This window comes from Bacillus sp. ms-22 (genome assembly GCF_009759805.1).
Lineage (GTDB): Bacteria > Bacillota > Bacilli > Bacillales > Bacillaceae > Bacillus > Bacillus xiamenensis.
The window spans coordinates 1,324,633-1,382,303 of sequence record NZ_CP046653.1; the positions used below are offsets into that span (position 1 = coordinate 1,324,633).

At 41.7% G+C, this 57,671-nt stretch carries 54 protein-coding genes, 1 tRNA gene, 1 riboswitch and 1 other annotated feature (2 of these 57 only partly in view); of the genes, 49 read left to right on the top strand and 6 right to left on the bottom strand.

Annotated features, from left to right (window positions below; translation table 11 throughout):
• Window positions 1-709: the 3' portion of a carbon starvation protein CstA gene (cstA, locus tag GPA07_RS06920; RefSeq protein WP_157292251.1), read on the top strand. It extends 1,088 nt beyond the left edge of the window; 709 of the gene's 1,797 nt are visible here — the last part of the coding sequence; the start codon falls outside the window, past its left edge; its stop codon occupies window positions 707-709.
• Between the two features lie 45 nt (window positions 710-754).
• Here cstA and sspI read toward each other — a convergent pair whose 3' ends face one another.
• Window positions 755-976 carry a small acid-soluble spore protein SspI gene (gene sspI / locus GPA07_RS06925; protein WP_071168808.1) on the bottom strand — a complete coding sequence of 74 codons (222 nt, stop codon included), beginning with the start codon at window positions 974-976 and terminating at the stop codon, window positions 755-757.
• Between the two features lie 113 nt (window positions 977-1,089).
• Between sspI and GPA07_RS06930 the strand changes: the two genes are divergently transcribed.
• From GPA07_RS06930 to pheT, 3 genes are all read left to right on the top strand, one after another.
• Entirely contained in the window at window positions 1,090-1,833 is a 744-nt protein-coding gene (locus tag GPA07_RS06930; RefSeq protein WP_071168809.1) for a TrmH family RNA methyltransferase, read from the top strand.
• Window positions 1,834-2,205: 372 nt separating this feature from the next.
• A complete protein-coding gene (pheS, locus tag GPA07_RS06935) occupies window positions 2,206-3,240 on the top strand; it encodes a phenylalanine--tRNA ligase subunit alpha (protein WP_008355994.1) in 1,035 nt (344 codons plus the stop codon).
• Between the two features lie 15 nt (window positions 3,241-3,255).
• Window positions 3,256-5,670, top strand: coding sequence for a phenylalanine--tRNA ligase subunit beta (pheT, locus tag GPA07_RS06940; RefSeq protein WP_157292252.1), 2,415 nt, complete (start codon window positions 3,256-3,258; stop codon window positions 5,668-5,670).
• A gap of 46 nt (window positions 5,671-5,716) precedes the next feature.
• On the opposite strand, the gene rnhC is transcribed toward pheT, so the two are convergent.
• Complete coding sequence (gene rnhC, locus GPA07_RS06945) at window positions 5,717-6,640, bottom strand: ribonuclease HIII (protein ID WP_008355990.1); 924 nt, start codon at window positions 6,638-6,640, stop codon at window positions 5,717-5,719.
• A 135-nt stretch (window positions 6,641-6,775) separates the two neighbouring features.
• On the opposite strand from rnhC, the gene zapA reads away from it, so the two are divergent.
• The 14 genes from zapA to GPA07_RS07015 all read left to right on the top strand — a co-directional run bounded on the left by zapA (window position 6,776) and on the right by GPA07_RS07015 (window position 22,297).
• A complete protein-coding gene (zapA, locus tag GPA07_RS06950) occupies window positions 6,776-7,033 on the top strand; it encodes a cell division protein ZapA (RefSeq protein ID WP_008355989.1) in 258 nt (85 codons plus the stop codon).
• A gap of 7 nt (window positions 7,034-7,040) precedes the next feature.
• On the top strand, window positions 7,041-7,574 hold the full coding sequence (locus GPA07_RS06955; RefSeq protein ID WP_071168811.1) for a CvpA family protein: 534 nt from the start codon (window positions 7,041-7,043) through the stop codon (window positions 7,572-7,574).
• Window positions 7,575-7,688: 114 nt separating this feature from the next.
• Window positions 7,689-9,401 carry a DNA polymerase/3'-5' exonuclease PolX gene (gene polX / locus GPA07_RS06960; RefSeq protein WP_157292253.1) on the top strand — a complete coding sequence of 571 codons (1,713 nt, stop codon included), beginning with the start codon at window positions 7,689-7,691 and terminating at the stop codon, window positions 9,399-9,401.
• A 21-nt stretch (window positions 9,402-9,422) separates the two neighbouring features.
• Window positions 9,423-11,780: an endonuclease MutS2 gene (locus tag GPA07_RS06965; protein ID WP_071169238.1), complete on the top strand. Its 2,358-nt coding sequence runs from the start codon at window positions 9,423-9,425 to the stop codon at window positions 11,778-11,780.
• Between the two features lie 14 nt (window positions 11,781-11,794).
• Window positions 11,795-12,199: a DUF350 domain-containing protein gene (locus GPA07_RS06970; RefSeq protein WP_008355981.1), complete on the top strand. Its 405-nt coding sequence runs from the start codon at window positions 11,795-11,797 to the stop codon at window positions 12,197-12,199.
• A gap of 163 nt (window positions 12,200-12,362) precedes the next feature.
• Window positions 12,363-12,818, top strand: a complete 456-nt coding sequence (locus tag GPA07_RS06975; protein ID WP_071168812.1) for an Imm63 family immunity protein — start codon at window positions 12,363-12,365, stop codon at window positions 12,816-12,818.
• 101 nt (window positions 12,819-12,919) lie between these two features.
• Window positions 12,920-14,629: an AMP-binding protein gene (locus tag GPA07_RS06980; protein ID WP_157292254.1), complete on the top strand. Its 1,710-nt coding sequence runs from the start codon at window positions 12,920-12,922 to the stop codon at window positions 14,627-14,629.
• 174 nt (window positions 14,630-14,803) lie between these two features.
• Window positions 14,804-15,388: a fatty acid metabolism transcriptional regulator FadR gene (locus tag GPA07_RS06985; RefSeq protein ID WP_008355974.1), complete on the top strand. Its 585-nt coding sequence runs from the start codon at window positions 14,804-14,806 to the stop codon at window positions 15,386-15,388.
• 25 nt (window positions 15,389-15,413) lie between these two features.
• Window positions 15,414-16,193, top strand: coding sequence for an enoyl-CoA hydratase (locus GPA07_RS06990; RefSeq protein WP_071168815.1), 780 nt, complete (start codon window positions 15,414-15,416; stop codon window positions 16,191-16,193).
• A 31-nt stretch (window positions 16,194-16,224) separates the two neighbouring features.
• Window positions 16,225-16,998, top strand: coding sequence for an electron transfer flavoprotein subunit beta/FixA family protein (locus GPA07_RS06995; RefSeq protein WP_008355971.1), 774 nt, complete (start codon window positions 16,225-16,227; stop codon window positions 16,996-16,998).
• Between the two features lie 43 nt (window positions 16,999-17,041).
• The gene (locus GPA07_RS07000; RefSeq protein WP_157292255.1) at window positions 17,042-18,019 is read left to right on the top strand and encodes an electron transfer flavoprotein subunit alpha/FixB family protein; all 978 of its coding nucleotides are present in this window, start codon (window positions 17,042-17,044) and stop codon (window positions 18,017-18,019) included.
• A 446-nt stretch (window positions 18,020-18,465) separates the two neighbouring features.
• Entirely contained in the window at window positions 18,466-18,780 is a 315-nt protein-coding gene (trxA, locus tag GPA07_RS07005) for a thioredoxin (protein ID WP_007501629.1), read from the top strand.
• A gap of 138 nt (window positions 18,781-18,918) precedes the next feature.
• Window positions 18,919-20,691, top strand: coding sequence for an excinuclease ABC subunit UvrC (uvrC, locus tag GPA07_RS07010; protein ID WP_157292256.1), 1,773 nt, complete (start codon window positions 18,919-18,921; stop codon window positions 20,689-20,691).
• A gap of 61 nt (window positions 20,692-20,752) precedes the next feature.
• A riboswitch (Lysine riboswitch) is annotated at window positions 20,753-20,930 on the top strand.
• 131 nt (window positions 20,931-21,061) lie between these two features.
• Window positions 21,062-22,297: an aspartate kinase gene (locus tag GPA07_RS07015; RefSeq protein ID WP_071168818.1), complete on the top strand. Its 1,236-nt coding sequence runs from the start codon at window positions 21,062-21,064 to the stop codon at window positions 22,295-22,297.
• Window positions 22,298-22,497: 200 nt separating this feature from the next.
• Here GPA07_RS07015 and GPA07_RS07020 read toward each other — a convergent pair whose 3' ends face one another.
• A complete protein-coding gene (locus GPA07_RS07020) occupies window positions 22,498-24,246 on the bottom strand; it encodes an ABC transporter ATP-binding protein (protein WP_157292257.1) in 1,749 nt (582 codons plus the stop codon).
• A 129-nt stretch (window positions 24,247-24,375) separates the two neighbouring features.
• Here GPA07_RS07020 and GPA07_RS07025 point away from each other — a divergent pair, with 129 nt between their 5' ends.
• The 3 genes from GPA07_RS07025 to GPA07_RS07035 are packed head-to-tail and all read left to right on the top strand — an operon-like array spanning window position 24,376 to window position 29,180.
• Complete coding sequence (locus GPA07_RS07025; RefSeq protein WP_232532119.1) at window positions 24,376-25,833, top strand: ABC transporter permease; 1,458 nt, start codon at window positions 24,376-24,378, stop codon at window positions 25,831-25,833.
• 13 nt (window positions 25,834-25,846) lie between these two features.
• A complete protein-coding gene (locus GPA07_RS07030) occupies window positions 25,847-27,367 on the top strand; it encodes an ABC transporter permease (protein WP_008355959.1) in 1,521 nt (506 codons plus the stop codon).
• Window positions 27,368-27,386: 19 nt separating this feature from the next.
• On the top strand, window positions 27,387-29,180 hold the full coding sequence (locus tag GPA07_RS07035) for an ABC transporter substrate-binding protein (RefSeq protein ID WP_008355956.1): 1,794 nt from the start codon (window positions 27,387-27,389) through the stop codon (window positions 29,178-29,180).
• A 130-nt stretch (window positions 29,181-29,310) separates the two neighbouring features.
• Here the strand turns inward: GPA07_RS07035 and GPA07_RS07040 are convergent, their stop codons facing one another.
• Window positions 29,311-29,754 (bottom strand): YslB family protein, encoded by a 444-nt coding sequence (locus GPA07_RS07040; protein ID WP_008355955.1) that lies wholly within the window; start codon window positions 29,752-29,754, stop codon window positions 29,311-29,313.
• A 284-nt stretch (window positions 29,755-30,038) separates the two neighbouring features.
• On the opposite strand from GPA07_RS07040, the gene GPA07_RS07045 reads away from it, so the two are divergent.
• The 13 genes from GPA07_RS07045 (at window position 30,039) to GPA07_RS07105 (ending at window position 39,978) form a co-directional block, all read left to right on the top strand.
• Window positions 30,039-30,647, top strand: a complete 609-nt coding sequence (locus GPA07_RS07045; RefSeq protein ID WP_008355953.1) for a succinate dehydrogenase cytochrome b558 subunit — start codon at window positions 30,039-30,041, stop codon at window positions 30,645-30,647.
• A 37-nt stretch (window positions 30,648-30,684) separates the two neighbouring features.
• Window positions 30,685-32,445, top strand: a complete 1,761-nt coding sequence (sdhA, locus tag GPA07_RS07050; RefSeq protein WP_008355952.1) for a succinate dehydrogenase flavoprotein subunit — start codon at window positions 30,685-30,687, stop codon at window positions 32,443-32,445.
• Between the two features lies 1 nt (window position 32,446).
• A complete protein-coding gene (sdhB, locus tag GPA07_RS07055; RefSeq protein WP_157292258.1) occupies window positions 32,447-33,211 on the top strand; it encodes a succinate dehydrogenase iron-sulfur subunit in 765 nt (254 codons plus the stop codon).
• 123 nt (window positions 33,212-33,334) lie between these two features.
• On the top strand, window positions 33,335-33,793 hold the full coding sequence (locus GPA07_RS07060; RefSeq protein ID WP_157292259.1) for an acyl-CoA thioesterase: 459 nt from the start codon (window positions 33,335-33,337) through the stop codon (window positions 33,791-33,793).
• Between the two features lie 71 nt (window positions 33,794-33,864).
• Window positions 33,865-34,578, top strand: coding sequence for a biotin--[acetyl-CoA-carboxylase] ligase (locus GPA07_RS07065; RefSeq protein ID WP_034738344.1), 714 nt, complete (start codon window positions 33,865-33,867; stop codon window positions 34,576-34,578).
• 369 nt (window positions 34,579-34,947) lie between these two features.
• Window positions 34,948-35,172, top strand: coding sequence for a spore germination transcription factor GerE (gene gerE / locus GPA07_RS07070; protein WP_003184172.1), 225 nt, complete (start codon window positions 34,948-34,950; stop codon window positions 35,170-35,172).
• A 150-nt stretch (window positions 35,173-35,322) separates the two neighbouring features.
• Entirely contained in the window at window positions 35,323-35,763 is a 441-nt protein-coding gene (locus tag GPA07_RS07075) for a MarR family winged helix-turn-helix transcriptional regulator (RefSeq protein ID WP_007501606.1), read from the top strand.
• A 7-nt stretch (window positions 35,764-35,770) separates the two neighbouring features.
• A complete protein-coding gene (racE, locus tag GPA07_RS07080; protein ID WP_145939414.1) occupies window positions 35,771-36,589 on the top strand; it encodes a glutamate racemase in 819 nt (272 codons plus the stop codon).
• 101 nt (window positions 36,590-36,690) lie between these two features.
• Window positions 36,691-37,752 (top strand): GerMN domain-containing protein, encoded by a 1,062-nt coding sequence (locus GPA07_RS07085; RefSeq protein ID WP_157292260.1) that lies wholly within the window; start codon window positions 36,691-36,693, stop codon window positions 37,750-37,752.
• Between the two features lie 151 nt (window positions 37,753-37,903).
• Complete coding sequence (gene rph, locus GPA07_RS07090; RefSeq protein WP_157292261.1) at window positions 37,904-38,632, top strand: ribonuclease PH; 729 nt, start codon at window positions 37,904-37,906, stop codon at window positions 38,630-38,632.
• A 10-nt stretch (window positions 38,633-38,642) separates the two neighbouring features.
• Complete coding sequence (locus GPA07_RS07095) at window positions 38,643-39,245, top strand: XTP/dITP diphosphatase (protein WP_174549235.1); 603 nt, start codon at window positions 38,643-38,645, stop codon at window positions 39,243-39,245.
• A 14-nt stretch (window positions 39,246-39,259) separates the two neighbouring features.
• The gene (locus GPA07_RS07100) at window positions 39,260-39,784 is read left to right on the top strand and encodes a YfcE family phosphodiesterase (RefSeq protein WP_008355935.1); all 525 of its coding nucleotides are present in this window, start codon (window positions 39,260-39,262) and stop codon (window positions 39,782-39,784) included.
• A 120-nt stretch (window positions 39,785-39,904) separates the two neighbouring features.
• Window positions 39,905-39,978: transfer RNA gene (locus tag GPA07_RS07105), tRNA-Arg, on the top strand.
• 369 nt (window positions 39,979-40,347) lie between these two features.
• On the opposite strand, the gene GPA07_RS07110 is transcribed toward GPA07_RS07105, so the two are convergent.
• Window positions 40,348-41,400: a DNA cytosine methyltransferase gene (locus GPA07_RS07110; RefSeq protein ID WP_157292262.1), complete on the bottom strand. Its 1,053-nt coding sequence runs from the start codon at window positions 41,398-41,400 to the stop codon at window positions 40,348-40,350.
• Between the two features lie 150 nt (window positions 41,401-41,550).
• On the opposite strand from GPA07_RS07110, the gene GPA07_RS19135 reads away from it, so the two are divergent.
• From GPA07_RS19135 to GPA07_RS07155, 9 genes are all read left to right on the top strand, one after another.
• Window positions 41,551-41,811, top strand: coding sequence for a helix-turn-helix domain-containing protein (locus tag GPA07_RS19135; RefSeq protein ID WP_157292263.1), 261 nt, complete (start codon window positions 41,551-41,553; stop codon window positions 41,809-41,811).
• A complete protein-coding gene (locus tag GPA07_RS07120; RefSeq protein WP_157292264.1) occupies window positions 41,775-42,812 on the top strand; it encodes a hypothetical protein in 1,038 nt (345 codons plus the stop codon). Before GPA07_RS19135 ends, GPA07_RS07120 begins: the two co-directional genes overlap by 37 nt.
• A 581-nt stretch (window positions 42,813-43,393) precedes the next feature.
• Window positions 43,394-43,543, top strand: a complete 150-nt coding sequence (locus GPA07_RS07125) for a teichoic acid D-Ala incorporation-associated protein DltX (RefSeq protein ID WP_024427820.1) — start codon at window positions 43,394-43,396, stop codon at window positions 43,541-43,543.
• A 14-nt stretch (window positions 43,544-43,557) separates the two neighbouring features.
• A complete protein-coding gene (gene dltA / locus GPA07_RS07130) occupies window positions 43,558-45,063 on the top strand; it encodes a D-alanine--poly(phosphoribitol) ligase subunit DltA (RefSeq protein ID WP_157292265.1) in 1,506 nt (501 codons plus the stop codon).
• Complete coding sequence (gene dltB, locus GPA07_RS07135; RefSeq protein ID WP_071168831.1) at window positions 45,060-46,244, top strand: D-alanyl-lipoteichoic acid biosynthesis protein DltB; 1,185 nt, start codon at window positions 45,060-45,062, stop codon at window positions 46,242-46,244. Before dltA ends, dltB begins: the two co-directional genes overlap by 4 nt.
• A gap of 21 nt (window positions 46,245-46,265) precedes the next feature.
• Complete coding sequence (gene dltC, locus GPA07_RS07140; protein ID WP_157292266.1) at window positions 46,266-46,502, top strand: D-alanine--poly(phosphoribitol) ligase subunit 2; 237 nt, start codon at window positions 46,266-46,268, stop codon at window positions 46,500-46,502.
• A complete protein-coding gene (gene dltD, locus GPA07_RS07145; protein ID WP_008362034.1) occupies window positions 46,502-47,668 on the top strand; it encodes a D-alanyl-lipoteichoic acid biosynthesis protein DltD in 1,167 nt (388 codons plus the stop codon). The genes dltC and dltD overlap by 1 nt, the downstream gene beginning before the upstream one ends.
• Window positions 47,669-47,763: 95 nt before the next feature.
• Window positions 47,764-48,183 (top strand): YkvA family protein, encoded by a 420-nt coding sequence (locus GPA07_RS07150; RefSeq protein WP_008362032.1) that lies wholly within the window; start codon window positions 47,764-47,766, stop codon window positions 48,181-48,183.
• A gap of 126 nt (window positions 48,184-48,309) precedes the next feature.
• On the top strand, window positions 48,310-49,662 hold the full coding sequence (locus GPA07_RS07155) for an IS1182 family transposase (protein WP_157292267.1): 1,353 nt from the start codon (window positions 48,310-48,312) through the stop codon (window positions 49,660-49,662).
• A gap of 122 nt (window positions 49,663-49,784) precedes the next feature.
• Here GPA07_RS07155 and GPA07_RS07160 read toward each other — a convergent pair whose 3' ends face one another.
• Entirely contained in the window at window positions 49,785-50,828 is a 1,044-nt protein-coding gene (locus GPA07_RS07160; protein WP_157292268.1) for a lactonase family protein, read from the bottom strand.
• A gap of 432 nt (window positions 50,829-51,260) precedes the next feature.
• On the opposite strand from GPA07_RS07160, the gene ilvE reads away from it, so the two are divergent.
• From ilvE to leuB, 6 genes are all read left to right on the top strand, one after another.
• On the top strand, window positions 51,261-52,175 hold the full coding sequence (ilvE, locus tag GPA07_RS07165) for a branched-chain-amino-acid transaminase (protein WP_008357987.1): 915 nt from the start codon (window positions 51,261-51,263) through the stop codon (window positions 52,173-52,175).
• An 8-nt stretch (window positions 52,176-52,183) separates the two neighbouring features.
• Window positions 52,184-52,431: a binding site (T-box leader), on the top strand.
• Window positions 52,432-52,553: 122 nt separating this feature from the next.
• Window positions 52,554-54,278: an acetolactate synthase large subunit gene (gene ilvB, locus GPA07_RS07170; protein ID WP_008357985.1), complete on the top strand. Its 1,725-nt coding sequence runs from the start codon at window positions 52,554-52,556 to the stop codon at window positions 54,276-54,278.
• A complete protein-coding gene (ilvN, locus tag GPA07_RS07175) occupies window positions 54,275-54,793 on the top strand; it encodes an acetolactate synthase small subunit (protein WP_008357982.1) in 519 nt (172 codons plus the stop codon). Before ilvB ends, ilvN begins: the two co-directional genes overlap by 4 nt.
• Before the next feature lie 18 nt (window positions 54,794-54,811).
• Complete coding sequence (gene ilvC, locus GPA07_RS07180; protein ID WP_008357979.1) at window positions 54,812-55,840, top strand: ketol-acid reductoisomerase; 1,029 nt, start codon at window positions 54,812-54,814, stop codon at window positions 55,838-55,840.
• A complete protein-coding gene (locus tag GPA07_RS07185; RefSeq protein ID WP_008357978.1) occupies window positions 55,827-57,380 on the top strand; it encodes a 2-isopropylmalate synthase in 1,554 nt (517 codons plus the stop codon). Before ilvC ends, GPA07_RS07185 begins: the two co-directional genes overlap by 14 nt.
• 18 nt (window positions 57,381-57,398) lie before the next feature.
• Window positions 57,399-57,671, top strand: the 5' end (the start) of a protein-coding gene (gene leuB / locus GPA07_RS07190) for a 3-isopropylmalate dehydrogenase (RefSeq protein ID WP_157292269.1). Its footprint extends 825 nt past the window's final position; 273 of the gene's 1,098 nt are visible here — the first part of the coding sequence; its start codon is at window positions 57,399-57,401; its stop codon lies beyond the right edge, outside the window.

The window sequence follows — 57,671 nt, forward strand, 5'->3', positions numbered from 1 at the left end:
TGAAATGTTCCGGACGCTTGATATGAGTGTCGAGAACCTTCCGCAGCTGAGTAAGGAAATTGGCCTTGATTTAGAAGGAAGAACTGGTGGAGCCGTTACATTAGCTGTAGGGATGGCATACATCTTTACGGGAATTCCGTTCTTTAGTCATTTGGCATCTTATTTCTTCCAATTCGTTATTATGTTTGAAGCTGTCTTTATTTTAACGGCGATTGACGCGGGAACCCGTGTCGCGCGATATTTAATCCAAGACTTCTTTGGAGAAGCCTATAAACCACTCAAACGAAATGACTGGGTCCCAGGATCTGTCTTTGCAAGCGCACTTGCTTGTTTTATGTGGGGCTACTTGCTTTACTCTGGAGACATTGGGTCCATTTGGGCACTCTTTGGGGTTTCAAACCAATTAATGGCTTCGGTCGGCTTAATCATTGGGGCGACAGTTGTGCTGAAAATTGCGGATAAAAGGCGATATATGCTCACTTGTTTAATTCCTCTTGCTTACTTATATGTGACGGTAAATTATGCGGGTTATTGGATGGTTGCGAATGTCTATCTCAATCCTGAAGCATCTGGCTACAGCGTGCTGAATGCGGTTCTGTCTATCATTATGCTGATCTTAGGTTTTGTCATTATCGTGTTCGCTATTAAAAAATGGGTCGAAATCTGGCGTGATCCAGCTCTTCGAATGGAAACGCCGATCACTGGCTAAATGAACAAAGCCGATTTGCTTATCTATCAGCAAACCGGCTTCTTTTTATTGCTGCTGTTGAGGCTTTAAGCCTTGCTCTAATGTTTCAAGGATTTCATTTTTTTCGTCCTCTGATGCCTCTTGCCATAATACTTCGAACAAAACGCCAAGACCAGGGAGCATTTTTTCCTCGCCACTTTGAATCGCATCTAAAATCGTATGCTCAAGCTGCTCTTGATTATGGCCAGTAATGTTTTGAATGACTGCACCTCTTAAATTAAAATCCATTGCCCACACTCCTTTTTTGATGGTAATAGCCCTATTCTGTCTCAAAGACAGGTTTATTATGTAGTGTGCATGAGATATAATACATTCATGATATTTAAAGGAGTTAAAGTCGCTTGAAATATATAGAATCTGCTAAAAACACAAACATTAAACAATGGAAAAAGCTCCATACAAAAAAAGAACGAACGAAAACAGGACTGTTTCTCGTTGAAGGAAAACACTTAGTAGAAGAAGCATTAAAGTACGGGGTTGTGAAAGAGTTAATGGTCACAGCGCCTGACATGCTCCCTGCTGACACCCAGCCTGACATTGAGCTGTATGAATTAAGTGAAGAGGCTTTTGCTGCGATGACAGAAACGGAAACACCTCAGCATATCGCAGCGGTTTGCACACTTCCCGAGTTTAAAGAAAAGAAGTATGAGCGAATTCTTCTGTTAGATGCGGTGCAGGACCCTGGAAATTTAGGCACACTGATCCGGACAGCAGATGCCGCTGGTCTTGATGCTGTGATCTTAGGGGATGGAACCGTTGATGCGTTTAACGGAAAAACGCTCCGTTCAGCACAAGGCTCACATTTTCATCTGCCTATCTTAAAGCAAACACTTCAACAGGCGATTCCAGTATTTAAAGAGCAGGGCATACCAGTGTACGGAAGCGCCTTAAAGGATGCAAAAGAGTACAGACACATAGCGGCAGAAGGTCCGTTTGCGTTAATTGTTGGCAACGAGGGAGCAGGCATTGATCCAGAGATCCTTCAAATGACAGATCAGAATTTATATGTTCCGATGTATGGGCAAGCAGAATCCTTAAATGTTGCCGTCGCAGCCGCTGTTCTTGTCTACCATTTGCGTGGATAGTGTTGCATCATGCACTATTTTTCACTATAATAAAACTAATATTTTAAAAACCATGATAGAGGAAGATTGTTTCAAGGAGCGTCCTTATAGGGAGAATGCATCGTAGACTGAAAGTGCATTTAAGGAATGCTGAAACAGGAATTCACCTCTGGAGTTGTCACCGGGACCGCAAGTTTTGCGTAAAGGTGAACCGGATTCGTTTGATTCCGTTATGTCAATGAAGCTTATTCGCACATGTGTGCTTAACAAGGGTGGTACCGCGACCACAACTCGTCCCTTCTATATTGAAGTGACGAGTTTTTTTATTGTCTTTAAACGATCAAACAGCCGTTTATCCAGGCGGTTTTGTATATCAAAAGGAGGATTACACTCATGCAAGAAACGTTAAAACAGCTTGAAACAGAGGCGATAGCGAAGGTAGAAGCAGCTAGCTCGCTCAAAGAGGTCAATGACATTCGTGTTCAATATCTAGGAAAAAAAGGCCCGATTACAGAAGTGCTTCGCGGGATGGGCAAGCTTTCCGCTGAAGAAAGACCAAAAATGGGCGCACTCGCAAACGAAGTAAGAGAGCAGATTGCTAGTGCCATTGCGGAAAAAAATGAACAACTGGAAGCAGAAGAAGTGAAAAAGAAGCTGGCTTCTCAAACCATAGATGTGACATTGCCGGCAAGTCCTATCAAAATCGGGGCAAGACATCCTTTAACGATTGTTGTAGAAGACATTGAAGATTTATTTATCGGAATGGGCTATACCGTTGAAGAGGGCCCAGAGGTGGAAACCGATTACTATAACTTTGAAGCGCTCAATCTTCCAAAAGAACATCCGGCACGTGATATGCAGGACAGCTTCTATATTACTGAAGATACACTGATGAGAACTCAAACATCACCAGTTCAGGCCCGTACACTTGAGAAATATAAAGGCCAAGGCCCTGTGAAGATCATCTGCCCTGGTAAGGTATATAGACGTGACAGCGATGATGCCACTCATTCACATCAATTCATGCAGATTGAAGGACTTGTGGTAGATCACAATATTAGCATGAGTGATTTAAAAGGAACGCTAGAGACGGTCGCAAGAAAAATGTTTGGTGAAGATCGTGAAATTAGACTGCGTCCAAGCTTTTTCCCATTTACAGAACCATCTGTTGAAGTCGATGTGTCTTGCTTTAAATGCGGAGGGAAAGGCTGTTCTGTATGTAAAGGAACAGGCTGGATTGAAATTTTAGGTGCGGGGATGGTTCACCCGAATGTACTGAAAATGAGCGGATTTGATCCAGATACTTACCAAGGCTTTGCTTTTGGAATGGGTGTTGAACGTATTGCGATGCTGAAATACGGCATTGACGATATTCGCCATTTCTACACAAATGATATTAGATTCACAAAGCAATTCAAGCAGGACTAAGAGGAGGAAATCAACATGTTTGTTTCATATAAATGGTTAGAAGACTATGTCGATTTAGAAGGCATTCTTCCGGATGAATTAGCAGAGAAAATCACTAGAAGCGGTATTGAAGTGGAAGCCGTTGAGTATAAAGGTGAAGGCATCAAAGGTGTTGTCGTTGGACACGTCATTGAGCGTGAACAGCATCCGAATGCGGATAAATTAAATAAATGCCTTGTTGATATTGGGGAAGACGCGCCTGTACAAATTATTTGCGGGGCTCCGAATGTGGAGAAAGGACAATATGTCGCAGTCGCAACTGTGGGAGCAGTCCTTCCAGGGAACTTTAAAATTAAAAAAGCCAAACTGCGCGGCGAAGAGTCTCATGGCATGATTTGTTCTCTTCAAGAATTAGGAGTAGAAAGTAAGCTTGTACCAAAGGAATATGCAGAAGGCATTTTTGTTTTCCCAAATGATGTGAAACCAGGAGAAGATGCCCTTCAGGCGCTTCAATTAGATGATGCAGTACTGGAGCTTGGATTAACGCCAAACCGTGCCGATGCCCTCAATATGCTAGGTGTGGCTTATGAGGTAGCAGCGATTTTAGGGAGAGAAATCAAACTGCCTGATACAGCATATGAATCGTCTTCGGAAAAAGCATCGGATTATATTTCTGTCCACATTGAGGATCAAGAAGCAAACCCTCTTTATGCAGCGAAGATCATTAAAAATGTAAAAATAGGACCTGCACCGCTTTGGATGCAAACAAGACTGATGAATGCAGGCATTCGCCCGATTAACAACGTTGTGGATATTACGAATTTTGTCTTGCTTGAATACGGTCAGCCGCTTCATGCATTTGACTATGATCGTTTTGGTTCAAAACAGGTGGTCGTACGTAAAGCGGCTGAAAACGAAATGATTCACACATTGGATGAACAAGAGCGCACATTGTCATCAAAGCATCTTGTCATTACAAATGGGACGAAAGCACACGCTGTAGCAGGAGTCATGGGCGGCCTTGAATCAGAGGTGCGTGATGAAACGACAACGATTCTTTTAGAAGCGGCATTTTTTAATGGTCAAACCGTCCGTCAGGCTTCTAGAGACCTAGGGCTTCGCAGTGAATCAAGCACACGGTTTGAAAAGGGAATCGATCCGCAGCGTGTGAAATCAGCAGCCGAAAGAGCGGCACAACTGATGAGCATCTATGCTGGCGGTGAAGTGCTAAGCGGCACTGTTGAGGAAAATCACATGGAAGCAAGCATGAATGTCATCCATGTGTCAACGGAGCGTGTTAATAAAGTGCTTGGAATGAGCATTTCAAAAGAAGATATGATTCATATTTTCAATAAACTGGGCTTTACCGTGGGTGAATCAAATGACGTTTTGATCGTGACGGTTCCTTCTCGAAGAATGGATATTACGATTGAAGAAGATCTTATCGAAGAAGTGGCACGATTATACGGCTACGATAACATTCCGTCTACACTGCCTGTGACAGCTGGTACAGTTGGCGGTCTCACACCATACCAAGTGAAACGTAGAAAGGTGAGACGTTTCTTGGAAGGAGCAGGGCTTTCTCAAGCAATCACGTATTCTTTAACGAATCAGCATAAGTCTACGGCCTTTGCCTTGAACCCAGCTTATCAAACAAGACTTTCACTGCCAATGAGTGAGGAACGCAGTGTGCTGAGACAAAGTCTTCTGCCAAACTTACTTGATTCTGTCGCATATAATCTAGCAAGACAAGCTGATTCCTTTGCCTTTTATGAAACGGGTTCTGTTTTCTTAGCAGAAGCTGAAGGTGCAAAGCCAGTCGAGAAAGAGCATGTGGCTGGAGCAATCACAGGCCTATGGCATAAAAACCTTTGGCAGGGCGAGAAAAAAGCCGTTGATTTTTATGTAGCAAAAGGAATTGCTGAAGGGCTGTTTGAAAAGCTTGGTGTATCAGAGCAGATCACGTATGTTCAAGCAGAGCGTGAGGGTCTTCACCCAGGGCGTACAGCAGATGTTCACTTAAATGGAAAAGTGATTGGCTTTGTTGCTGCGCTTCATCCAGTCGTTGAAAAGGAATTAGATTTAAAAGAAACATATGTATTCGAATTCGATTTAACGGATGTCATGACATCTGAAACAGAGGATATGAAATATACGGCGATTCCAAGATTCCCGGCTGTGACAAGAGATATTGCGCTCGTCGTCGATCAGCATATTTCAAGCGGACAGCTGGAGCAAGTCATCTATGAAGCAGGCGGCCGTTTACTGACGGACCTCTCCGTCTTTGACGTGTATGAGGGTGAACACATGGAGGAAGGCAAGAAATCTGTGGCGTTCTCTCTGCAATATTTAAACCCAGAACAAACATTGACAGAAGAAGAAGTGACGGCTGTTCATACAAAAGTATTGAAAGCATTAGAAGATACGTATCAAGCCGTTTTGCGCGGATAAAGAAAAGAGCTATGGCCTTTTAAAAGGGCTATAGCTCTTTTTTAAATTATAACCATTTTTTCGCTTTCTGGGTGTTGGCAAAATGCAGCTTTGTAAATTGGCGTAAAGCATCTTCACCGTGCAGTTTGATGAGCTTTGCGGCCGCCTTGTCGACATGAGGACCGGCTCCTTTTGGAATGTCAAAGCCTGCTGCTTTAGATAATTTATCCATCTCAATTAAAAAGGCGTATCTTGCGATAATTGAAGCCGCAGCAACTGATAAATGGATGCCTTCTGCTTTTGTACTAAAATACGTACGCTCCCGGATGATCTTTTTCCCCGCTAGGTGCTTGAAATAAATGCCGGGTTCTGCAAATTGGTCAATGAGAATAGCCTCTGGCTTTTTCCCATCCAGTTTTTCTAGTACGGAGGTGATCACTTGGTTATGAAGCAGCGCCTTCATTTTTCCTTGGCTCATGCCATTTTCCTGCATCGCATTGTACTTTTCATTCCGAAGAACGAGAAGGCTGAACGGAATGGTCTTGATCAAGTCTTTGGCAATGTTGATAATCTGCGGGTCCTTTAGCCCTTTAGAGTCTTTCACCCCAAGCTCTTTCATCAGAGCAAGCTGACTGGAATCAACATAGGCCGCACAGACCGTAATCGGTCCAAAATAATCACCAGTACCGACCTCATCTGAACCGATAACCGACATGGAAGCAATGCCGGGCGGCGGACTGTATTGTGTGGCAGAAGGTGTTTTTTTACTTTTTGTTTCAGCTGCTTGTAAATGATTGAACTGACTTGCTTCGGCTTCTGCCTTTTGTCCTTGAAACAGCACTTTTCCAGATTTGTAGGCTGTAATCGTACAGCCAGGAACCTTTGCTTGAAAGAGGGCGCCTGGCGGCAGCGTGTCAGTTAACTGTTGAGCATACACGTTCTTCATTTTCTTCATGTCTTCTGATGTTGCTTTTAAGACGGATTGTGGCACAGTGGATAACTCCTTTTTTACCTTGATAGCATTGATTTCTAAAGTGTACCATAACAGGGAAGGGCTCGTCTTTCCATTCAATGTCTAAACATGTTATGATAGAGACTAGGATTCTCGTGGAATGGAGGAGAAACGTTGTCTGACGGCGGTAAAACGAAAACAACAGTTGAGATTTATGGACAGTCCTATACGATCATCGGTCAAGAAACGAAGATGCATATGCGACATGTTGCTTCAATTGTTGATGATAAAATGAGAGAAATGAATGAAAAAAATCCATATCTTGATATAAACAAATTAGCTGTACTGACAGCAGTCAATGTCGTCCACGACTACTTGAAATTAAAAGAGCAATACGAAAAACTAGAGCTTCAGCTTAAAGAAAAGGAATGAAATTACCGTGATCGATATCATCATTTTGTTTTTGCTTCTTATGGGAACGCTTGTCGGTCTAAAACGCGGGTTTATTCTTCAATTTATTAAATTGATTAGCTTTGTTGTTTCTATTTTAGTGGCTTCGATGTTTTATCAGTCACTTGCCCCACAGCTTACGTGGATTCCAGCGCCTAACTTTAGCGGTGGTCAAGCGCAGCTCGCTTTCTTTAGTGGGAATATAGAAACAGCTTATTATAATACCATTGCGTTTATCATTCTGTTTATCTTGACAAAAATCCTGCTCGCCATCATTGGCGGATTGCTCACAACCATTGCAAGTATTCCTGTGATTAAACAGGTGAACAAACTGCTTGGCGGTGTTTTAGGATTTGTTGAAACATATTTATTTGTGTTTATTCTATTGTTTGTCGCTGCATTACTTCCAGTCGATGCGCTGCAAACAATGATGAGCAAATCAATGTTAGCAGATGTGATCGTAGGCCACACCCCTTATTTGTCCGGTCTTGTCAAAGACTTATGGACGACGTATGGCGTTTAAAAACTTCTCCTTTCTTGGAGAAGTTTTTTCTCATTCCATGACGGAAAGTTGTGGGATGAAGGAAAAGTTTGTATATTTATAAAGGAAGATGCCAAAGCGGCTGGAGGATGAGACATGAATAAAAAAGATATCATAAAACTTCTTGAAACCATTGCAATTTATATGGAGCTAAAAGGAGATAATCCTTTTAAAATATCTGCCTTTCGTAAAGCGGCAGCGGCACTTGAACAAGATGACCGCAGTCTTTCTCAAATAGATGATCTATTAGCATTACCTGGCATTGGCAAAGGCACCTTTGCTGTGATCACAGAGTATATGGAAAAAGGACAATCAGAAACTCTCGAACAATTAAAAAAGGAAGTACCTGAAGGGCTTGTTCCGCTTTTAAAATTGCCAGGACTAGGCGGGAAGAAGATCGCTAAGCTGTACCAAGAACTTGGTGTACACGATGCACAGTCTTTAAAAGAAGCATGTGAGGCTGAGAAAGTTCAATCACTCGCTGGCTTCGGTAAAAAAACAGAAGAAAAAATTCTTGCAGCCCTTGAGGAAGCGGGAAAGCAACCTGAACGACTGCCAATTGGCTTTGCATTAGATGTTGCAGAGCGGATTGATGATGCGCTGAAACGTATGGAGGGAATCATTCGTTTTTCAAGAGCGGGCAGTTTAAGACGTGCGCGTGAAACGGTCAAAGATTTAGATTATATCATTGCAACAAATGATCCTGAACAGGTCAGAGAGCAGCTCGTTGCACTTGATGATGTAAAAGATATCATTGCAAGCGGTAATACGAAAGTATCTGTCATTCTTGCGCTTGATTTTGAGATCAGTGTAGACTTCCGTCTTGTCACAACAGATCAGTTTGCGACAACGCTGCATCATTTCACTGGCTCAAAAGATCATAACATTCGCATGCGCCAGCTTGCCAAGGAGCGTGGAGAACGTATTAGCGAATATGGGGTTGAAACGATTGAAACGGGCGAAGTGAAAACATTTGAAGACGAAAGCGCTTTTTATGCACATTTCCAGCTTCCGCTCATTCCCCCAGAAATTCGTGAAACCGGAGCGGAGATTGATTCGTATAAAGAAAGTATGCAATTTGTAGAACTGAAAGATATGAAAGGCGACCTTCACATGCACTCAACATGGAGTGACGGCGCATTCTCTATTCGTGAAATGGCAGAGGCATGTATTGAAAAAGGTTATGAATACATGGCCATCACAGATCACTCTCAATATTTAAAAGTGGCAAACGGTTTAACGAAAGAACGTTTGCGTCTGCAAGCAAAAGAAATTGATCAACTCAATCAGGAATTGGAGCATTTTCACATTTTCAAAGGGGTCGAAATGGACATTCTGCCGGATGGCTCATTAGATTATGATGATGACTTTTTAGCGGACATGGATTTTGTGATCGCCTCGATCCATTCTAGCTTCTCTCAGCCAGAGGAAGTCATCATGAAGCGTCTTGAAAATGCCTTAAACAATCAGCATGTGGATTTAATTGCCCATCCAACAGGCCGTTTAATCGGCAGACGGGATGGTTATGCCTTAAATATCGATCAGCTCATAGAGCTTGCGAAAAAAACGGGCACTGCATTGGAGCTCAACAGCAACCCGTCGAGACTTGATTTGAAAGCAGAGCATTTAATGAAAGCAAACGAAGCGGGTGTGAACATCATGATCAACACAGATGCGCACAACATCGCTATGCTGGATCATATGGAAGTTGGTGTAACAGCTGCAAGAAAGGGCTGGACACCAAAAGCAAATGTCGTGAATACATTTTCTCTCCATGAGATGAAAAAGTTTTTAACGCGTGACAGGTAGTCGTTAGGAGGCTGGACCATGCTGCAACAAAAAGTGTTGGCATCATTAGAATTTCATAAAGTAAAAGAAAAAGTCATGTCCTATACTGCATCCACTTTAGGAAAAGAAAAAGCGCAGGATTTAACACCGCTCACGGATATCGAAACCATTCAGCATTTGCTGGAAGAGGTAGCAGAAGCGCAAGATGTGATCCGCCTAAAAGGATCAGCGCCGTTTGGCGGCTTAACGGATATTAGACGAGGCGTCAAACGAGCACAAATCGGCAGTACATTAAGTCCTCTTGAGCTGATGGAAATCGCAGGGCTATTATATACAACCAAAAATATGAAGCACTTTCTCACGTCTATGTATGAAGATGGTGTCGACATACCACGTCTTCATACATATGCAGAATCACTTATTTTACTGCCCGAAGTCAGAAAAGAAATCGAGAGCTGTATCGGTGATAATGGAGAAGTGCTTGATCACGCAACACCGGCACTTCGCACAATACGAACGCAATTACGAACACTAGAATCAAAAGTACGAGATAAATTAGAATCCATGATTCGATCACAATCTGCTTCAAAGATGCTCTCAGACACCATTGTGACCATACGGAATGATCGTTTTGTCATTCCGGTGAAACAAGAGTACCGCTCGAATTACGGCGGGATTGTTCATGATCAGTCTTCTTCAGGAGCCACTCTTTTTATTGAGCCGCAGGTGGTCGTGGACTTGAATAATACCTTGCAGCAAACTCGCTTAAAAGAAAAGCAAGAGGTCGAAAAGATTCTGCAAATGCTGACAGCAAGTGTATCAGAGCACATTGATGAACTGCTGCACAATGTGAATGAACTTCAGACATTAGATTTTATCTTTGCCAAAGCGAAATATGCAAAAGCAGAGAAAGCCACAAAGCCTTCCGTCAATGAGCAAGGGGAGATTTATTTAAAGCGAGCAAGGCATCCCCTATTGCCCCGCGATCAGGTCGTGGCAAATGACATTGAGCTTGGTAAGGATTTTTCAACAATCGTCATTACTGGACCAAATACAGGTGGTAAAACAGTCACGTTAAAAACACTCGGGCTCCTGACTCTGATGACGCAGGCTGGTCTTCATATTCCAGTGGAGGAAGGATCAGAAGTGGCTGTATTCGACCAAGTATTTGCCGATATTGGAGACGAACAGTCCATTGAACAGAGCTTGAGTACGTTCTCATCTCATATGGTCAATATTGTGGATATCTTAAAGAATTTGACACCTCGTTCACTCGTGTTATTTGATGAATTAGGGGCAGGAACAGATCCTGCTGAAGGTGCGGCACTTGCAATGAGCATCTTAGATGAAGTTCATCAAACAAATGCGCGCGTCATTGCAACGACTCACTATCCTGAGCTGAAGGCATACGGGTATAACCGAGAAGGGGTCACAAATGCAAGTGTCGAATTTGACATTGAAACCTTATCCCCAACATATCGCTTGCTCATTGGTGTGCCTGGACGAAGTAATGCATTTGAAATTTCCAAACGTCTTGGTTTACCTCATCATCTGATTGACAGAGCAAAAGCGGATATGCATGCAGAGCATAATGAAGTAGACCAAATGATTGCTTCATTAGAAGCCAGCAAGAAGAAGGCAGAAGAAGAACTGCATGAGACGGAAGTCTATAGAAGAGAAGCTGAGAAGCTTCATAAGGAACTGCAAAGACAAATCCTTGAATGGAATGAACAAAAGGACAAGCTGCTTGAAGAAGCCGAACAAAAAGCGGCAGAGAAAATTGAACAAGCAGCAAAAGAAGCAGAAGACATTATTCAAGAGCTGCGATCCATTAAAAGTGAGCATCGTTCGTTTAAAGAACATGAACTCATTGATGCGAGGAAACGTCTTGAAGAAGCTGTCCCTGAGTTTGACCGGAAGAAAAAACCAGAGCCAGTGAAAAAAACATCGAGACAGCTAAAGCCAGGCGATGAAGTCAAAGTGCTGACGTTTGGACAAAAAGGAACGCTGATCGAACAAACGGGTAACAAAGAATGGAGTGTCCAAATGGGCATTCTGAAAATGAAAGTCAAAGAAAAAGACATGGAATTTATCAAATCAGCACCGGAATTTAAGCAAGAGAAGGCCATTACGGCAGTGAAAGGGAAAGACTATCATGTATCGCTTGAGCTTGATTTAAGAGGAGAGCGTTATGAGAATGCTTTAAGCAGAGTCGAGAAATATTTAGATGATGCTGTATTAGCTGGCTATCCGCGTGTGTCGATTATTCACGGAAAAGGAACTGGCGCCCTAAGGAAAGGGGTCCAGGAATTATTAAAACAGCACCGTAGTGTGAAAAATGCTCGTTTTGGAGAACAAGGCGAGGGAGGATCAGGCGTCACCATCGTCGAATTAAAGTAAAAAGGAGAAAACGCATGAAAGCCTTTTGGGAAAATGAACTTGTGGAAATTGCCGCCTATTACAGTGTGGCCGTCCTATGTTTAGTCTTATTTCTAACCATTTTTGAACTCGTGACCTCCTATAAAAACTGGGAAGAGATTCAGCGGGGGAATTTAGCGGTTGCCATGGCAACAGGCGGGAAAATTTTTGGGATTGCAAATGTGTTTCAACATTCCATCGCACAGCATAACTCTCTTCTTCAAATGGTTGGATGGGGCGTGTACGGCTTTGTGATGCTGCTTGTCAGCTACTTCATTTTTGAATTTTTAACACCAAGATTTAAAGTAGATAAAGAGATTGAAAATGATAATAGAGCGGTCGGGTTTATTTCACTCATGATTTCAGTTGGGCTGTCTTACGTAGTAGCAGCCGGCATTTAAGGAGACGACATGGAAAAGTTAGCCAAAGTATTAATCATCGTTGCCTGCACTTTTGCGGTCATTGGTGCTGTTTACATGTTCCTGTGAAATGAAGCATACTTTCTAGAAAGCTGTCAGGGAAAGCCTTGACAGCTTTTCACTCATTCAAAGGCGGCGAATTAGAATGAATCACATCCTGCAAAAAGACGAATTAATCAAGCACATTAAAACATGTCTCAAAAAGACAGCCCTCCCCCAAGACATATATGAACCTTATATTGCACGCCCCTTTCAAACGACGGGGTTTTTTGATGATTTGAGCCCATATATCGAGATTGAATCACATGGCTATATCCTCATTCAATATGAACGAGGAGTCAAAGTGCTTAATAAAAGAACAAAAGAGGCGGATGAAGTCATTTACTGGATTTTAGAAGATACCATCTTTCTCACTGTCTACCTAGACATGATGAGACAGTACCAAGTTGATAACATCCAAACACATTTACCTAATGACCCCAGTATTCATCAACAGATCGTGGAAAGAGTCAATGAGGCATTCCGTGCGATCGGGGGATTATATGAGAAGTGGCATCATGAAGGGAAAAGAGCATCTATAGAAACACAGTCGAAAAAATAAAGGTGCGCAATGGAACCAAGCCCTATTTGAAAAAAGCAAACTGCCCTAAGGAAAAGTTTGCTATAATAAAATAGTACGAAAGTTCAGGAAGGAGGGTTTTTATGCAGTCAGATAAACGATGGCTTCTGCATTACCCGAATCAAATTCCCCACGAACTCACCATTCCAAATGAAACCTTACAATCTTACTTATTCAGCTCCGCAGAGGCAGCACCAGAGCATATAGCCATTCATTTTTTAGGAAAAAACATCACCTACCAGCAGTTACAAGAAGACGCGCTCAAATTGGCCAATCACCTGATTGAAATCGGTGTGAAAAAAGGCGATAGAGTAGCGATTATGCTGCCAAACTGCCCGCAATCGGTCATTTCTTATTATGCGGTTTTAATAGCAGGCGGTATTGTGGTTCAAACAAACCCGCTTTATACAGAGAAAGAACTAGAATATCAAATGGAGGACAGCGGCTCAAAGGTGCTGATCACTCTCGATTTATTGTATCCAAAGGCCTATAAAATGAAAGCGCTGACAAGTATGGAGCACTTGATCATCACTAAATTACAAGATTATTTGCCATTCCCAAAAAACATACTGTTCCCAATCGTGCAGCGAAGAAAAAACAACATGGTCATTCAAGTCGAGAAGAGTGACTCCATTCATCACTTCTCACAGATCATGAAAGAATCGTCAGGGGAACGAATTCCGCAGCGATCCTTTGAACCGAAAGAGGATATTGCCGTTTTGCAATATACAGGCGGAACGACCGGTTTACCGAAAGGGGTCATGCTCACACACGAAAATATTTTAGCCAATACAGAAATGTGTGCATCCTGGATGTATAAAACGAACCGAGGAAAAGAACGGATTCTTGGCATCATTCCTTTTTTTCATGTGTACGGAATGACCACTGTATTGAACCTTGCAGTCAAAGAAGGGCATCAAATGATTCTTCTTCCGCGTTTTGATGTGGCTGATGCCCTCAAAACCATTGAAAAACAAAAACCGACGCTGTTTCCAGGAGCACCAACGATGTATATCGCCCTGCTTCATCACCCAAACATTGAAAAATATGACCTATCCTCGATCACGGCTTGTCTAAGCGGATCGGCAGCTCTTCCTGTTGAAGTCAAACAGAGCTTTGAAAAATTAACAGGAGGAAGGCTGGTAGAGGGGTATGGCCTTTCAGAAACATCACCCGTCACTCATGCCAATTTCTTATGGGGGGAGAACAAAATAGGAAGTATTGGGTGCCCTTGGCCGAATACAGATGCCGGTATTTATTGCGAGGAAACGGGTGGACTCAAAGAGCCATATGAGCACGGAGAGATCATCGTCAAAGGTCCTCAAATCATGAAAGGGTACTGGAATCAGCCAGAGGAGACAGCGGCAGTGTTAAGAGACGGCTGGTTTTTCACTGGAGATATCGGATATATGGATGAGGATGGTTTTTTCTATATCGTAGACCGGAAAAAAGATGTCATCATCGCGAGCGGCTATAATATTTACCCAAGAGAGGTCGAAGAAGCCCTTTATGAGCATGAGCTTGTACAAGAAGTCGTCGTGGCAGGTATTCCAGACCCATACAGGGGAGAAACAGTGAAAGCCTTTGTTGTTCCGAAAAAGGATGCCTATTTAACAGAAGAAGAACTTGATCGTTTTGTCAGAACGAGAATTGCCTCATTTAAAGTGCCGCGTGTGTATGAATTTAAGGAATCCTTGCCTAAAACGGCTGTAGGAAAAATCTTGCGCAGAGTGTTAATTGAAGAAGAAAAAAGAAAGCAATCAGCTTCATCTGAAGCGCCAGTCGATCAATGAGAGAACGAACGAGCGTCATCCGGTCCATGGGCCGGATGATTTGAATTGTACGTGTTAGCTTTGGTATGCTAAAGGTTGAAAAGAAAGAAGAACATCTCTTGACAAATCAATCGTTTCTTTTTAACATAAAGTTATGAATGAATACTCATTCAATTTAGAAAGGGACGAAGCACATTGAAGCAGAAAAGACCGAAGTACATGCAAATTATTGATGCAGCAGTTGTGGTGATTGCAGAGAACGGCTATCATCAATCACAAGTTTCAAAGATTGCCAAACAAGCAGGGGTAGCAGACGGAACGATTTATCTTTATTTCAAAAACAAAGAGGATATTCTGATCTCATTATTTAAAGAAAAAATGGGGCAATTCATCGAACGGATGGAAACAGATATTCAAAAGAAACCGTCTGCCAAAGAAAAGCTTCATCTATTGATTCAGGAACACTTTCGCCTGCTTTCGCAAGATCATCATTTGGCCCTTGTGACACAGCTGGAACTCAGACAGTCAAACCTTGAGCTGCGGCAAAAAATCAATGAGGTGCTGAAAGGGTATTTAAATATGCTCGACTCGATTTTAACAGAAGGAAAGAAATCAGGAGAATTCAGACAAGATTTAGATGTCCGCTTAGCGAGACAAATGGTATTTGGGACGATTGATGAAACCGCTACAACATGGGTGATGAATGATCAAAAGTATGACCTTCCTGCACTCGCAGAAAACGTACATGATCTTCTCTTAAACGGAATACATCAATCTTAAAGACAATTGAAAAAGGATGATTGACATGGAAAAGATACTCAGCTTACATCAAGAAGGACAGACAGCGCTCATTACGATTCAACATCCGCCTGCAAACGCCTTATCTTCTCAGCTCCTCACTGAACTCAATGACATGTTTGACGAGCTCGAACAAAACAGTGAAGTGAGAGCCATTGTCATCCATGGAGAAGGAAGGTTTTTCTCAGCAGGTGCTGATATTAAAGAATTTACGACCTTACAGAAAGAGTCTGATTATGCAAGCCTTGCAGACCGAGGACAGCAAGTGTTTGAACGAATTGAACAATGTTCAAAGCCTGTCATTGCCTCCATTCACGGGGCAGCGTTAGGCGGTGGCCTTGAACTGGCGATGTCGTGTGATATTCGAATTGCAACAAAAGATGCAAAACTTGGACTGCCGGAGCTAAACCTCGGTATCATTCCAGGATTCGGCGGAACGCAGCGCCTGCCTCGCTACGTTGGTTCTGCTAAAGCACTTGAAATGATGGGAACCGCTGAGCCGATTACTGGAGAAGAAGCATTTGCCTGCGGACTTGTTTCAAAACTTGCGGAAACAGAGGAAGAAGCGCTGGAAGCAGCCAAAACACTGGCGGCAAAATTTGCAGCAAAAAGCCCTAAAACGCTTGAGTATGTACTTGAGTTATTGAATGCAGCAAAAGTGTATTCATATGATGGCGGAATGAAGCTGGAAGCGAAAAAGTTTGGTGAGGTGTTCCAGTCGAATGATGCCAAAGAAGGCATCCAAGCCTTTATCGAAAAGCGCAAACCGAATTTTAAAGGGGAGTAAGGGATCAGTACGACACAAGGGGGAGAAATGAATGAATATATTTGTTTTGATGAAGCGTACGTTTGACACGGAAGAGAAAATTTCGATTCAGTCTGGTGCCATTCAAGAAGATGGAGCAGAGTTCATTATTAATCCTTATGACGAGTATGCAATTGAAGAAGCGATTCAGCTCCGGGATGAGCACGGGGGAGAAGTCACTGTTGTAACAGTTGGCAGTGAGGATGCGGAGAAGCAGCTAAGAACAGCCCTTGCAATGGGCTGCGATCAAGCCGTTCTAATCAATGTTGAAGACGATTTGGAGGAGTGGGATCAATATTCCGCTTCTACTATTCTCTATCACTATTTCAAGGATAAAGAACCTTCCTTGATTTTAGCAGGGAATGTAGCGATTGATGGCGGGTCTGGACAGGTGGCCCCGCGTCTTGCTGAATTACTCGGTTTTTCATATGTCACAACGATTACAAGTATTCAAATTGATGGCGGCTCCGCTTCCATTGAACGAGATGCAGAGGGTGATGTAGAAGTGATTTCTGCCGAGCTTCCGCTTGTGGTCACAGCGCAGCAAGGTCTCAATGAGCCTCGTTATCCATCGTTACCAGGAATCATGAAGGCGAAGAAAAAGCCTTTAGAGGAATTGGAACTAGATGATTTAGATCTCGATGAAGACGATGTGCCATATAAAATCAAAACAATCGAACGTTTCTTACCGGAGAAAAAAGAGGGGGGCAAGGTGCTGAGCGGCGAGCTTCAGGATCAAGTCAAGGAACTGACCGATCTGCTAAGAAATGAAGCAAAAGTCATCTAAACATCCACTTTATCAATCACGAGAACAAGGGGGAGCATGAAAGATGAGTAAAAAAGTTGTTGTACTTGGAGAAAGTCGTGACGGTAAATTAAGAAACGTGACATTTGAAGCGATTGCTGCCGCTCACAAGGTGGCGGATGGCGGTGAAGTAATTGGCGTTTTAATAGGGGATAACGTTAAAGAGCAAGCGGAGGAACTGCTGTATTATGGTGCGGATCATGTGATGATTGTGGAGCACCCGCATCTTTCTTATTATACGTCTGATGGTTTCGCACAGGCGCTTCAGGCGATATTAGATCAAGTCAATCCAGATGCAGTGCTCTTTGGTCATACGTCTATCGGAAAAGACTTGTCACCAAAAATAGCCGCACGCCTGCAAACAGGTTTAATTTCAGATGCAATAGATGTAAGCGTTACCGGTGAGCATCTTGTTTTCACTAGACCGATTTATTCAGGGAAAGCCTTTGAAAAAGTCATTTCGACAGATCGTCTGCTGTTGGCGACCATTCGGCCAAACAACGTGCCGCCGCTGGAGCGGGATGCGTCACGAAGCGGAGAAGTCATGCCAGTTTCTGTCGATATTCAGAACCTGCGAACAATTGTGAAGGAAGTCATTAAAAAGACGTCAGAGGGCGTCGATTTATCTGAAGCAAAGATCATTGTCGCAGGAGGGCGGGGGGTCAAGAGCAAGGAAGGCTTTGAGCCGCTGAAAGAACTTGCCCAAACGTTAGGTGCAGCAGTTGGTGCTTCGCGTGGTGCATGTGACGCTGACTACTGCGATTATGCTCTGCAAATTGGTCAAACTGGAAAAGTTGTTACACCTGACCTTTACATTGCGTGCGGGATTTCAGGAGCGATTCAGCATTTAGCGGGCATGTCTAACAGCAAAGTCATTGTGGCGATTAACAAAGACCCTGAAGCCGAAATCTTCAAAATAGCTGATTACGGAATTGTTGGTGACTTGTTCGAAGTCGTTCCGCTTTTAAATGAAGAGTTAAAAAAGATGAATATCCACTCGTAACGCTCATCCACCCAGAATGCCTAGGTATTCTGGGTTTTTTGTATGTCATCCTGAAGCAAAGGCCCGCTGAAGGGATTTGCATAGAGAAAAAGCCATCAGTCAATTGAGCCTCAAGTTCGCCCAATCTGCTAATGGTCAGCGTCCTACGGCTCGAACTCCCATCTAACCCAGTCATCAAAATGACTGGCGGCCTAGCTTGTTCGCATATTTCTATGTTTGATGAGAAGAATGTTGGGGCAACATACATGGTAAATGAAGCGGAAAGGGAGTTATGTCATATGCTTAGAACCATTCTGATGATCATCGGTGCGATTGTTGTCATTGGTGCGATTATACGGTTTATTTTTTAATTCATTTCATAAAAAATGATTCGTAAGCATTTCATTCGCAAGTCACATGGGTAGATGCTATACTAAAAAGCATAATTTACATTGGAGGAATGAATAATGGCAATCGTAAAAGCGACTGACGCAACATTTTCACAAGAAACTGCAGAAGGTGTTGTTCTTGCAGACTTTTGGGCACCGTGGTGCGGACCTTGTAAAATGATCGCTCCAGTTCTTGAAGAACTTGATCAAGAAATGGGCGATAAAATGAAAATTGTTAAAATTGATGTGGATGATAACCAAGAAACTGCTGGTAAATACGGCGTTATGAGTATCCCAACACTTCTTGTTTTAAAAGACGGAGAAGTCGTCGAAACGTCTGTTGGTTTCAAACCAAAAGAAGCACTAGCTGAGCTTGTCAACAAACATCTATAAACCGATTTTGCCCATGCGGCATAATCTCTAAAGCGGTTCTCGTATAGTCGAGAGCCGCTTTTCTTTCAACATGGTATAAAACAAATGTTCGTGATACACTAGAAGGAGTGAAAGAGGAAAACAAGGACGGATGAAAATATGAACAAATTGATCAAAGAAAAGCTGTCAGTCTTACCTGATCAACCAGGCTGCTACTTAATGAAAGATAGACAAAATACGGTCATTTATGTAGGGAAGGCAAAGGTATTAAAAAACAGGGTGCGGTCTTATTTCACTGGATCTCATGATGCCAAGACGCAGCGGCTTGTCGGTGAAATTGAAGACTTTGAATACATTGTCACCTCTTCCAATATTGAGGCGCTCATTTTAGAGCTGAATTTAATTAAAAAGTATGACCCGAAATATAACGTCATGCTCAAGGACGACAAAACGTATCCTTTTATTAAAATTACGAATGAACGGCATCCGAAGCTGATCGTCACCCGCAATGTGAAAAAGGATAAAGGAAAATACTTCGGTCCATATCCGAACGTGCAAGCAGCTCGAGAAACGAAAAAGCTGCTCGACCGCTTATATCCGCTTAGGAAATGTGCAACACTCCCTGACCGCGTCTGTCTTTATTATCATCTTGGCCAATGTCTCGCCCCGTGTGTGTATGACATTTCTGAGGAAACGAATAAGCAGCTCGTGGATGAAATCACAAGGTTTCTAAACGGAGGGCATCAGCAAATTAAGAAAGAATTAACAGAGAAGATGCAAGAAGCGGCCGAACAATTAGAGTTTGAGCGGGCAAAAGAACTGAGAGATCAAATCGCATACATTGACTCAACGATGGAAAAGCAGAAGATGACGATGAGTGACCTATCCGATCGTGATGTATTTGCCTATGCTTATGATAAAGGCTGGATGTGTGTCCAAGTTTTCTTTATCAGACAAGGGAAATTAATTGAGCGCGATGTCAGTTTGTTCCCTATGTATCAAGACCCTGAGGAAGAATTTCTAACGTTTGTGGGGCAGTTTTATGAAAAGAACAACCATTTTCTGCCGAAGGAAATTTTGGTGCCAGACAGCGTCGATCAAGAGATGATTGAGCAATTGCTTGAAACGAATGTTCATCAGCCCAAAAAAGGAAAGAAAAAGGATTTACTTTTACTTGCACATCAAAATGCCAAAATCGCTCTCAAAGAAAAATTTTCGCTTATCGAGCGTGATGAAGAACGGACAATTGGGGCGGTGAAGCAGCTCGGCGATGCACTTAATATTTATATGCCCTACCGGATCGAGGCATTTGATAACTCCAATATTCAAGGAGCAGACCCAGTTTCCGCTATGGTTGTCTTTCAGGACGGGAAGCCATATAAAAAGGAATATCGAAAATACAAAATTAAAACTGTTGCAGGGCCAGATGATTATGCCTCCATGCGTGAAGTCATTAGAAGGCGGTATACACGTGTGTTAAAGGATGAGCTGCCGCTGCCAGATTTGATTTTAATTGACGGAGGAAAAGGACAGATCAACGCAGCCATAGATGTGCTCGAAAATGAATTAAATCTGTCTGTTCCTGTGGCAGGTCTTGTGAAAGATGAAAAACACCGGACATCGAATCTTATGATGGGTGATACGCTTGAAATTGTGGCACTAGAGCGTAACAGCCAGGCCTTTTATTTATTGCAGCGTATTCAAGATGAAGTGCACCGGTTTGCCATCAGCTTTCACAGGCAACTACGCGGAAAAAATGCATTTCAATCTATTTTAGATGATGTGCCAGGTATCGGAGAAAAACGTAAAAAGCAGCTGCTTAAACAGTTTGGCTCTGTGAAAAAGATGAAAGAAGCCTCTATCCAAGATTTTCAGGACGCAGGAATTCCGAAACAAACGGCTGAACTTTTAATGGAGGCATTAAAAAAATAGATTGTACTTTCTCCAAAAGTCTGTTAAAATGTGACTAATTTAATAAATGAACGTGTTGTTTGTTGAAGATAGAGGTGCGAACTTCAAGAGTAGGCCTTCAGAGATCGATGGGATCTAAGAAGAGGGCTGAAAGGGGAGCGTCGCCGAAGTGAATAAAATCCACTCATTTTATTCGCTGGCTGTACATTGAAGAAATGTAGGGCTGTCAAGAATTCATTTCTTGGAGGGCTATCTCATTGTTTGCATCGTTTGATGATGATTTTAAAGCAATGGGAGATTTGTTCTCTCATTGCTTTTTTATTTGCAGTGAACAGAGCAGTCTCCGCAGCCTCTTCTCTCACACGTGATCTTTTGAAAAAGGGTGGTAGACATGGGACTAATTGTACAAAAATTTGGCGGAACATCCGTTGGATCAACAGAAAAAATTCGCAAAGCCGCAGAGAGAGTCATCGCTGAACGCGAGGCAGGAAATGATGTGGTCGTGGTTGTGTCTGCGATGGGCAAATCAACGGATGTTCTAGTAGACCTAGCGAAAGAACTCACAGATGATCCAAGCAAAAGAGAAATGGATATGCTGCTCACGACTGGAGAGCAAGTGACCATTTCGTTATTGGCGATGGCACTGCAGGCAAAAGGCTATGACGCCATTTCCTTTACAGGCTGGCAGGCTGGGATGAAAACAGAGAAGGTGCACGGAAATGCAAGAATCGTGGACATTGATGAATCAAGAATCAAAGAGGAGCTAAGTGCGGGAAAAATCGTCGTTGTAGCAGGCTTCCAAGGGATTGCGGATGATCTACATATTACAACACTCGGACGAGGTGGATCAGATACGACGGCTGTGGCACTAGCTGCGGCACTCAAAGCGGACAAATGTGATATTTATACGGACGTACCAGGCGTGTTTACGACAGATCCGCGTTATGTGCCGTCTGCGCGAAAACTCGCAGGTATTTCATACGATGAAATGCTTGAGTTAGCCAATTTAGGAGCTGGCGTGCTGCACCCGAGAGCGGTCGAGTTTGCGAAAAATTACCAAGTCCCTTTAGAAGTCCGTTCTAGTATTGAAAATGAATCGGGGACGTTAATCGAGGAGGAATCATCCATGGAACAAAATTTAGTGGTAAGAGGAATTGCATTTGAAGATCAGATGACACGCGTGACGGTGTGCGGGCTTTCAAGCGGTTTAACAACATTGTCGACCATTTTTACGACGCTTGCTAAGCAAAATATCAATGTCGATATCATTATCCAGTCCGTCACAAGCACGAATCAGACGTCAATTTCTTTCTCTGTTAAAACGGATGATTTGTCCAAAACAGTGGAAGTACTAGAAGAATATAAAGGGGCACTTGGCTATGAGCAGATTGAGACAGAAAGTAAATTAGCCAAAGTATCTATCGTTGGTTCTGGTATGGTTTCAAACCCAGGCGTTGCGGCTGAAATGTTCGCCGTGTTAGCTCAAAAAGACATCCAAGTCAAAATGGTCAGTACGTCTGAGATCAAAGTCTCAACCGTCGTGGATCGTGAAGATATGGTGAAAGCGGTAGAAGCCCTTCATGATGCGTTTGAATTATCAAAGGTGAGCGCAGCAGCTCACTCTTAGCATGTAGACAAACCCATGCATTCGGTATCAGTCCTGCGTGCCGGTGTTCACGAATGTCAAATTCGCTCCGGTACGCGTCCTTCCTAGACTGCAAAGGTTTTCTATCACACTAAAAAGAAGACAAAGGGCTAAAATAAAGTTCATTTTAGCTCTTTGTCAACAATCTGAGAGGTGGCCCCGGTACAACGGGGACACCTTTTTTATTGTGCTTTTGGAATGGCAACCCAGTGATCTTTTGATATTTCTACTAGCTCTGCATTCTGTAAATCATAAATATCTTCGTCCATCTGTTCTGTCGAAACGAATCTTTCCTTCTTTGCTTCTACTTTAGGATCAGGTATAGGGATAGCTGAAAGTAGCGATTTTGTGTAGGGGTGCTGTGGATTGTTGTAAAGCTCCTCACTTTCGGCTAATTCCACAATTTTCCCAGCATACATCACTGCTACTCGGTCACTAATATGTTTCACCATCGACAAATCGTGTGCAATGAATAAATAAGTCAACCCAAGCTTTTTCTGAAGATCCTCTAACAAGCGTACAATTTGCGCTTGGATAGAAACATCAAGTGCAGACAGAGGTTCATCACATACTATCAATTGTGGTTTGACGGCAAGCGCCCTTGCGATCCCAATTCTCTGGCGCTGTCCTCCGGAGAATTCATGAGGATACCGATCGGCATGTGAAGGCTTTAGGCCAACCATCTCAAGCAGTTCTTCCAACCTTTTTCTCCTTTCAGTGTTGGTTGTGCTTAACTTGTGGAGATCAAGCGCCTGTCCGATAATATCCAGCACTTTAAAGCGAGGGTTTAGAGAAGAATAAGGGTCTTGAAAAATCATCTGCATATGCCGTCGCATCGTTTTCATTTCTTTTTTCGACAGACGGTGGATTGGAATGCCTTGAAATAAGATATCGCCATCTGTTGGTTCGTTTAAGCGAAGGATCGCTCGGCCAGTGGTTGATTTCCCAGAACCTGATTCGCCAACAAGTCCCAGTGTCTCTCCACGTTTAATCAAAAAATCAATCTGATCAACCGCTTTTAGTACATGCCCTTTACCGATTTGAAAGTGCTGAGATAATGATTTAACTTCCAGTAAAGCCGGGTGATGTCTGAAATGCATGGCATCAAAATCTTTCTTGTTTTTTTTCTTTTCATGTAAACGAGGCAAAGCATTGAGAAGCTGTTGTGTATATGCATGCTGAGGGTTCTCAAACAATTCTTCTGTTGTATTTGACTCGACAATTTTTCCTTCTTTCATCACAACCACCCGATCACACATTCCGGCAACAACACCCAAGTCGTGTGTGATGAAAATAATCGATGTCCCAAATCGTTCTTGAATATCCTTCATCACATGTAAAATTTGGGATTGCATTGTTACATCGAGTGCGGTCGTTGGTTCATCTGCGATAAGCAAGGCTGGCTGAGAGGCTAAAGCGATGGCAATGACGATTCGTTGACGCATACCGCCAGAGAATTCATGCGGATATTGCTGATAGCGCTCCTCACTATGCTGAATCCCTACAAGTTTCATAAGGTCAATGGCCTGTCGTTTAGCTTCTTCTTTTGAAAGCTTCTTGCGTTTGATCAAGCTTTCGGCGATTTGGGGGCCGATCCGCATCGTTGGGTTGAGAGAAGTCATAGGGTCTTGAAAAATCATGCCAATATCATGACCTCTTACAGCCTGCATTTCTTTTTCCGTTTTTGTTGTGAGTTCTTCCTCCTGAAAGGTGATACTTCCTGATTTTAAAAAAGAAGGAGGTGATGGGAGGAGTTGTAAAATGCTCCGGGCAGTTACACTTTTCCCGCTTCCTGATTCCCCAACAATACCAAGTGTTTCTCCTTTGTTTACTTCAAAGCTAATACCACGGACAGCTTCTAATTCGCCATCCCGTGTGTGAAAAGATATATGCAAATCCTTCACTTTTAAAAGAGGTACTAAATCCTTCAATTTTTCCCACCACCTGTATGATATGGATATTGACTTTCAAATAAAGCTAGCATAAACTTTACTATACCGGTCGGAATAATGCAATTAACTTTTTGGAACGAACATTCATGTGAAAGGGGGAACGATGGGGTGTCGAGAATGGTAACTGTAAAACTTGATGAGATTAGCGGCATTTCTCATTCATCTTGGGTAAGTCGAATATTTCAAGATATTCAATCACGCCGCTCATATCAATTATTGCTATGGATTGTTGGTTTACCCGTGCATTTGTGTGTGTTTTTTTATTATTTACATAAGAGTAAACAAGATTCATATCTTCACGTATTAGAAGAAGTGAAGGCTCGTTTAGAGGCTTCCGGCGCTAAAGAGGAAATGAGAGCGGATATTCAGCAGCAAGTGTTGAGAAAAAAAGAATTCTTTCATGAAAAAATAGATCCACATGAGATCGACAGATTCACTCTTCAGTGGACAGAAGAAACCTTTCAAAAAATAGTCAAATTGAAAGTTGAGGAAGAGCTAAAAAAACAAGGCCGGGCGAAAGTCTCGTTTCATACGGTTTTTGCTTCACTATTATCTAACCGACTTTTTCTTATGGTGACATTGGTTCCAGGCTTACCAATGTACATTCTGCTTTTTTTATACCGACATGCATTCTTGAAATATGTCATTGAACGGCTGCTTATGAGTGTATTGGTGATTATCGGTGTAGTCATTCTTGTCTTTACCATTCTCTATTTCTCTCCATTTGATCCAGCAGTAAATATTCTTGGAGAATCCGCAACAAAGGAGCAAATCGCCGCTTTTAATCACCTATATGGTCTAGATCAGCCATATATTCAACAGCTTTGGAATGCTTTAAAAGGACTTTTCACATTTGATCTAGGAAAATCGTTTACCGGAAATGAAGAAGTGGCAACGAGCATAGCGAATAAATTTCCTATCACGCTCACATTAGCTGTTTGGTCACTCGTCATGGCGGTTGTGATTGCCATTCCAATAGGGGTTATTTCTGCGACAAGACCATATTCATTTTTTGATTATTCGTTCATGTTTATCGCATTACTTGGGTTGTCCATTCCAAACTTTTGGCAAGGACTCATTTTCATTTTGAACTTTTCGATTAAATGGAACTGGCTTCCCGCCACGTATTCCCCAGAAAATTGGTTATCTTTACTCATGCCAGTCATCGTCCTTGGTACGGGGTTAACTGCCTCGATTGCTCGGATGACTAGGTCATCAATGCTCGAAGTTATCCATGAAGATTACATGATTACAGCAAAAGCAAAGGGGCTAAGTCAGCAGCATATTCTATGGCGACATGGAATTGGCAATGCTATGATTCCGATTATTACCGTCATTGGACTGCTTTTCGGCGGCATGCTTGGAGGAGCCGCTGTTACAGAAAAGGTATTCAACATTAGTGGTATTGGAAGTTATATCGTTGATAAGCAGTTTATCCCTGATATTCCGAGTATTTTGGGAGGGGTTGTATATGTGGCGATTACAATCTCCGTCGTAAATGTCATCATTGATATTTTATATGCATTTTTTGATCCTCGTATTAGATCAAAGATGAAACAAAATTGAAGTAGGTGTAGGCATGTCAGTAACGATGAAGTCAATTCACTCTCATGAGCAGCATCACGTGAAAAAGAGGTCTATCGAGTATATTGGCGCAAAATTCACATCTGTTGTATCAATTGTAATGGCCATTCTTTTCTTTATAAACAGTGTTGATATTGCGAATCAAACAGTGAAGCCAATGATGTTCAGTGTATCTTTAATTTATATTTTCTTTTCACTTATTCAAGTCGGTATTACATGGAAAATGAAGAATGATCTAGAAAAGACAGGTGTAATTCAAACCTTCACGAGGCGTCTAGGTTATGTGCAGCTGTTGAGTCTTTTCGCTGGTCATCTCATCATCACCGTTTTTGCCTTTAGTCTCATAAAAGAAAGAAGATCTCTGGCATATGTATTTGCTTATTACATGCTGATCAATCATATCGTGATCGTGGCTTTGTCGGCTCTCAACTTATTCAAACCCTATGTAACGGATTCCTTTCCGCTTGCTATGCTAACCCTGCTTGTTATCGGTCTCTTTTATACGGCAGTATTTGTGTTTGTCATCAAGCAGGAGGATAGAAAGGTATCACCGGCAGCGGGAACATATTTTGCTATTGCCCTTGTGCTTTCATCTGTGATGGGCAATGTATTTGCCCTTCTTCTTGCGATGCAGCTTATGGTGCAAACAGAACATATCAAAAAATATCGTTTTGAAAAATGGCATTCCATCTGGGAGAAAATAACGAGAAACCAAGCAGCGATGCTAGGACTGTTGTTCATTGGTTTTGTGTTCTCTCTGTCAATGTGGAGTGTATTTACCTTCGATTATGACTTGGCTGTCAAGAATCAATATGGCGCTATTTTGCAAACACCAAGTCTTGCTTATCCACTTGGAACTGATCAATTTGGCCGTGATGTATTTTCGCAAATTGTCTTTGGTGCAAGAATTTCTTTACTCGTTGGCTGCATTTCAACCCTTATTCCAGCCGTCATCGGAGGTTTTTTGGGGGCGATTGCTGGATACTACACGCCAAAAACAGATCATGTCATTATGCGGCTTCTGGATGTTCTTTATGCCATCCCGGGCATATTGCTGGCGATCGCTATCATTGCAGCATTCGGGGCTAATATTGTGAACTTGATCATTGCTCTTAGTGTAGGAGCGATTCCGACCTATGCCAGAACAATGCGTGCCAATGTCATGATGATTTCTAATTTAGAATATGTTCACTCAGCCCGTGCATTAGGTGCTAGTGACTGGTCTATTATTTTTAAAGAAATTGTCCCTAATTCACTGGCGCCAATGATTGTGAAAGCCACTTTGACAATTGGGTCGGCAGTGATTGCAACAAGTAGTTTGAGTTACTTGGGACTTGGCGTTGAACCTCATATTCCGGAATGGGGAAATATATTAAAAGCGGGGAGTACCTATCTAGAATCTCATGCCTATCTAGCAATTTTTCCAGGGCTCGCCATTATCATGCTTGTCTTATCATTTAACTTTTTAGGTGACGCATTACGGGATGCGTTAGATCCAAAATTAGATGAAATGTAAAAAACAAGGGGGAAATACGATGAAAAAAAGTGGATTATCATTGCTCATCATATTGCTTGTCGTATTAGCAGGCTGTGTCAATACAAAGTCAAGTGTAGGAAATGAGGAAGGGAGTCAAGCGTCGAAAGAAACGATTGAATTACTTGGAATGAGTAGCAGTGAAGATGACCTGAATATCGTACGAGATCAATTGGTTAAGAGTGGACTTAAAGTCAAATTGAATATTCAGCCTGATTACGGTAGCTATACAGCTCAAAAAGATGCGGGGAATTATGACATCGTTCTTTCGAGCTGGACGACTGTGACGGGCAACCCTGATTATGCAGTTCGAGGTATATTTAAAACGGGTGCTGATAACAGCATCTTGTCAGATAAACAAATCGATCAATTGATTGACACAGCAGCAACAGAAACGTCTGACGAATACATTCAAACGTATCAAGAATTAGAAAAGCGTCTAGTCTTTGATAAGGCCTATATTGCGCCGCTTTATAATTCATTGAAAGCTCAAGGTGTGAATAAAGAAGTGATCAATGAGAAGACCGTTCGTCTGGCTAAATCTCGGGCAGTTGCATGGGAATCAATTGATTTTAACGATTCATCCAAAAGAAATAAAGATCCGCTCATCACGCAGCAGGCGCTGGCTTCCCTTACATCGCTTGACCCGATTAAAGGCAATGATGGATCAATTAATACACTGAATACCAATATGTATGTAAGACTTGTGAATTTGACAGATGATGATACAGTCACATCAAAAGGTTCACTTTCTTGGAATCATGCCGCAGCAAAAGATAAGACACATTATTACTTCTTATTAAGAGACGATATCCATTTTGCAAGGGTGGAGAATAAAAAAGCAGTGGATTCGGGCGAACGTGTAGGTGCTGATGATGTGGTCTTTTCGCTCAATCGAGCCAAGGATAAAAATGCAGTACCAGATCATCGAACATACTCATTACATGAGCATATTAAAAGCGCAGAGGTCGTAACCGATCTATCTGAACTGAAAGCAATATCAGGTAATGGTGGTACGATCAAAGAAGATTTAGAAAAAGATGTGCAACAGAAGGTGAAAAAGCTCGTAAAAGATAAAAAAGATGCAGACAATCAAGCAGGTGCGTATCAAGTGGTAAAGATCACGACAACAGAGCCATTCCCGCAAGTATTAAATTATTTAGCCCATCAATCAGCAGGAATTGTTTCTAAGAAACAAATAGAGCGTGTAAACACGTATGATATAGATGCCTTTGATCCAGCAAAGGATATCCCATATGGTGATCAGCGTACAATCACAGAAGGGAAAATGTATAACAATCAATTGTTTGCGAGCGGACCATACATTTTATCGTATAAAAACGATTATGAAGCCGTTTTTTATAAAAACCCTGCATATATGAAAGGCACAGGGAACGAGCCAAACATTTCTCAAGTCACCGTTCGATTTATTGAAAATCCTGATAGTGCACTATCTGCACTTCGAAATGGTGAAATTCATATTTTTAATGGTATACCTGAAACAAAATATGATGTGGTTGAGAAAGATAGCAAGCTCGCCTTGCAAAAAAATCAGAGCAATGCGGTTGCTTATCTATTATTTAACACGTCTAAACGTGAAGTGGCAAAAAGCGAGGATTTACGAAAAGCCATCCTTTACTCAATCAATCAAGAGGAATTCGTTAACTTCTATCAAGGTCATAAAAACAAGGCCTCATCCACAGTCAGTCCGCTTGTTGAAACAAAGAACGAGTTAAAGCCGGATGCGGAAAAGGTGAAGGAATACTTAACGGCATATCAAAAAAGTAAAAAATGAGCAAGGAGCATCTACTTCGAATAGGGGTAGATGTTTTTCTGATGAAGGGAAATCCAGGTTCTGTGTGTGCTATGATAGAAGGACATATAAAAAAGGCGTGACACGAAGTCCTCGCCTTTCATAAAGAGTGTTAGCTAGGGTCTCTTAAATCCCATTTAACGGTTAAAATGACTTTATCAGCACGCTTTTTTACTTGTTCATAGGATTCAGCCACGTACTCATTGAGAAGCTGAATCTGTTCAGCAATAAAACCTGCTTCCATTTGAAAGCATGGCTCCTTTTGATAGGTGAGTCGATTCGTTATAAGTGGACCTTCGAGCTCAAACTCAATTTCCTGTTTTTTAGAATGGACCATCGTGAGAGTTCCCCATCCAGCATCATGGAAAAATTCGGGGATCTTCTCCCATGACTCTTGAGGAAATTTACGAGCAAGCAGCTTACCCGCAAAATACATCATAGAGGAATGATCCTGACCAAGAATGTCAGGCAGCAGAACTTCGCGTATCAGCTCGTAGGCAAATCCATTGACTTCAATTTCTTTTAGCTGTTCTAAGTTAGATTCAAATTTATTCATTGTACGGCTCCCCTCTTTCAACAATTTATTATAGCTTATGTGGGCATATGATGACAGAGTTTTCCCTAGAAGTCTAAGAAATTCTTATTGTAGTAAAACGAATTTTGATTTAAAACTTTTAAATTTCGGAAAATTTTAATTTATGTACGCGGTTTCTTGACGCTTTTTTGACATAGGAGTAAAATGAAATTGTCAATAAATTTGAATAAAGTGCTTACATTTGAAAGAAGCGGGGGTAAGACAATTTTCAAGCAATTGCACTTTTTTTACTAGGGGGTAAAGTAATGTCGGGGAACAAAGAATTTTTTTATCGGAGATTGCATTCTTTGCTTGGCGTCATTCCGGTCGGTCTATTTTTAGTACAGCACTTAGTGATTAACCACTTTGCGACGAATGGACCAGAGGCGTTTAACAAAGCTGCACACTTTATGGAACAGCTTCCATTCAGATATGCACTTGAGCTGTTCGTGATTTTCTTACCACTGATCTATCATGCTGTTTATGGGGTGTACATAGCCTTTACGGCACAAAACAACACGTCTCGCTTCAATTACTTAAGAAACTGGTTATTCAGACTGCAGCGGATTACAGGTATCATTACATTGATTTTTGTCACCTGGCACGTATGGGAAACACGTATTCAAGCGCAGCTTGGAGCAGAAGTAAACTATGACATGATGGCGAATATTTTAAGCTCTCCATTTATGCTAGGTTTCTATATTGTCGGCGTTTTATCTACTATTTTCCACTTTGCTAATGGTTTGTGGTCATTTGCTGTCAGCTGGGGAATTACGGTTTCACCACGCTCACAAAGAATCTCCACATATGTGACATTAGGTATATTTATAGCGCTTTCATATGTAGGGCTAAGAGCAATTTTCGCTTTTGTTTAAGAGGAAATAGATTAGTAGAAGAGGGAGAGGGGCTACAATGAGTAATTCTAGCATCATCGTTGTCGGAGGCGGCTTAGCTGGTCTCATGGCAACTATCAAAGCAGCAGAAGCGGGAACAGCTGTTAAACTATTTTCAATCGTACCTGTGAAACGTTCACATTCTGTGTGTGCACAGGGCGGAATTAACGGAGCGGTGAATACAAAAGGTGAAGGGGATTCACCATATGAGCATTTTGATGATACGGTTTACGGCGGAGATTTCTTAGCTAACCAGCCGCCAGTAAAGGCAATGTGTGAAGCAGCACCGTCCATTATCCACTTACTTGATCGTATGGGTGTGATGTTTAACAGAACACCAGAGGGATTACTGGACTTCCGCCGCTTCGGGGGAACACAGCACCACCGTACAGCATATGCTGGTGCCACAACAGGTCAGCAGCTATTATACGCACTGGATGAGCAGGTTCGCCGCTATGAAGTAGCAGGGCTTGTCACGAAATATGAAGGATGGGAATTCCTTGGCGCTGTCTTAGATGACGAGGAAGTCTGCCGAGGCATTGTCGCGCAGAACTTGACGACAATGGAAATCGAATCCTTCCGTTCAGATGCTGTTATCATGGCAACAGGTGGCCCTGGAATCGTCTTCGGTAAATCAACGAACTCTATGATTAATACCGGATCAGCTGCATCTATCGTTTATCAGCAAGGTGCACATTATGCAAATGGAGAATTCATTCAAATTCACCCAACAGCGATCCCAGGAGATGATAAACTTCGTCTCATGAGTGAATCAGCTCGTGGTGAAGGTGGACGTGTTTGGACATATAAGGACGGGAAGCCTTGGTACTTCCTTGAAGAAAAATACCCAGCGTACGGGAACCTTGTACCGCGTGACATTGCAACGCGTGAAATTTTCGACGTATGTGTTGAGCAAAAGCTAGGAATCAATGGAGAAAACATGGTATACCTTGACCTTTCTCACAAAGATCCAAAAGAGCTTGATATTAAGCTTGGCGGAATCATTGAAATCTATGAAAAATTCATGGGTGATGATCCGCGCAAGCTTCCGATGAAAATTTTCCCTGCTGTTCACTACTCAATGGGCGGATTATGGGTCGATTATGATCAAATGACGAATATTAAAGGCTTGTTCGCTGCCGGAGAATGTGATTATTCTATGCACGGCGGAAACAGACTTGGTGCAAACTCATTGCTTTCTGCGATTTACGGCGGAATGGTCGCTGGACCAAATGCTGTGAAATACATTAGCGGTCTTGAAAAGTCTGCAGAAGACCTATCTTCTACAACATTTGACAGCGCCGTGAAGAAAGAGCAGGAGAAATGGGACAACATCCTTAGCATGGATGGCACAGAAAATGCTTATGTGCTTCATAAAGAGCTTGGAGAATGGATGACGGATAACGTTACAGTGGTTCGTTACAATGACAAACTCTTAAAAACAGATCAGAAGATTGAAGAACTGATGGAGCGATATAAGCATATCAACATCAACGATACGGCATCATGGAGCAACCAAGGCGCTGCCTTCACACGTCAGCTTGACAACATGCTTCAGCTGGCACGAGTCATTACGATCGGGGCATACAACCGGAATGAAAGCCGAGGCGCACACTATAAACCGGAATTCCCAGAAAGAAACGATGAAGAATTCCTAAAAACAACGATGGCTACGTTCAAAGGGAAAAACCAAAAGCCTGCATTCCACTATGAGGACGTCGATGTATCGTTAATTGCACCTCGTAAACGAGATTACTCGAAGAAAAAGGTGGAGAAATAAGATGAGTGAACAAAACACGATTCAATTTATTATCACACGTCAAGATACAGCAGATGGCAAGCCTTATGATGAGGAATTCGAAATCCCATATCGTCCGAATATGAACGTCATTTCCGCACTCATGGAAATTAGACGGAACCCGGTCAATAAAAAAGGTGAAAAAACAACGGCTATTAACTGGGATATGAACTGTCTTGAAGAGGTATGCGGCGCTTGTTCCATGGTCATTAATGGAAAGCCTCGTCAGTCATGTACAGCACTGATTGACAAGTTAGAGCAGCCGATCCGTCTTCAGCCAATGAAAACTTTCCCGGTTGTCAGAGACTTGCAGGTTGATCGAAGCCGTATGTTCAATTCCTTGAAAAAAGTCAAAGCATGGGTGCCAATCGATGGCACATATGATCTTGGACCTGGACCAAGAATGCCCGAGAAAAAGCGTCAATGGGCGTATGAGCTTTCGAAGTGTATGACATGTGGTGTCTGCCTTGAAGCTTGTCCAAACGTAAATGATAAGTCTTCCTTTATGGGCCCTGCACCGCTTTCGCAAGTTCGTCTATTTAACGCACATCCGACAGGTGCGATGAATAAGTCTGAACGTCTAGAAGAGATTATGGGTGATGGCGGTCTTGCCAACTGCGGGAACTCCCAAAACTGTGTGCAGGCTTGTCCAAAAGGAATCCCGCTCACAACATCAATTGCAGCACTTAACCGAGATACAACATTACAAGCTTTCCGTAACTTCTTCGGAAGCGATCACGCAGAATAACATCACATTCAGTCCTCCTTGCCAATCATGATGAGTGTTTACAAGAGGCTGGATGCAAAAAACATAACAAACGCCTCTTCCAATACGGGAGAGGCGTTTGTTTGCGAATAAGGAGTGGGTCAAATGAGAATGCCGTCATATATTGAAGAACCGTTTGAAGAGTGGAGGGCATCGTTTCGATTTTATGTGGAAACAACCGTCCGTTTTTCAGAAACGGATATGTTTGGTCACATGAACAATGTCACCCCTTTCGTGTATTTCGAAGAGGCACGGATTGCCTTTTTTCAAAAAACGGGAATTGTGGACAAACGAATGAAGCGGGTCAAAGAGACCATCACAGTCGTGGCAAACCTGCAATGTGATTACATCAAGCAGGTGGAGATCGGCGAGAGGCTGCGTGTGTATGTAAAGCCTGAAAAGGTTGGATCTAGCTCACTCATCCTGCATTACTTAGGAGAAAATGAACAGCAGGAACCGTGCTTTACGGGCTCTGTGACAATGGTGCAAATTAGCAAAGACACAGGTGCATCTGTTCCATTTACGGAAGAAGAAAAAGAGACATTTCAGGCTCAACGAAATTAAAGAATCATGGGCGTATGCATCGTTTTGTTATAATAAAAGGATCATATCAAGAAGAAACAAAAGGAGAGCACATGAAGATTTTTCAATATGACACCATTGATAGTACAAATAATGAAGCGAAAAGGCTCATACAGCAAGGAGAAACGCCTTTATTTGCTGTTTATGCCCGTCAGCAGACAGCAGGAAGAGGCAGGCTGGGCAGACCGTGGGAAACACCTACAGGGAATGTGGCTGTTACCATGACGGTAAAGCCGCCAAAAGATCTCTCTACCCAATCAACGATTGCCCCAATGACGGCACTAGCGATTTATGATGTACTCAAACCACTCATGAGAGCAGAGGACCGGCTGGCAATCAAATGGCCAAATGATATTCTGATTAATGAAGCAAAAGTATCTGGCACATTAATTGAAGCAGACCGCAGCGCCATCTATATCGGTGTTGGCATCAATGTAGAAACAAAGCCGGAGCATGTCCCGTACAAAACCATTTGCTTATCAGAGCTTGCAGAGGTGAAAGCCGAAAAGCTTGTGACAGAACTGACAGCGGCTTTTGAAAAATACTATACACGCTGGCAGCATGAAGGATTTGGAACCCTCACTTCCCTCTACAACAAACGGTTATTCCGTTTGAATCAACCGCTTCGTATCTCATTAGATCGTGAAAAACAAACATGGCAAGAAGGCATTTGCTGCGGGGTCAACCAAGACGGTCATTTGCAGCTAAAAGATGATCAAGGGCATATGAAAGCCCATTCTGCTGGAGATATTGACGCACCACGCTAAAATGGACAAAAGCAGACGAAACATAGTCTGCTTCTTGCTTCATACAAGGCTGAACCATCTAGTCTTATATCGTCAAGACTATGAAGAAACCCAATTGAATGTGGATCAACTTCTTTCTGACGATTGCTGTCATGGTCACACTTGTGCTACATATCGTACTTAATGACCCGTTTGAAAAAGGACGATGTCTTCACATAAGACTCGTTCTTTTTTGTACTGCTTGAAGCGTAAGAAATTGGACGCTGATCTGCGGGAATTCTCGATTTTAACGTCACCTACCTTAAGCACCCGGCATATGATATCTCGACTATACAGAATCCCATTCTATAGAGACTAGAGCTCTCACCTTAGCAAGGAGGGTTACAATACTTGAAGGAGAAAGAGTTTCAATCCAAGCCGCTATTAACCAAAAGAGAAAGAGAAGTATTCGAATTGCTCGTCCAAGATAAAACAACAAAAGAAATTGCAAGCGAGCTTTTTATTAGTGAAAAGACTGTTCGAAATCATATTTCGAATGCCATGCAAAAGCTAGGAGTCAAAGGTCGTTCACAGGCCGTAGTCGAGCTTCTGCGTATGGGTGAGCTAGAGCTCTAACGTCAGCCGGTTTTCCTTCCGCACCAGGGAGGAGCCGGTTATTTCTATATGGTTTCCATGAGTCTCTTCTTGCATTTTCTTTGAAAAACGAGGAAAATAGGAATGTACGTTTTAAACAAAGTGAGATGCTATAGTGAGGTATCAATGAAAATGGAAACGAATGAGTCAGGCCATGTTGCAGAAATTGAAAAATCATTGCGCCATATTGCTGCAATTATTAAGCAAAAAGGTAGAGAAATTCTAAATCAATATACGATTACACCTCCTCAATTTGTAGGGCTCCAGTGGCTTTATGAATTCGGAGATATGACAATAGGTGAGCTATCACAAAAGATGTATTTGGCTTGCAGCACGACAACCGATTTAATTGATCGAATGGAAAAAAGTGAACTTGTCGAACGGGTCAAAGATCCGTCTGACCGTCGTGTGGTTCGCATTCATTTATTGCCTGAAGGCGAGCGGATCATTCAAGAAGTGATTGTCAAACGCCAAGAATACGTCAGTGAACTTCTAGGGGCTTTCTCAGAAGAAGAAGCCATCGTTTTCAATCAATCTTTAACGAAACTACAGCAGCAAATGAAAAGAAAATGAGGCGATTTTGTTGGATCAACCAATCGGCGTTATTGATTCCGGCGTAGGCGGTTTAACCGTTGCGAAGGAAATCATGAGACAACTGCCAAAAGAAAAAATCATCTATGTAGGCGATACAAAACGGTGTCCATACGGCCCGCGGGAAGAAGAAGAGGTTCTTCAATATACATGGGAAATGGCGCACTACCTATTAAGACATCACCATATTAAAATGCTTGTTATTGCATGCAATACAGCGACGGCGATTGCGCTTGATGAAATTAAAGCAACGCTTGATATCCCGGTCATTGGCGTGATCCAGCCTGGAGCCCGCACTGCGATCAAGGTGACAAACAACCAGCATATTGGCGTCATCGGCACAGCCAATACGATCAAAAGCGAGGCCTATAAAGAAGCGCTGTTATCTCTAAAAGCAGGACTAACCGTTCAAAGTCTGGCGTGTCCGATGCTTGTTCCATTTGTGGAGAGCGGTACGTTTTTAGATCATACAGCAGATGAAGTGGTGAAAGCTTCTCTTGAACCGATGAAAGAAACAGGAATTGATACGCTCATTCTTGGCTGTACGCACTACCCGATTTTAAAAGAGCCGATTCAGCGCTTTATGGGCAGTGGTGTGAACATCATTTCATCAGGGGATGAGACAGCTAGAGAAGCGAGTACAATTCTTTCATATAAAGGGCTTTTAAATGCTTCTCAGGAAGCGCCTGTTCATACATTTTACACAACCGGGCAGCAGCAAAATTTTCAAAATATCGCGCGCGACTGGTTTGGCTACCTGCCAGGGAAGGTCGAAACCGTGTCGCTCGAAAAAGTATATCAGCAATAACCCGCTTCTCATTGGAGTGGGTTATTTTTTTATGAAAAGGGTCTAATCCTCTAGAGGAGCTCGTATACATAGTAGTACAAACTACTAGAGGAGGGTGAAGTATGCTGAAAAAGGGATCTACAGCAGCTGTTACGTGTATTGCGTCAGCCATGCTTTTGTCAGGATGCGGATTGTTTCAAACAGACCAAGCGAAAACAGAGATTGATCCACCACAAAACGTCACTTTTGTGAAAGAGAATAAAGAAGAGAAACAAACAGCCAAAGAAGGAAAAGAAGAGAAGCAAGCAGATACAGTCATGAGAGAATTATATTTAATTGATAAAAACGGTTATGTCGTCTCTCAATCCATTCCGCTGCCGAAAAACGAAGGAAGTGCCAAACAAACACTTGAATATCTCGTAGACGGTGGGCCGATCTCCAACCTGATGCCAAATGGATTTAGAGCCGTGCTGCCGGCGGACACGAGCGTATCTGTCGATATTAAAGATGGCACAGCGGTGGTTGATTTTTCAAATGAATTCAAAAACTATAAAAAAGAAGACGAACAGCGCATTTTGCAATCTGTCACTTGGACGTTAACACAGTTTGATTCAGTAGCCAAAGTCAAATTGAAGATGAATGGACATGAATTAAAAGAAATGCCTGTAAATGGGACACCGATCTCAGATGATTTAAGCAGGGAGGACGGTATTAATATTCAGCACGAAGCAGCCGCTGATATGACGGCGACAAAGCCAGTCACCGTCTACTATTTAGCTGAATCTGATGAACAGACGTACTACGTTCCTGTCACAACAAGAGCCCCAAAAGATGAAGATGATCCAATTACAGCAGCCATTGACGAGCTCGTCTCTGGGCCAAGCAAAACAAGTCATTTGCTCACAGACTTTGATCGAGATGTGAAGCTGAATGACGTACCAAAAGTAAAAGACGGCCATGTGACCCTTGATTTCAATGAATCTATTTTTGGCAGCGCAGATGAAAAGAAAAAGGTCATTTCACAAAAAGTTCTTGATAGCATTGTGCTAACATTAACAGAGCTACCGGATGTGAAAAGCGTATCTGTGAAGGTAAACGGAAAGGCAGAGCTTGTGAACGAAAAAGGGGCAGAGCTCACAAAGCCGGTTTCAAGACCAGAACAAGTGAATACAGGTAGTTTTTAACGTCACACATTGATATAATGGAGAAAAAGAGGCATGCACATTCGCTGCCTCTTTTTTATTCCAAGCGGTTAGAACAAGCCGAGGTTGTCAAAGTTAGTAGGAGAACCCCGCTGACACCCGCGCGGAATGTATATTGTAACGGAGGTAAAACATGAGATTAGATGAAAGACAATACGACGAATTAAGAAAAATTGAAATAGAGGCAGGCTACATTACGCATCCAGAAGGCTCTGTCTTAATCTCAGCGGGAAATACGAAGGTGATTTGTAACGCATCCATCGAAGACCGCGTACCTCCTTTTTTAAGAGGAGAAGGAAAAGGCTGGATTACAGCAGAATATAGCATGCTTCCTAGAGCAACCGCACAAAGAACAATGAGAGAATCTTCTAAAGGCAAAGTCACAGGACGGACAATGGAAATTCAGCGCTTAATTGGACGAGCACTCCGCGCAGTCGTTGACTTAGAAAAGCTTGGTGAACGCACCATTTGGATTGATTGTGATGTCATTCAAGCAGACGGCGGTACACGCACGGCGTCTATCACAGGTGCATTTGTCGCCATGACACTAGCGATTCAAAAGCTTCAATCAGAAGGAGCTTTGAAACAAAATCCAATCACTGATTATTTAGCCGCGATATCCGTCGGAATTGATTCTAAACAGGGGCTTCTGTTAGATTTAAACTATGAAGAAGATTCTTCAGCTGAAGTAGATATGAATGTCATCATGACAGGCGCTGGACGCTTTGTTGAGCTTCAAGGCACAGGCGAAGAAGCGACATTTTCAAGAGAACAGCTAAACGGACTGCTTGACTTAGCGGAAAAAGGCATCAAAGAACTAATCGAAAAGCAAAAAGCAGTGACAGGAAACGTCCTCGAATAAAGAGAAGGGTTTGATCAAGATGAAAACAGCCATCATCGCAACGCACAATCAGGGCAAAGCGAAAGAATTCAAAGCCATTCTTGAGCCAAAGGGGTTCACGGTCAAAACACTAGCAGACATTGGCTTTACAGAAGAGATTGAAGAAACAGGACATACCTTTGAAGAAAATGCGGTCATCAAAGCCGAGGCGATTCAGGCCAAAGCAGGTGAAATGGTGATTGCAGACGATTCCGGTCTATCAATTGATTATCTTGGCGGGAAACCGGGCGTCTATTCAGCGAGATATGCGGGCGAGCATAAAAACGATGCTGAGAATGTCAAAAAAGTACTGAGCGAGCTTACAGGCATTGACAAAGAAGACCGCACAGCCAGATTCAGATGTGCTCTGGCTGTCAGCATACCGGGCAAAGAAACAAAGACGGTAGAAGGATCAGTAGAAGGCTTCATCGCAGAAGAACCAAGTGGAGACAACGGCTTCGGATACGACCCAATTTTCATCGTCAAAGACAAAGACCAGACGATGGCCGAGCTATCACCAGAGGAGAAAAACAAGATCAGCCATCGAGCGGTCGCGCTTCAAAAGCTTTCATCACTGCTAGACGCAAATGAATAAGGGGGAATGAAGCCATGAAGATACTCATCATTAGTGACAGTCATGGACTCACAGACGAGCTTCAAACCATTGCCAAACGGCATAAAGCTGAAGTAGACATGATGATTCACTGCGGAGACTCAGAACTCGAAACGAACCATCCAGCACTCGAAGGATACAAAGTCGTCAAAGGAAATTGTGACTTTATGGGCGATTTTGAAGAAGAACTCCTGCTCCCACTGGATGGAGGCGGAAAACTATTTCTCACTCACGGACATCTGCATGGCATCAAACAATCCTTGCTTCAAGTCTACTACCGTGCAGAAGAGCTAGGCGCAGACATTATCTGCTTTGGCCATTCGCACATCCCAGGCAGTGAACTGCTAAGAGGAAAGCTGCTCATTAACCCTGGCAGCGTGCACCTACCAAGAGTGCGCAAAGAGCGCAGCTATGCTATACTGACACTAGATGGAAGCGAAGCAAACGTGCAATTTTACACGGACGAAGGTCACGTCATACCAGACCTCGAAAACACTGTCACATTGGAAGGTATTTCATAAGGGTGCAGCATTTGCCCCTTATGAAAAAACTTTCGAAAAACCGTTGACTTTAAAGAACAATAGTAATATAATAAATCTTGTCGTTGAGGTAATACAGCTCAGCACGCTACATATCAACATGTCCCAGTAGCTCAGCAGGATAGAGCAACGGCCTTCTAAGCCGTCGGTCGGGAGTTCGAATCTCTCCTGGGACGTATAATAAATCGGGTGCTAAAGCCCGTCAAATCAACCTTCTATATCGTATAGTGAAATGGTCAGTATAACGGTGACGTAAGAAATTACACCTGTTATTGGCTTATATCACTTTTGATATAGGAGGTTTTTTGTTGTGAGCAAAAAAAGATGATTTAGACAGCTTAACTGGAAGTAACTACACAATTCCTAAAGCTAAAATAAATTAGCTTGTTGGTAACAAATAACTTAATGTTGATTTCTGATGCTCTCGAAACCATGGCTAAGCAAATAAAGATGAGCGGCAATAGACGTACAATAAACAATTACATCCGGATTGACTGTCAAATGGACAGTCTTTTTTAAAACAAATAACCGCCAAAATACGGCGGTTAAAGATTCATTGCTATTTGTGTTTTATTATCATCAAATTTTAACTTTTCTGCATTCAACAGTACTTGTTGTACGGATTGAGCTATATGCCAACCAAGAACCGGTGGAACAGCGTTACCAACTTGCTTGTAAGTCATAGTAGCTGAACCTTGAAATACAAAGTTATCAGGGAAAGACTGAATTCTAGCACATTCTCTAACTGTTAATCGTCTCCAAAACAACATGTTTTCTGGGTCTTCTGGATTAGTTGAACGATAATGACCTTCAATATTACCGTGGTGTTCTGCTCGAATTGTAACTGAAGGTTGGTCTTCTTTTATTTGAGAATTACCTTGCAAACGTCTTCCGGGATAAAACTTTGCTTTAGATATTTGAGTGTGGTTTGGAACATTAGAGTTTACTTCCATATCCCATAAATCATCGATTGCTTGTCTAGAAGTTACTGGATTATCCGATGTAGTTGGAATTGGTGGAATATGTTCAACATCTATATCTGATCTAACACCCACAATAAAAACTCTTTTTCTAATTTGAGGTACACCATAGTCAGCAGCGTGATATAAATGATGAGTAACATTATAATTAACAATTTCACCATTGTGATCAACTGAACTCAAATCATTTTTAATTGTTTCAAGTATTAAACCATTTTCCATATTAACTAAGCCTTCAACGTTTTCTGCAACAAATATTTTGGGAGCAATTCGCTCAATAACTCTTTTCATTTGGAGATACAATCTACCTCGGTTTACTGTTATTCCTTGACGTTTTCCAGCGATACTAAAATCTTGGCAAGGAAAACCTCCAATAACTACGTCAGCCTCAGTAGGAACCATCTCAGGGTTATTGTTGAGAAGATCTTGAATGTCACCTTCAATTATATGATCTCCTATGTTAAGTCGATAACTTTCAACAGCTTGCTTGAAAATATCATTAGCCCAAATTATTTTAAATAAGTTTCTGTCATAGTTTCTTCCTAAGAATTCGAAGTCTCCACGAAATCCTAAATCAAGACCACCACAACCACTAAATAGTGAAACGACATTATACATATTTTCACCCTTATATTCTTTGATTATTTTAGTAATTCAGATATAATAGAATTAAATTAACATACTTATACAATTCTTTAGATAGAAAAACTACCTCAATTTTATTATATAACTCCTGGAGTTATAAATCAATAGGGAATGAGAATGTTTATGATTTATTTTAAATTAGACGAGCTATTAAAACAACATAAATACTCACGAACACAATTTGCACATTTAGCAGGTGTTAGGCCAAATACTATAAACGATATGTGTAATGGAAATACAAAAAGGTTAGAACTTGAAACTCTAAACCATATAATTCAAGCATTAAATAAAATATGTGAGGAACCTATTAAATTAACTGACTTAATGGATTACGGAGAGGGGAACCAATGTCAACGAACCAAAGTACAATTGAAACAATTCTAGAATTAGCAAAGCAAAAGATAGAAAGTGAATTAGACCTTTCAAACATTGATTCCGGTACAAAGTTCGAAAACTATGTAACATTAGTTATTGAAGAAATTTCTAACAACTATGGAATTAGTGTAATACAGACAGGAGTTCAGAGCTTTCCGGATATCGTTATAGGAGAAACTTTTGGTATTGAGGTTAAATACACAAAAAGTGAGAAGTGGGAATCTACGGGTAATAGTATTTTTGAAGGTACTTTGAGGAAAGAAGTAACAGATCAAATATACACGTTCTTTGGTCGTAAGGTTGGGAAAAAAATTGAAGTTATACACAGATATTATGAGGATTGTTTGGCCGATATAAAAGTAACACATTCACCAAGGTTTTTCCTGAATATGGAGGTTGGAAGTGGTGAATCTATTTTACATAAAATAGGTATTACATATGGAGAATTCAAAGCAATGAATTCATTAGAAAAATCCAAAGTGCTAAAAGATTATGTTCGGAGTACACTCGGTGAAGGAGAGTCTTTATGGTGGCTTGACGAAGAAGAAAGTGTAAGTCCAAGAGTTAAGGAATTTAGAAAATTACAGGAGTACAAAAAGCAAAATATTATCGCTGAGGGAATGGCTCTGTTTCCAGAGGTTTTCTCAAATAGCTCAACAAAGTATTTAAACCTGTCTGTTTATCTCTTACAAGAGTATCAAATTGTCAGTTCCTCATTGAGAGATGCTTTTAGTGCAGGTGGTAAAGCGAATATTGAGGTGTGCGGAGAACCACAAATAATTCCTAAAGTATATGGTAAACTATATGTTAATGCCAAAAAAATTGAAAAAATATTAAGCGAAATAGAATTAGATAAACTTCAAGAGTATTGGAAAGGTCAAGGAGCTGATGTTATTGTTAACGAAGAAAATAAAATTAAGGTATGGCAAGAACTAATAGATAATCTAGCGGTTGGTTTACCGGAAGGGTTAAATGCATCTGATATTTTTAAAGCAGGATTAGAAGAATAAAATAGAAAATGAGACCCCTCATAATATTTGGTGAGGGGCCTCAACTATTAACTAAAAGATTATTGAATTCCATTCCTGACTTATCATCAAAAATAAAGAACTTGTCAAGTGAAATTCTATAATCTTAAAAACTTCTGATTTACTTTTTAATGAAGCTGAAAAAAAGATCATTCAAACCATTCAGGGTGAGGGTCAAATGTATTGAAGAATCAGTACATTTAAAAGAAGTTTATAGTCGTTATCTTGTATTTGATAAAGAAACATCTCCAGAAGAAGCCATTGAAAGATATTCCTTAGACAAATAAATTCGCGCAAAATTTCGAAGTAAATGAAATCAAAGCCATCTAGTCAAACTAGGTGGTTTTTGCGTTTGTTCGACAGTTTTCACCAATTTTAAGGCAAATTTAAGCTTCCATTTCATTTCAAATACATTAAATTTTTGTTACAATAATACAGCTTTGCCTAATCACACCTTCATACTTTGGACATCTTTTCTTCGTTATTTCTTAAGATTTTTATGGTTTGATATGAAACCTTTGGATGATCCATGCGTCTTTATAAGTGTCAAAAGAAAAGAGGTTATCAATATGCTATTCAAAAAGCTATCAGAAAATAAGTCTGTAAAATGGATAGGATATACAAGTTTTTACTTACTTATTTTGCTATTATTGTTCTTTATTTACGGATTCCATACAGCGAATACGGGATCATTCATTTACAACGATTTTTAATTGGAGAGTAAACGATGAAACTATTACACACGATTCTTGAATACCAACAAACGAAACCGACACAGCCAGCATTTGTTTCTCAACACGCTTCGATCACATATGATGAGCTTTGGCGTCTATCAGACCAAATGGCGGGGGCGATTGATGCGGTTGCAGTTGACAGTGCACCTGTCATTGTATACGGTCATATGGAGCCAGAGATGCTGATTTCTTTCTTAGGAAGTGTGAAATCAGGCAGACCTTACATTCCAGTTGATATCTCAATACCTGCTGAGCGTATTGTCTCAATTATTGAAAGCTCAAAAGCGAGTCTATTGATTTGTGCAAATGAGCAGGCTGTACTGGATGTAGAAGAACACATTCATGTGAAGAGTGCATCATCGCTTTTAGCGCTTGAAAAAGAAGCACCGCCATCCACGCAGTGGGTGCAAGGTGATGATGTCTTTTATATCATTTATACGTCAGGCAGTACCGGTAAACCGAAAGGCGTTCAGGTAACGGCCAGTAATTTAGAAAGCTTTACAGAGTGGATGTGCAGCGATTTTCCAATCGGAGAGGGACGCACGTTCTTAAATCAAGCACCGTTTTCTTTTGACCTATCAGTGATGGATCTCTACCCAGCGCTACAATCAGGCGGCACGCTTTATTGTTTAGTGAAAGATCTTGTCAATAAGCCGAAGGATATGTTTGCAGCACTTGGTCAATCTGACGTTGAAGTGTGGACATCCACACCGTCCTTTGTCCAAATGTGCTTAATGGACCCTTCCTTTACAGGGGAGCTTTTACCAGAGCTGAACGTTTTCCTTTTCTGCGGTGAGGCGCTTCCTGTATCTGTAGCAAGTGCACTCCTTGAGCGTTTTCCGAAGGCGCAGGTCTTTAATACGTACGGTCCAACTGAAGCAACTGTTGCCATCACATCGATTGAAGTGACGAAGGAGGTTGTCGATCAGCACGATTCTTTACCAGTGGGCTATGCCAAACCTGATACAGATATCGTCATTTTAGATGAAGAAGGTCAGACGCTCCTAGATGGAGAAAAAGGGGAAATTGTCATCGTGGGGCCAAGCGTCAGTAAAGGCTACTTAGGTGAACAAGCTTTAACGGATCAAGTGTTCTTTGAATACGAAGGCCGCCCTGCTTACCGCACAGGTGATGCAGGTGTGAAGCAGGATGGTTTAATTACATGCCACGGCCGTCTTGATTATCAAATCAAGTTGCATGGATACCGGATGGAGCTTGAAGAAATTGAATACCATGTGAGCGAGACAACCTATGTCAATGCTTGTGTGATTGTTCCGTTCCAACCAAACGGACATGTGGAGTACTTAATTGCAGCGATTGTCCCATCAGAGCATTCATTTGAAAAAGAATATCAGCTGACAAGTGCGATAAAAAAAGAAATGGCGGATTCACTCCCTGCGTACATGATTCCGAGAAAATTTGTCTATCTTGAGCAGCTGTACATGACACCTAACGGGAAGGTTGACCGTAAAAGAATCGCGAAAGAGGTTCTTCTATGATTCCGTTTAGTTCATTCTTTTTCTTCATTCTGATTGGTATTCTCCTTTTGCCGACAATGATTCTCGGTCTTCGTGGCAAAAGAATGCAAGGCTACAACATGTTTGCAACAGTTGTAGCGCTGGCGCTTATTTTCTCAAAAGATGCACATGGGGCTCTGCTGCTCTTCTTGTTTACGGTGTGGCAAGTGTTGATCATCCGCCTGTACATTGCGTACCGGTTAAAGGCAAATCAAGCTTCTGTTTTCTATATGGCGGTTGTGGCATCTATTTTGCCGCTTGTGTTATCAAAAATCTTGCCGTTCTTTTTAACTCATCATCCGCATCATCCGCCGCCAATGAACTGGCTCAGCTTTTTAGGAATCTCGTACTTAACATTTAAAGGTGTCCAGTTAATTATTGAGACGAGAGACGGCTTGATTAAAAAGAAAATCTCGATTCACCGTTTGGTATATTTCATCGTCTTTTTCCCGACGATTTCATCAGGTCCAATCGATCGATACCGCCGGTTTGAAAAGGATATGGATACACCGCCTGAAAAGGAAGTGTACAGTGACCTTCTATATGCTGGGATTCATAAAATCTTTATTGGTTTCCTATATAAATTCATTATTGGCTATCTGATTCACACATATATTTTGATGAATATTCATTATATTGGCAGCAGCCACTTTGTTCAGCAGTTAACGTATATGTATGCCTACAGTATGTATTTGTTCTTTGACTTTGCTGGATATACAGCGTTTGCTGTGGGTGTGAGTTATATCATGGGCATCAAATCACCAGAAAACTTTAATAAGCCGTTTCTCAGCCGAAATATTAAAGACTTCTGGAATCGCTGGCATATGTCGCTATCCTTCTGGTTCAGAGACTATGTGTTTATGAGATTTGTGTTCTTTATGACAAAAAAGAAGTGGTTGAAGAACCGGATGGCCGTATCGAATATCGGGTACTTTGTTCTCTTTCTATTGATGGGTGCTTGGCATGGACTCGCCCTTCAATATATTATTTACGGACTGTACCATGCGGTTGTCATGTCCGGTTACAATTTATTTGAGAAATGGAATAAAAAGCACAAATGGTGGCCGGATAATAAGGTCACAGCTGTTGTTTCGATCATAATTACATTCCATGTGATTTGTTTCGGCTTTTATATTTTTTCAGGAAAACCATTTCATCATTAATGATTAAGGGAGTAGAAAATTATGGAATTTAAAAATCAAGTATATGGTATTATTGCAGAGGTTTGTCAGGACGATGTTGTGAAAGAAAATCCAGAGATTGCGATTTTTGAGGAAGGTCTTCTTGATTCATTTGGTACAGTTGAATTGCTCATGGCGATTGAAAATCATCTAGGAATTACTGTTCCGATTACAGAGTTCGATCGTGATGTGTGGGATACGCCGAATCACATTGCTGAGCAGCTGGCAGAGATGAAGTAATGAAAAAGCGTTTTTTTGGGCCGCTTATTTTGGCGGCTGTTCTATTCATTGGTGTTCTTCTTGTACCAAATGCATGGCTCTTACATCTGATCCCAAAAGACAAATTACAAAAGTCAGCCACAGAGTTAGATCCAGAGATGTTCCAAGGGCTTTATTTACAAGATGAAATGCTAAAAGATCCAACTTATTTGCCGATCTATGGATCTTCTGAACTATCACGTTTTGATCCATATCACCCTTCGAATTTCTTTCATGAGAACAATCAAGGGTTTACACCTTATCTTATTGGAAAAGGTGGATCACAATCATTAATCCATGCCATGAACTTCGCAGCGCATATGGATGAATTAAAAGGGAAAAAGCTTGTGTTTATCGTGTCCCCACAGTGGTTTGTGAAATGGGGATCTGACGAGAATCACTTTGCACCTAACTATTCAGCGCTTCAAGCGTTGAATCTTGCCTATAATAAAGAAATTAATCCGGCTGTAAAAAAAGAGCTGATGAAAAGAATCATGACGTTTAAAGCAGTGAAGGACGACATGGTGATTACAGAGCTTTTTAAAGCAGAGCTTTCTGGGAACAAATTCGCATTTCGCGCGATTTCTCCTATTGCGAAAATGTATTATGGGATGCTTCAAAAGAAAGACATGTACTATACGATTGGATCGGGGCATGAGCGCGAGCTTCGTCCGTCTCCTTCAGTCAAAGGGAAGTCTTGGACTGAACTTGAAAAAGAAGCGAGTGTATTAGCTGCGGAAAAAGCAGGGGATAACCCGTTCTATATGGATCAGAGACTGTATGACCGTAAACTAAAGCCGATTATGAGTAAGATGAAGGATTCCCGCCAAGGTCATTCTTATGCCGAATCACCAGAATACAAAGATTTTCAGATCATGCTGGATATTTTAAAACAGGCAGGGGCGAAGCCTTTGTTTGTGACGATTCCTGTCAACGGAAAATGGTATGACTACACTGGGTTTCCGAAAGAGGGACGTACAGAGTATTATGAAAAGGTCAATCGTCAAATTCGAGAAAACGGGTATGAAGTCGCAGATTTGACTTCACATGAGTATGATCCATATTTCTTTAAGGATACGATTCATGTGTCTTATAAAGGGTGGGTGTACATCGATAAGGCGATCGAAAAGTTTTACAAAGAGCAGTAGAATGCAGCAGCTTTCTGCTGCTTTTTGTTTGTCGAATGAGTGAATTTCCTGTATAAATAGGGTGAAAGGGCTATGCTGAATATGGAGGCGATACAATGAATCGTTCTGAGAAAAAAGAACTATTAAAGCGTTCGAAGAAGCATTTTAATGATCATGCCTTTTGGGAAAAGTTAAAAAAGACGGCACAAAAAGCTGGGGTCTCTCTTGTCTATGCTGTGCTATTACTTTACTATACATTGCAAAAACCAGAAGTGCCTGTTAAAGCGAAGACCCTCATCATTGGCGCGTTAGGCTACTTTATCCTTCCGATTGATCTCATCCCCGATACGTTGATTGGTGTCGGCTACACAGATGATTTAGGAGCGATCACATTTGCCCTGCTTCAAGTGGCGATGTATATTGATGATGATGTCAAAGGAAAAGCGAAAGACAGGCTGGCAAAGTGGTTTGGTGAGAAAACCGATACGTCTATTATTGATCAAAAGCTTGAGGATGGCGGTATGCCGTCTGCATAAAGAAAAGCCTCCAAAACGGAGGCTCAGGCTGTCGAGAAAATCTCGACAGCTTTAATTTTTTCCTTAAAGTTTCCATCCCCTCATTTTATAATAGAGAAAAGCATACTAAAGGAAGGTGTTTTTCTCATGTTCCACACTAGAAATTCTTCTCAGCACGAAGCCGAATTTGTATTGCTAGATCAACTGGTCGAAGAGGATCACCTGCTTCGTAAAATTGATCAGTACATTGATTTTTCATTTATCGTAGATAAAGTAAGACCGTATTATAGCGAGAATAAAGGTCGCCCTTCTCTTGATCCACTTATTTTGTTCAAAATGATGTTTATCGGATACCTGTACGGTATCCGTTCTGAAAGACAACTTGAAAAAGAAATTTACTATAACATGGCGTATAGATGGTTTTTAGGTTTGAACATCAATGACCCCGTTCCTCATCACTCGACCATTAGCTGGAATCGTCGTACTCGATTCAAAGATACAACAATTTTTCAAGACATTTTCGACGAGATCGTGCTTCAAGCTATCAATCATGATATGGTAGGAGGCCGCGTTCTTTTTACTGATTCAACTCATCTTAAAGCCAATGCCAATAAACATAAATATACGAGAAAAACGATTGAACAAGATACCCAGAACTATATAAATGATTTAGAAGAAGCGATCCAAGAAGATCGGATGGCACACGGAAAAAAGCCCTTAAAGGTAAAAGAGGAGGTGAAAACGGAAAAAGACATTCGTCAAAGTAAGACTGATCCTGAAAGTGGCTATCTTTATCGTGAAAACAAGCCAGAAGGCTTTTTCTACCTAGACCACCGTACAACAGATATGAAGTACAATATCATCACTGATGCTCATGTCACATCAGGTAATGTCCACGATTCTGTACCATATCTTGAACGACTGGATCACCAAATCGCACGATTTGGTTTTCAAGTAGAAGCTGTTGCCCTTGATTCTGGTTATTTGACAACCCCAATCTGTAAAGGTTTATCCGATCGACGTATTTTTGGTGTTATCGCACATAGACGCTTTCATCCAACAAGAGGATTATTTGAGAAGTGGAAATTTCAGTATGACTCTGAACACGATCACTACATATGCCCGAATGGTGAAAAGCTTTCATATACCACAACTGATCGAAAAGGTTATAGGTTCTACAAATCAGATCCCAAAAAATGTGCTTCGTGTCCTTTTCTTGAAAACTGTACAAGATCTAAAAATCATCAAAAGGTCATCTCAAGACATGTGTGGGAGGAACATAAAGAAAAGGTCAGACAAAATCGTCTGTCTCCCGCTGGAAAAGAGCTATACAAAAAAAGAAAAGAAAAAATAGAGCGAAGCTTTGCAGATTCAAAACAACTGCATGGGCTTCGCTACTGCCGGTTGAGGGGAAAACAAAATGTGAGTGAGCAAGTGCTTCTCACAGCTGCCTGTCAGAACATGAAGAAGATTGCCACACACCTAGCGAAGCTAGGCTAGGTGTGTGGGAGGCCTTTTTCATTAAATCTTATCCACCATCATTACGATGAAAATAAAAAAGATTGTAGAAAAACATGAGTTTCTCTACAATCTGAAGCCTCCAAAACGGAGGCTTTTTTTCATTACCCTAAAAATTTCACGCAAACTGGATGAGGAACGGTGATGTCTGATTGTAAGACAGTGAGTCGTCCTGTTTCTTTGTTTCGTTTGTATAATACAAGATTGCTAGATTCTTGGTTTGAACCGACAAGAAATTCTTCTGTTGGGTCAAGAACAAAGTCTCTAGGCCAATTTCCTTCAGATGAAGCGATCTCGACAAGGCTTAATTTGCCGTTCGCATCTGCTTTGAAAATTGCGATGCTGTCATGTCCACGATTTCCTGCATATACAAATTTGCCGTCTGAAGAGACATGAATTGCGCTACCTTGATTGTTCTCAGTAAAGTCACTTGGAATGGTTGCAATCGTTTGAATCTCTTCAAAATGACCGTCTTCAAAGTAACGAAGCACAATAACCTCTGAGCTGAGCTCTGTCATGACATATGCCACCTGTTTCGTTGGGTGGAATGTGATATGACGAGGGCCGCTTCCTGGTTTTGTTTCAAATGTATGGGCAAGCTCAAGTTTGCCGTTTTCTTTCTTATACGTATATATTCCGTCTGTGCCAAGGTCAACAGCCACTGCAAATTGTTCATCAGGTGTCAAACCCATAAAGTGAGTGTGCGGTTTTTCTTGACGGTCTTCGTTTGGTCCAGTGCCTTCATGCTGCGCCTGTGACAGTGTGCGGATCACTGAGCCGTTTTCAGCGTCAATTTCGTACATTTCTGCTGTTCCTTTATGATAGTTTGCTGTAAACGCCGTTTTCGTTTGACTGTCCACGCTGACGTGACAAGGAGAAGCCCCATCGGCAAGCTCTTGGTTGATGAAACGAAGTGCGCCGGTGTCGGCATCAATTTGATACGCAGCAAGACCGCCCTGTGCTCCTTCTTTCACAACAGCATACACAAACTTTTGAGAATCTGAGACAGTTAAATATGTAGGATTTTCAAGTTCTGCAGCCACTTCTACTTGTTCAATCTGCTGCTTGTCCGTATTTAATGTAAAAGAATAGATTCCTTTGCTGTCTCCCTTAGTATACGTTCCGATATAACCTCTGATGTTAGCCATGTGTTGCCCTCCTTCTATAAGATGCTCTCATTCTATCATAATTTGATAGGAAAACGCTTTATAAAGGCATTCCGAATGAAAAAACAAAAGAGATGAAATCTGACAACATTCATCAAAAACCATGTGAAAAAATATCACAAAAGTTTGTTCAAAAGAAAACCGTTCATGTAAAGTAAATAAATTGAAGAGAAAATACAAAAAAATTAAAGTTTTTTTATTCCTTGTCTAGCAAAGGTGTAAGCGTATACATTTTATTTTGATTAGTCTAAATTGTCTAATAATTTTAAAAATGCTGTTGACACTGCATGGAAAGCGACGTAAGATGGGTTCAACAAAAGCAAACAAACACGCAGAGCATGCGTGAGAAACTTCAAAATTAAGTGTCTGAAAATTCAACTACTTTTTGATTGAAAGAGAGGGTGCTCACTGAAAATGGAAGACCAAAAGGAACAGTGGATCTTTTTAAACGATGAACTCGTGAAAAAAGAGGATGCGAAAATTTCAGTTTATGATCATGGCTTCTTATATGGTGACGGTGTTTTCGAAGGAATACGCGTGTATAACGGAAATATCTTTCGAATGAAAGAGCATTTAGACCGCCTGTATGATTCCGCCAGATCCATTATGCTGAACATTCCATATTCACTTGAGGAACTCACTGAAAAAATGATTCATACAGTTGAAAGGAACGGCCTAAAGGATGCTTACATCCGTCTTGTCGTCTCAAGAGGAGCGGGTGATCTTGGTTTAGATCCTAACAACTGCGGGAGAGCCAACACAGTGATCATTGTAGAGCCGCTGGCCATCTTTCCAAAGCACCTATATGAAACAGGTATTGATATTGTGACAGTACCAACGAGACGAAATCGTCCGGATGTACTCAGTCCAAAAGTGAAATCATTAAATTATTTGAATAACATTCTTGTCCGAATCGAAGCCCAAATGGCTGGTGTAAGTGAAGCGCTGATGCTGAACGATCAAGGGTACGTGGCAGAAGGTTCTGCGGACAACGTGTTTATTTATAAAAAAGGCAAGCTTTATACACCGCCAGGTTATATCGGCGCACTTGAAGGCATCACAAGAAATGCCATCATGGAGATTGCAGAAGACCTAGGCTACGAAGTGAAAGAAGAACCATTCACAAGACATGATGTGTATACAGCTGAAGAAGTCTTCCTGACAGGAACCGCAGCTGAAGTCATAGCCGTTGTCAAAGTTGACGGCCGTACAATCGGTGAAGGAAAGCCAGGATTCCACACAAACAAACTTCTTGAACAATTCCGTAAGCGAGTCGTTGAAGAAGGAGAAAAAGTAGTCTTTGCAGATGAAAACATTCACGCAAGCTAAATAGATATCGATAAACGTTGAAGAGGAATAGTAGCTTTAGAGTCAGTATCTACAGAGAGCCGGTGCTAGCTGAAAACCGGTGTTACTTTCTAAAGTGAACTCACCTCTGAGTGTCTGCTTGAAATGATAGTAGGGCAGGCCGAGTGACATTGCTTCACTCGTTACCAAAATGGACGAAAGATGTCCATGAGACGGCAGCATGATTTGCCGTGAACAAGGGTGGTACCGCGAAAAACAAAGCTTTTTCGCCCCTTTGACCTAGTGAAAAGTAGTGTCATTGTGGGGTGAGAAGGCTTTTTTATATGGTCTCATATCTCGATCTTGAATGGAAAAGGGTGAAAAAACTTGACTGAAGCAAGACAAAGAGGAGGAAATCAAATGGGGACAAATGTACAAGTGGAGACGGAAAAATCAACTGCACCACAAACGATGAACGGTGCACTCATGTTAATTGAAGCACTCAAAAGAGAAAAAGTAGAAGTCATTTTCGGATATCCAGGCGGAGCCGTTTTACCAATCTACGATAAAATTTACGATTCTGGTTTATTTCATGTTCTGCCAAGGCATGAGCAAGGAGCGATTCACGCAGCAGAAGGGTACGCAAGAGTATCTGGTAAACCAGGCGTTGTGATTGCAACATCAGGACCGGGGGCGACAAACCTTGTTACAGGTATTGCAGATGCAATGATTGATTCACTGCCTCTTGTTGTATTCACAGGACAGGTGGCGACCTCAGTCATTGGATCAGATGCTTTCCAAGAAGCAGATGTACTCGGTATCACAATGCCGATTACAAAGCACAGCTATCAGGTCAGACGTCCAGAAGATTTACCAGGTGTCATTAAAGAGGCTTTCCACATCGCAACAACAGGTAGACCTGGTCCAGTCTTAATTGATATTCCAAAAGATGTCGCAAGCATTGAAGGAACATTTGAATACGATCAGCCGATTGATTTACCTGGCTATCAGCCCAAAATCGAGCCGAACTATTTGCAAATTCGCAAATTAGTAGAAGCTGTAAGCAGAGCAAAGAAACCAGTCATTTTAGCAGGAGCTGGCGTTCTTCATGGTAAAGCGTCAGAAGAATTAAGAAAGTATGCGGAGCAGCAGCAAATTCCGGTTGCTCATACGCTCCTTGGACTTGGCGGATTTCCGGCTAAGCATCCCCTTTTCCTTGGGATGGCAGGGATGCACGGCACATACGCATCAAACATGGCGCTTCATCAATGTGACCTGCTCATTTCAATCGGAGCTAGATTTGATGATAGGGTAACAGGCAACCTCAATCATTTTGCAAAGCATGCGAAGGTTGCTCATATTGACATCGATCCAGCGGAAATTGGCAAAAACATTCACACGCATATCCCGGTTGTTGGCGACAGTAAGCTAGTGCTTCAAGAGCTGATCAAGCAGGACGGGAAACAAGGTGAATCAGATGAGTGGAGAAGCCAGCTAGATCAGTGGAAGGAAGAATATCCACTTTGGTACGTTGAAAACGATGCTGAGGGCTTTAAGCCTCAAAAGCTGATCGAATACATTCATCAATTTACAAAAGGTGAAGCCATTGTCGCAACAGATGTTGGACAGCACCAAATGTGGGCTGCACAATTCTACCCATTTGAAAATGCAGATAAGTGGGTAACATCTGGAGGGCTTGGCACAATGGGATTTGGTTTGCCGGCAGCCATTGGCGCACAGCTAGCTGATCAAGAGGCAACCGTTGTGGCGATTTTAGGAGACGGAGGTTTCCAAATGACCCTGCAAGAACTTGCCGTTATCCGTGAGCTGAACCTTCCAGTGAAAGTGATTGTTCTCAATAATCACAGTCTTGGAATGGTAAGACAATGGCAAGAAATTTTCTACGAAGAACGCTACTCACATTCTAAATTTTCAGAGCAGCCAGACTTCGTAAAATTATCTGAAGCTTATGGCATTAAAGGAATCAGAATCTCATCAGACGAAGAAGCGAAAGAAAAGCTTGAAGAAGCGTTAACGTCTAGAGAGCCTGTTTTCATCGATGTCAATGTAGCGAGAGATGAGAAAGTATTCCCGATGGTCGCGCCGGGGAAAGGACTTCATGAGATGGTGGGGGTGAAACCTTGAAAAGAATTATTGTGTTGACTGTATTAAATCGATCAGGCGTACTGAACAGAATCACAGGCCTTTTTACAAAAAGACATTATAACATTGAAAGCATTACGGTCGGCCATTCTGAGATTCAAGATGTATCACGCATCACGTTCGTCGTCCATGTAGACCAAGAGAAAGACATCGAACAGCTGACAAAACAGCTCAACAAACAAATCGATGTCCTCAAAGTAATTGATATTACAAACCAATCAATCGTTCAGCGAGAGCTGGCTTTGATAAAAGTCGTATCTGCACCAGCATCTAGAATGGAAATCACAGGGGTCATTGAGCCTTTTAGAGCTTCTATTGTCGATGTGAGCAGAGAGAGTGTCGTCATTCAGGTGACAGGTGAGTCTTCAAAAATTGAAGCACTCATTGAATTACTTAAGCCATATGGCATTAAAGAAGTCGCCAGAACTGGCACAACGGCCTTTGCGAGAGATAATCAGCAAAAGCCGCAAACAAATAAAACAATTTCAATTGTCTAAACAAAAGGAGAGAGTCAAATGGTAAAAGTATATTATAACGGTGATATTCAAGAAAACGTATTAAACGGTCAAAAGGTTGCCATCATTGGTTACGGATCACAAGGTCATGCACATGCACTAAACTTAAAAGAAAGCGGCGTAGATGTGATCGTCGGCGTGAGAAAAGGTGGTTCTTATAATAAAGCTCAAGAAGACGGCCATCAAGTGTTCACAGTAAAAGAAGCAGCAGCACAAGCAGATGTTGTGATGGTTTTACTTCCAGACGAACAGCAAAAGAAAGTATATGACGAAGAAATCAAAGATCAATTAGAAGCAGGTAACTCACTTGTATTCGCACACGGATTCAACGTTCATTTCCATCAAATTGTTCCTCCTAGTGACGTAGATGTGTATCTTGTGGCTCCAAAAGGTCCAGGACATCTTGTAAGAAGAACTTATGAGCAAGGCGCTGGTGTACCTGCACTATTTGCCATCTACCAAGATGTATCAGGTCAAGCGAAAGACAAAGCACTTGCTTATGCAAAGGCAATCGGCGGAGCAAGAGCGGGTGTACTTGAAACAACATTTAAAGAAGAAACGGAAACAGATCTATTCGGTGAGCAAGCAGTACTTTGTGGAGGTCTTACTTCATTAGTAAAAGCAGGATTCGAAACGTTAACAGAAGCTGGATATCAGCCAGAGCTTGCATACTTCGAGTGTTTACATGAGCTGAAGCTGATCGTTGACCTAATGTATGAAGAAGGATTAGAAGGCATGAGATATTCAATCTCTGATACGGCACAATGGGGTGACTTCGTATCAGGACCACGCGTTGTTGATGCAAAAGTAAAAGAATCAATGAAAGCAGTCTTGACTGACATCCAAAACGGAACATTTGCAAAAGAATGGATCGTTGAAAACCAAGTGAATCGTCCACGTTTCAATGCGATCAATGCAAGTGAAAGTGAGCACCAAATTGAAATCGTAGGAAGAAAGCTTCGTGAAATGATGCCTTTCGTTAAACAAGGAAAGAAAAAGGAAGCGGTGAGCGTCGGTGCGAAAAATTAATTTTTTTGACACAACACTTCGAGATGGTGAGCAATCACCAGGAGTGAACTTAAATGCACAAGAAAAGCTAATCATTGCAAAGCAGCTTGAGCGCCTTGGGGTAAATATCATTGAAGCGGGTTTTCCCGCTTCATCCCGAGGGGATTTCTTAGGTGTACAAGAAATTGCAAGAACCATCAAAAACTGTTCTGTAGCAGGGCTTGCACGATGTGTGAAGGGTGATATTGATGCTGCATGGGAGGCGCTAAAAGATGGGGCGCAACCAAGAATCCACGTTTTTATTGCAACTTCTGATATTCACCTTAAGCATAAACTAAAGAAAACACGTGAAGAAGTTGTGGAACAGGCTGTTTCAATGGTGAAATACGCAAAAGAACGTTTTCCAGTTGTTCAGTGGTCAGCAGAAGATGCATGCCGTACCGATCTAGCTTTCTTAGCAGAAATTGTAGAAAAGGTCATTGATGCAGGAGCCAGTGTCATTAACTTACCTGATACAGTTGGATACTTGGCGCCAAAAGAGTACGGAAATATCTTTAAATATATGAAGGAACACGTTCCAAATATTGACCGCGTGAATTTGTCAGCACATTGTCATGATGATTTAGGGATGGCGGTGGCAAACTCACTTGCCGCGATTGAAAATGGAGCGGATCAAATTGAAACGGCTGTCAACGGGATTGGAGAGCGAGCAGGGAATGCCGCTTTAGAAGAAATTGCAGTGGCTCTTCACATTCGAAAAGATTTTTATCAGGTCGAATCAACGATTCAATTGAATGAAATTAAGCGCACAAGTGATGTAGTGAGCAAATACTCAGGTATGATTGTGCCGCGTAATAAAGCAGTCGTTGGAAACAACGCGTTTGCACATGAATCAGGCATTCACCAAGATGGTTTCCTCAAAGAAAAAACAACCTATGAAATTATTTCTCCAGAGCTTGTAGGTGTCACAACAGATGTGCTTGTCCTTGGTAAACACTCCGGAAGACATGCGTTTAAAGACCGCTTGAAAACACTAGGCTTTAAACTAACTGAAGAAGAAATCAATAAGTTCTTCCAAACATTTAAGAACTTAACAGAGAAGAAGAAAGAAATCACAGATGATGATTTGATCTCTATTATATTAGAAGAAAAAGTAGCAGACCGTAAAATCGGCTATGAATTTGAAAGCCTTCAAGTCCACTATGGGACAGAACAAATGCCAACTGCGACGGTTTCTCTTAAAAACCAAGAAACGCAGGAACTCATTCAAGAAGCAGCTACAGGTGCTGGCAGTGTAGAAGCTGTATACAACACACTCGAGCGCTGTATGGAGGAAAGAATTCATTTGCTAGACTACCGTATTCAATCAAATGGAAAAGGTAGAGACGCGCTAGCGGAGGTATATGTCACTGTTTCAATAGAAGGAAAAGAAACAGCAGGACGCGGTGTAGCGCAAGATGTGCTGGAAGCATCGGCTAAAGCTTACGTCAATGCGGTGAACAGGCATTTAATCTTTAAATCAAATCTCATTGAAATTGAGAAACATCACGCAATCTCATAGGAAAGGAGGAAGGGACTCATGAAAAAGAAAATTGCACTTTTGCCCGGCGATGGAATCGGACCGGAAGTCGTGACATCAGCAGTCGCTGTTTTGCAAGAAACAGCGGCTCAATTTCAACACGAATTTGAATTCGAAACAGCCCTCATTGGCGGTATAGCGATAGATGAAAAAAACCATCCGCTTCCTAAAGAAACAGTAGATGTGTGTAAAAGCGCAGATGCGATTTTATTAGGAGCAGTTGGCGGACCTAAGTGGGATCAAAATCCGCCAGAACTTCGCCCGGAAAAAGGC

Excerpts from the sequence above, each read along its gene's own strand:
- sspI (WP_071168808.1), bottom strand. The coding sequence starts at position 976 with ATGGATTTTAATTTAAGAGGTGCAGTCATTCAAAACATTACTGGCCAT.
- pheS (WP_008355994.1), top strand. The coding sequence starts at position 2,206 with ATGCAAGAAACGTTAAAACAGCTTGAAACAGAGGCGATAGCGAAGGTA.
- pheT (WP_157292252.1), top strand. The coding sequence starts at position 3,256 with ATGTTTGTTTCATATAAATGGTTAGAAGACTATGTCGATTTAGAAGGC.
- polX (WP_157292253.1), top strand. The coding sequence starts at position 7,689 with ATGAATAAAAAAGATATCATAAAACTTCTTGAAACCATTGCAATTTAT.
- GPA07_RS06970 (WP_008355981.1), top strand. The coding sequence starts at position 11,795 with ATGAAAGCCTTTTGGGAAAATGAACTTGTGGAAATTGCCGCCTATTAC.
- GPA07_RS06975 (WP_071168812.1), top strand. The coding sequence starts at position 12,363 with ATGAATCACATCCTGCAAAAAGACGAATTAATCAAGCACATTAAAACA.
- GPA07_RS06980 (WP_157292254.1), top strand. The coding sequence starts at position 12,920 with ATGCAGTCAGATAAACGATGGCTTCTGCATTACCCGAATCAAATTCCC.
- GPA07_RS06990 (WP_071168815.1), top strand. The coding sequence starts at position 15,414 with ATGGAAAAGATACTCAGCTTACATCAAGAAGGACAGACAGCGCTCATT.
- GPA07_RS06995 (WP_008355971.1), top strand. The coding sequence starts at position 16,225 with ATGAATATATTTGTTTTGATGAAGCGTACGTTTGACACGGAAGAGAAA.
- GPA07_RS07000 (WP_157292255.1), top strand. The coding sequence starts at position 17,042 with ATGAGTAAAAAAGTTGTTGTACTTGGAGAAAGTCGTGACGGTAAATTA.
- trxA (WP_007501629.1), top strand. The coding sequence starts at position 18,466 with ATGGCAATCGTAAAAGCGACTGACGCAACATTTTCACAAGAAACTGCA.
- uvrC (WP_157292256.1), top strand. The coding sequence starts at position 18,919 with ATGAACAAATTGATCAAAGAAAAGCTGTCAGTCTTACCTGATCAACCA.
- GPA07_RS07015 (WP_071168818.1), top strand. The coding sequence starts at position 21,062 with ATGGGACTAATTGTACAAAAATTTGGCGGAACATCCGTTGGATCAACA.
- GPA07_RS07030 (WP_008355959.1), top strand. The coding sequence starts at position 25,847 with ATGTCAGTAACGATGAAGTCAATTCACTCTCATGAGCAGCATCACGTG.
- GPA07_RS07035 (WP_008355956.1), top strand. The coding sequence starts at position 27,387 with ATGAAAAAAAGTGGATTATCATTGCTCATCATATTGCTTGTCGTATTA.
- GPA07_RS07040 (WP_008355955.1), bottom strand. The coding sequence starts at position 29,754 with ATGAATAAATTTGAATCTAACTTAGAACAGCTAAAAGAAATTGAAGTC.
- GPA07_RS07045 (WP_008355953.1), top strand. The coding sequence starts at position 30,039 with ATGTCGGGGAACAAAGAATTTTTTTATCGGAGATTGCATTCTTTGCTT.
- sdhA (WP_008355952.1), top strand. The coding sequence starts at position 30,685 with ATGAGTAATTCTAGCATCATCGTTGTCGGAGGCGGCTTAGCTGGTCTC.
- sdhB (WP_157292258.1), top strand. The coding sequence starts at position 32,447 with ATGAGTGAACAAAACACGATTCAATTTATTATCACACGTCAAGATACA.
- GPA07_RS07060 (WP_157292259.1), top strand. The coding sequence starts at position 33,335 with ATGAGAATGCCGTCATATATTGAAGAACCGTTTGAAGAGTGGAGGGCA.
- GPA07_RS07065 (WP_034738344.1), top strand. The coding sequence starts at position 33,865 with ATGAAGATTTTTCAATATGACACCATTGATAGTACAAATAATGAAGCG.
- GPA07_RS07075 (WP_007501606.1), top strand. The coding sequence starts at position 35,323 with ATGGAAACGAATGAGTCAGGCCATGTTGCAGAAATTGAAAAATCATTG.
- GPA07_RS07085 (WP_157292260.1), top strand. The coding sequence starts at position 36,691 with ATGCTGAAAAAGGGATCTACAGCAGCTGTTACGTGTATTGCGTCAGCC.
- rph (WP_157292261.1), top strand. The coding sequence starts at position 37,904 with ATGAGATTAGATGAAAGACAATACGACGAATTAAGAAAAATTGAAATA.
- GPA07_RS07100 (WP_008355935.1), top strand. The coding sequence starts at position 39,260 with ATGAAGATACTCATCATTAGTGACAGTCATGGACTCACAGACGAGCTT.
- GPA07_RS07110 (WP_157292262.1), bottom strand. The coding sequence starts at position 41,400 with ATGTATAATGTCGTTTCACTATTTAGTGGTTGTGGTGGTCTTGATTTA.
- GPA07_RS19135 (WP_157292263.1), top strand. The coding sequence starts at position 41,551 with ATGATTTATTTTAAATTAGACGAGCTATTAAAACAACATAAATACTCA.
- GPA07_RS07120 (WP_157292264.1), top strand. The coding sequence starts at position 41,775 with ATGTCAACGAACCAAAGTACAATTGAAACAATTCTAGAATTAGCAAAG.
- dltA (WP_157292265.1), top strand. The coding sequence starts at position 43,558 with ATGAAACTATTACACACGATTCTTGAATACCAACAAACGAAACCGACA.
- dltB (WP_071168831.1), top strand. The coding sequence starts at position 45,060 with ATGATTCCGTTTAGTTCATTCTTTTTCTTCATTCTGATTGGTATTCTC.
- dltC (WP_157292266.1), top strand. The coding sequence starts at position 46,266 with ATGGAATTTAAAAATCAAGTATATGGTATTATTGCAGAGGTTTGTCAG.
- dltD (WP_008362034.1), top strand. The coding sequence starts at position 46,502 with ATGAAAAAGCGTTTTTTTGGGCCGCTTATTTTGGCGGCTGTTCTATTC.
- GPA07_RS07150 (WP_008362032.1), top strand. The coding sequence starts at position 47,764 with ATGAATCGTTCTGAGAAAAAAGAACTATTAAAGCGTTCGAAGAAGCAT.
- GPA07_RS07155 (WP_157292267.1), top strand. The coding sequence starts at position 48,310 with ATGTTCCACACTAGAAATTCTTCTCAGCACGAAGCCGAATTTGTATTG.
- GPA07_RS07160 (WP_157292268.1), bottom strand. The coding sequence starts at position 50,828 with ATGGCTAACATCAGAGGTTATATCGGAACGTATACTAAGGGAGACAGC.
- ilvE (WP_008357987.1), top strand. The coding sequence starts at position 51,261 with ATGGAAGACCAAAAGGAACAGTGGATCTTTTTAAACGATGAACTCGTG.
- ilvB (WP_008357985.1), top strand. The coding sequence starts at position 52,554 with ATGGGGACAAATGTACAAGTGGAGACGGAAAAATCAACTGCACCACAA.
- ilvC (WP_008357979.1), top strand. The coding sequence starts at position 54,812 with ATGGTAAAAGTATATTATAACGGTGATATTCAAGAAAACGTATTAAAC.